This window comes from Gracilibacillus caseinilyticus (genome assembly GCF_022919115.1).
Lineage (GTDB): Bacteria > Bacillota > Bacilli > Bacillales > Amphibacillaceae > Gracilibacillus > Gracilibacillus caseinilyticus.
Genome location: NZ_CP095072.1, coordinates 2017085 through 2074755 on the forward strand (window position 1 = coordinate 2017085; position 57671 = coordinate 2074755).

52 protein-coding genes and 1 riboswitch (2 of these 53 running past the window's edge) are annotated in these 57671 nt (G+C 36.9%); of the genes, 40 read left to right on the forward strand and 12 right to left on the reverse strand.

Annotation, left to right across the window (positions count from 1 at the left end; all coding sequences use genetic code 11):
- The 5 genes from MUN88_RS09585 to MUN88_RS09605 all read left to right on the forward strand — a co-directional run.
- Nucleotides 1–268: the end of a PIG-L deacetylase family protein gene (locus MUN88_RS09585; RefSeq protein WP_244723750.1), read on the forward strand. It extends 632 nt beyond the left edge of the window; only the last 268 of its 900 coding nucleotides appear in the window; its start codon lies beyond the left edge, outside the window; its stop codon occupies nucleotides 266–268.
- A 168-nt stretch (nucleotides 269–436) separates the two neighbouring features.
- Nucleotides 437–1486 (forward strand): glycosyltransferase family 4 protein, encoded by a 1050-nt coding sequence (locus MUN88_RS09590; RefSeq protein WP_244723752.1) that lies wholly within the window; start codon nucleotides 437–439, stop codon nucleotides 1484–1486.
- Between the two features lie 140 nt (nucleotides 1487–1626).
- Entirely contained in the window at nucleotides 1627–2646 is a 1020-nt protein-coding gene (locus MUN88_RS09595) for a glycosyltransferase family 4 protein (RefSeq protein ID WP_244723755.1), read from the forward strand.
- Between the two features lie 84 nt (nucleotides 2647–2730).
- Nucleotides 2731–3951, forward strand: coding sequence for a nucleotide sugar dehydrogenase (locus tag MUN88_RS09600; protein ID WP_244724439.1), 1221 nt, complete (start codon nucleotides 2731–2733; stop codon nucleotides 3949–3951).
- Nucleotides 3952–3958: 7 nt separating this feature from the next.
- A complete protein-coding gene (locus MUN88_RS09605; RefSeq protein ID WP_244723758.1) occupies nucleotides 3959–4675 on the forward strand; it encodes a WecB/TagA/CpsF family glycosyltransferase in 717 nt (238 codons plus the stop codon).
- A gap of 435 nt (nucleotides 4676–5110) precedes the next feature.
- On the opposite strand, the gene MUN88_RS09610 is transcribed toward MUN88_RS09605, so the two are convergent.
- Nucleotides 5111–6223 carry an acyltransferase gene (locus MUN88_RS09610; protein WP_244723761.1) on the reverse strand — a complete coding sequence of 371 codons (1113 nt, stop codon included), beginning with the start codon at nucleotides 6221–6223 and terminating at the stop codon, nucleotides 5111–5113.
- A 246-nt stretch (nucleotides 6224–6469) separates the two neighbouring features.
- Here MUN88_RS09610 and MUN88_RS09615 point away from each other — a divergent pair, with 246 nt between their 5' ends.
- On the forward strand, nucleotides 6470–7489 hold the full coding sequence (locus MUN88_RS09615) for a GNAT family N-acetyltransferase (protein ID WP_244723764.1): 1020 nt from the start codon (nucleotides 6470–6472) through the stop codon (nucleotides 7487–7489).
- Between the two features lie 54 nt (nucleotides 7490–7543).
- Here the strand turns inward: MUN88_RS09615 and MUN88_RS09620 are convergent, their stop codons facing one another.
- Both MUN88_RS09620 and MUN88_RS09625 read right to left on the reverse strand, forming a co-directional pair.
- Nucleotides 7544–8974, reverse strand: a complete 1431-nt coding sequence (locus tag MUN88_RS09620) for an S-layer homology domain-containing protein (protein ID WP_244723767.1) — start codon at nucleotides 8972–8974, stop codon at nucleotides 7544–7546.
- A 504-nt stretch (nucleotides 8975–9478) separates the two neighbouring features.
- Nucleotides 9479–10894: an O-antigen ligase family protein gene (locus MUN88_RS09625; RefSeq protein ID WP_244723770.1), complete on the reverse strand. Its 1416-nt coding sequence runs from the start codon at nucleotides 10892–10894 to the stop codon at nucleotides 9479–9481.
- Between the two features lie 243 nt (nucleotides 10895–11137).
- On the opposite strand from MUN88_RS09625, the gene MUN88_RS09630 reads away from it, so the two are divergent.
- Nucleotides 11138–14341, forward strand: a complete 3204-nt coding sequence (locus MUN88_RS09630; RefSeq protein WP_244723773.1) for an SH3 domain-containing protein — start codon at nucleotides 11138–11140, stop codon at nucleotides 14339–14341.
- A gap of 379 nt (nucleotides 14342–14720) precedes the next feature.
- Here MUN88_RS09630 and MUN88_RS09635 read toward each other — a convergent pair whose 3' ends face one another.
- Entirely contained in the window at nucleotides 14721–14987 is a 267-nt protein-coding gene (locus tag MUN88_RS09635) for an SLAP domain-containing protein (protein WP_244723775.1), read from the reverse strand.
- 542 nt (nucleotides 14988–15529) lie between these two features.
- On the opposite strand from MUN88_RS09635, the gene MUN88_RS09640 reads away from it, so the two are divergent.
- Together MUN88_RS09640 and murJ are read left to right on the forward strand one after the other, a co-directional pair.
- Nucleotides 15530–17785 carry a polysaccharide pyruvyl transferase family protein gene (locus tag MUN88_RS09640; protein WP_244723778.1) on the forward strand — a complete coding sequence of 752 codons (2256 nt, stop codon included), beginning with the start codon at nucleotides 15530–15532 and terminating at the stop codon, nucleotides 17783–17785.
- A gap of 85 nt (nucleotides 17786–17870) precedes the next feature.
- Complete coding sequence (murJ, locus tag MUN88_RS09645; protein WP_244723781.1) at nucleotides 17871–19322, forward strand: murein biosynthesis integral membrane protein MurJ; 1452 nt, start codon at nucleotides 17871–17873, stop codon at nucleotides 19320–19322.
- Nucleotides 19323–19687: 365 nt separating this feature from the next.
- Here the strand turns inward: murJ and MUN88_RS09650 are convergent, their stop codons facing one another.
- Entirely contained in the window at nucleotides 19688–20716 is a 1029-nt protein-coding gene (locus tag MUN88_RS09650; RefSeq protein ID WP_244723784.1) for an LCP family protein, read from the reverse strand.
- A gap of 160 nt (nucleotides 20717–20876) precedes the next feature.
- Between MUN88_RS09650 and MUN88_RS09655 the strand changes: the two genes are divergently transcribed.
- From MUN88_RS09655 to MUN88_RS09665, 3 genes are all read left to right on the forward strand, one after another.
- The gene (locus MUN88_RS09655; RefSeq protein ID WP_244723786.1) at nucleotides 20877–21098 is read left to right on the forward strand and encodes a DUF1659 domain-containing protein; all 222 of its coding nucleotides are present in this window, start codon (nucleotides 20877–20879) and stop codon (nucleotides 21096–21098) included.
- A gap of 36 nt (nucleotides 21099–21134) precedes the next feature.
- Complete coding sequence (locus MUN88_RS09660) at nucleotides 21135–21347, forward strand: DUF2922 domain-containing protein (RefSeq protein ID WP_244723789.1); 213 nt, start codon at nucleotides 21135–21137, stop codon at nucleotides 21345–21347.
- Between the two features lie 65 nt (nucleotides 21348–21412).
- A complete protein-coding gene (locus tag MUN88_RS09665; RefSeq protein WP_244723792.1) occupies nucleotides 21413–21550 on the forward strand; it encodes a YvrJ family protein in 138 nt (45 codons plus the stop codon).
- Between the two features lie 68 nt (nucleotides 21551–21618).
- Here the strand turns inward: MUN88_RS09665 and MUN88_RS09670 are convergent, their stop codons facing one another.
- The 3 genes from MUN88_RS09670 to MUN88_RS09680 form a co-directional block, all read right to left on the reverse strand.
- Complete coding sequence (locus MUN88_RS09670) at nucleotides 21619–21774, reverse strand: DUF1540 domain-containing protein (RefSeq protein ID WP_244723794.1); 156 nt, start codon at nucleotides 21772–21774, stop codon at nucleotides 21619–21621.
- Between the two features lie 62 nt (nucleotides 21775–21836).
- Nucleotides 21837–23090, reverse strand: a complete 1254-nt coding sequence (locus tag MUN88_RS09675; protein ID WP_244723797.1) for a helix-turn-helix domain-containing protein — start codon at nucleotides 23088–23090, stop codon at nucleotides 21837–21839.
- Nucleotides 23091–23179: 89 nt separating this feature from the next.
- Nucleotides 23180–23344, reverse strand: coding sequence for a hypothetical protein (locus MUN88_RS09680; RefSeq protein ID WP_244723799.1), 165 nt, complete (start codon nucleotides 23342–23344; stop codon nucleotides 23180–23182).
- A 114-nt stretch (nucleotides 23345–23458) separates the two neighbouring features.
- Here MUN88_RS09680 and MUN88_RS09685 point away from each other — a divergent pair, with 114 nt between their 5' ends.
- Nucleotides 23459–24031: a nitroreductase family protein gene (locus tag MUN88_RS09685; protein ID WP_244723801.1), complete on the forward strand. Its 573-nt coding sequence runs from the start codon at nucleotides 23459–23461 to the stop codon at nucleotides 24029–24031.
- 141 nt (nucleotides 24032–24172) lie between these two features.
- Here MUN88_RS09685 and MUN88_RS09690 read toward each other — a convergent pair whose 3' ends face one another.
- Both MUN88_RS09690 and MUN88_RS09695 read right to left on the reverse strand, forming a co-directional pair.
- Entirely contained in the window at nucleotides 24173–24457 is a 285-nt protein-coding gene (locus tag MUN88_RS09690) for a putative quinol monooxygenase (RefSeq protein WP_244723803.1), read from the reverse strand.
- 33 nt (nucleotides 24458–24490) lie between these two features.
- Nucleotides 24491–25510 (reverse strand): zinc-binding alcohol dehydrogenase family protein, encoded by a 1020-nt coding sequence (locus MUN88_RS09695; protein WP_244723805.1) that lies wholly within the window; start codon nucleotides 25508–25510, stop codon nucleotides 24491–24493.
- A 152-nt stretch (nucleotides 25511–25662) separates the two neighbouring features.
- On the opposite strand from MUN88_RS09695, the gene MUN88_RS09700 reads away from it, so the two are divergent.
- Complete coding sequence (locus MUN88_RS09700; RefSeq protein ID WP_244723807.1) at nucleotides 25663–26022, forward strand: winged helix-turn-helix transcriptional regulator; 360 nt, start codon at nucleotides 25663–25665, stop codon at nucleotides 26020–26022.
- 345 nt (nucleotides 26023–26367) lie between these two features.
- On the opposite strand, the gene MUN88_RS09705 is transcribed toward MUN88_RS09700, so the two are convergent.
- Nucleotides 26368–26709, reverse strand: a complete 342-nt coding sequence (locus MUN88_RS09705) for a winged helix-turn-helix transcriptional regulator (protein ID WP_244723808.1) — start codon at nucleotides 26707–26709, stop codon at nucleotides 26368–26370.
- Between the two features lie 466 nt (nucleotides 26710–27175).
- Here MUN88_RS09705 and MUN88_RS09710 point away from each other — a divergent pair, with 466 nt between their 5' ends.
- The 7 genes from MUN88_RS09710 (at nucleotide 27176) to MUN88_RS09740 (ending at nucleotide 36820) form a co-directional block, all read left to right on the forward strand.
- Nucleotides 27176–29119, forward strand: coding sequence for a hypothetical protein (locus MUN88_RS09710; protein WP_244723836.1), 1944 nt, complete (start codon nucleotides 27176–27178; stop codon nucleotides 29117–29119).
- A 594-nt stretch (nucleotides 29120–29713) separates the two neighbouring features.
- Nucleotides 29714–30709 (forward strand): sugar-binding protein, encoded by a 996-nt coding sequence (locus tag MUN88_RS09715; protein WP_244723837.1) that lies wholly within the window; start codon nucleotides 29714–29716, stop codon nucleotides 30707–30709.
- On the forward strand, nucleotides 30706–32154 hold the full coding sequence (locus tag MUN88_RS09720; RefSeq protein WP_244723839.1) for a sensor histidine kinase: 1449 nt from the start codon (nucleotides 30706–30708) through the stop codon (nucleotides 32152–32154). Before MUN88_RS09715 ends, MUN88_RS09720 begins: the two co-directional genes overlap by 4 nt.
- 35 nt (nucleotides 32155–32189) lie before the next feature.
- A complete protein-coding gene (locus MUN88_RS09725; RefSeq protein WP_244723840.1) occupies nucleotides 32190–33506 on the forward strand; it encodes a response regulator in 1317 nt (438 codons plus the stop codon).
- 105 nt (nucleotides 33507–33611) lie between these two features.
- On the forward strand, nucleotides 33612–34943 hold the full coding sequence (locus MUN88_RS09730) for an ABC transporter substrate-binding protein (protein WP_244723841.1): 1332 nt from the start codon (nucleotides 33612–33614) through the stop codon (nucleotides 34941–34943).
- 156 nt (nucleotides 34944–35099) lie between these two features.
- The gene (locus MUN88_RS09735; RefSeq protein WP_244723842.1) at nucleotides 35100–36008 is read left to right on the forward strand and encodes a carbohydrate ABC transporter permease; all 909 of its coding nucleotides are present in this window, start codon (nucleotides 35100–35102) and stop codon (nucleotides 36006–36008) included.
- Nucleotides 36008–36820 carry a carbohydrate ABC transporter permease gene (locus MUN88_RS09740; RefSeq protein WP_244723844.1) on the forward strand — a complete coding sequence of 271 codons (813 nt, stop codon included), beginning with the start codon at nucleotides 36008–36010 and terminating at the stop codon, nucleotides 36818–36820. Before MUN88_RS09735 ends, MUN88_RS09740 begins: the two co-directional genes overlap by 1 nt.
- Before the next feature lie 417 nt (nucleotides 36821–37237).
- Here the strand turns inward: MUN88_RS09740 and MUN88_RS09745 are convergent, their stop codons facing one another.
- Nucleotides 37238–37378, reverse strand: coding sequence for a hypothetical protein (locus MUN88_RS09745; protein ID WP_244723846.1), 141 nt, complete (start codon nucleotides 37376–37378; stop codon nucleotides 37238–37240).
- A gap of 306 nt (nucleotides 37379–37684) precedes the next feature.
- Here MUN88_RS09745 and MUN88_RS09750 point away from each other — a divergent pair, with 306 nt between their 5' ends.
- From MUN88_RS09750 to MUN88_RS09840, 19 genes are all read left to right on the forward strand, one after another.
- On the forward strand, nucleotides 37685–39100 hold the full coding sequence (locus tag MUN88_RS09750) for a catalase (protein WP_244723848.1): 1416 nt from the start codon (nucleotides 37685–37687) through the stop codon (nucleotides 39098–39100).
- Nucleotides 39101–39641: 541 nt separating this feature from the next.
- A riboswitch (cyclic di-GMP riboswitch) is annotated at nucleotides 39642–39741 on the forward strand.
- A gap of 119 nt (nucleotides 39742–39860) precedes the next feature.
- Complete coding sequence (locus tag MUN88_RS09755) at nucleotides 39861–40490, forward strand: response regulator transcription factor (RefSeq protein ID WP_244723850.1); 630 nt, start codon at nucleotides 39861–39863, stop codon at nucleotides 40488–40490.
- Nucleotides 40491–40679: 189 nt separating this feature from the next.
- Entirely contained in the window at nucleotides 40680–41444 is a 765-nt protein-coding gene (locus MUN88_RS09760; protein ID WP_244723852.1) for a YveK family protein, read from the forward strand.
- A complete protein-coding gene (locus tag MUN88_RS09765; RefSeq protein WP_244723855.1) occupies nucleotides 41419–42111 on the forward strand; it encodes a CpsD/CapB family tyrosine-protein kinase in 693 nt (230 codons plus the stop codon). The genes MUN88_RS09760 and MUN88_RS09765 overlap by 26 nt, the downstream gene beginning before the upstream one ends.
- A gap of 196 nt (nucleotides 42112–42307) precedes the next feature.
- A complete protein-coding gene (locus tag MUN88_RS09770) occupies nucleotides 42308–43069 on the forward strand; it encodes a tyrosine-protein phosphatase (RefSeq protein WP_244723858.1) in 762 nt (253 codons plus the stop codon).
- Between the two features lie 167 nt (nucleotides 43070–43236).
- Complete coding sequence (locus tag MUN88_RS09775; protein ID WP_244723861.1) at nucleotides 43237–44004, forward strand: tyrosine-protein phosphatase; 768 nt, start codon at nucleotides 43237–43239, stop codon at nucleotides 44002–44004.
- 85 nt (nucleotides 44005–44089) lie between these two features.
- The gene (galU, locus tag MUN88_RS09780; protein WP_244723863.1) at nucleotides 44090–44971 is read left to right on the forward strand and encodes a UTP--glucose-1-phosphate uridylyltransferase GalU; all 882 of its coding nucleotides are present in this window, start codon (nucleotides 44090–44092) and stop codon (nucleotides 44969–44971) included.
- Nucleotides 44972–44995: 24 nt separating this feature from the next.
- Nucleotides 44996–46825, forward strand: a complete 1830-nt coding sequence (locus MUN88_RS09785; RefSeq protein ID WP_244723865.1) for a polysaccharide biosynthesis protein — start codon at nucleotides 44996–44998, stop codon at nucleotides 46823–46825.
- A 141-nt stretch (nucleotides 46826–46966) separates the two neighbouring features.
- On the forward strand, nucleotides 46967–48082 hold the full coding sequence (locus MUN88_RS09790; RefSeq protein ID WP_244723867.1) for a DegT/DnrJ/EryC1/StrS family aminotransferase: 1116 nt from the start codon (nucleotides 46967–46969) through the stop codon (nucleotides 48080–48082).
- Complete coding sequence (locus MUN88_RS09795) at nucleotides 48082–48717, forward strand: sugar transferase (protein WP_244723869.1); 636 nt, start codon at nucleotides 48082–48084, stop codon at nucleotides 48715–48717. The genes MUN88_RS09790 and MUN88_RS09795 overlap by 1 nt, the downstream gene beginning before the upstream one ends.
- Before the next feature lie 4 nt (nucleotides 48718–48721).
- A complete protein-coding gene (locus tag MUN88_RS09800) occupies nucleotides 48722–49339 on the forward strand; it encodes an acetyltransferase (RefSeq protein ID WP_244723871.1) in 618 nt (205 codons plus the stop codon).
- Nucleotides 49340–49367: 28 nt separating this feature from the next.
- Nucleotides 49368–50534: a glycosyltransferase family 2 protein gene (locus tag MUN88_RS09805; protein WP_244723873.1), complete on the forward strand. Its 1167-nt coding sequence runs from the start codon at nucleotides 49368–49370 to the stop codon at nucleotides 50532–50534.
- Nucleotides 50535–50563: 29 nt separating this feature from the next.
- Nucleotides 50564–51649: a glycosyltransferase family 4 protein gene (locus tag MUN88_RS09810; protein WP_244723875.1), complete on the forward strand. Its 1086-nt coding sequence runs from the start codon at nucleotides 50564–50566 to the stop codon at nucleotides 51647–51649.
- An 86-nt stretch (nucleotides 51650–51735) separates the two neighbouring features.
- A complete protein-coding gene (locus MUN88_RS09815; RefSeq protein ID WP_244723877.1) occupies nucleotides 51736–52860 on the forward strand; it encodes an EpsG family protein in 1125 nt (374 codons plus the stop codon).
- Nucleotides 52861–52877: 17 nt separating this feature from the next.
- Nucleotides 52878–53825, forward strand: coding sequence for a glycosyltransferase (locus MUN88_RS09820; RefSeq protein WP_244723880.1), 948 nt, complete (start codon nucleotides 52878–52880; stop codon nucleotides 53823–53825).
- A 21-nt stretch (nucleotides 53826–53846) separates the two neighbouring features.
- Nucleotides 53847–55118 (forward strand): oligosaccharide flippase family protein, encoded by a 1272-nt coding sequence (locus MUN88_RS09825; protein ID WP_244723882.1) that lies wholly within the window; start codon nucleotides 53847–53849, stop codon nucleotides 55116–55118.
- Nucleotides 55115–55588, forward strand: a complete 474-nt coding sequence (locus tag MUN88_RS09830) for a serine O-acetyltransferase (RefSeq protein WP_244723884.1) — start codon at nucleotides 55115–55117, stop codon at nucleotides 55586–55588. The genes MUN88_RS09825 and MUN88_RS09830 overlap by 4 nt, the downstream gene beginning before the upstream one ends.
- 159 nt (nucleotides 55589–55747) lie before the next feature.
- Nucleotides 55748–56812, forward strand: a complete 1065-nt coding sequence (locus MUN88_RS09835) for a GDP-mannose 4,6-dehydratase (protein WP_244724441.1) — start codon at nucleotides 55748–55750, stop codon at nucleotides 56810–56812.
- Nucleotides 56813–56828: 16 nt separating this feature from the next.
- Nucleotides 56829–57671 carry the 5' portion of a GHMP family kinase ATP-binding protein gene (locus MUN88_RS09840; protein ID WP_244723886.1) on the forward strand. The gene runs 357 nt beyond the window's last position, so 843 of the gene's 1200 nt are visible here — the first part of the coding sequence; it begins with the start codon at nucleotides 56829–56831; the stop codon falls past the right edge of the window.

Consider the following 57671-nt stretch of genomic DNA (forward strand, 5'->3'; position numbering starts at 1 on the left):
ACAAGCTATTGCATTTGACGGGTTTATCTCATTGAATCAATGGAAAACCAATTTAGTTGCGGAACAGACAGATGCTGTTGAAGTATTTATTGAGTTATCCAAAGAGCAGCTTGTCCAGCAGAAAGAAGTATTAAAACAATATAAGTCACAATACCCGGATCTTTTTAAACAAATCAACCGTACCGATACTTTGTTGTGGGCGATATATCAAAATCAAAAAGAGAAAAAGAAGTTTTATGACGAGGCGTTTATGGGAAGTAATAAATAGTTAACTAAATTGAAACACATTTTTCATTGCAAATTAAAACGAATTTCTTTATAATTATCCAAGGCAACATTGTATTGAAAAAATCTTGAACAATATGAATATATTTTTGTAACTTATAGAGTTTGATGTTCGTCTATTAATTTAGTAGACATCAATAGGGGGATGGACATGAATTATATCTTGCCTTTTATATTGTGTTTGACTTTTGCCTTGATCTTAACACCATTAGTGAAAAAGTTAGCAATTAAAATAGGTGCAGTTGATAAGCCAAATGCAAGAAAAGTTCACCAGAAATTAATGCCTAGACTAGGTGGGTTAGCAATATATGTTAGCTTTCTGTTAGGTTATCTAATCTTTCAACCTGTCGGCATAGATTCGTGGCCACTGTTAATCGGTGGAACGATGATTGTCATACTTGGGGTTCTGGATGATTTATACGAATTATCAGCAAAAATCAAATTTATCGGACAAATCGTGGCTGCTAGTATTACGGTAGTCGGAGGCATGCAAATTAATTTTATTGTATTACCATTTACCGATAAGATAGAATTTGGATTTTTAGCAGTTCCAATCACTATCATTTGGATTGTGGCAATTACCAATGCCATTAACTTAATTGATGGTTTAGACGGACTAGCAGCTGGTGTATCATCCATTGCTTTATTAACAATTGTTAGTATGTCCTTTACTATGGGGAATTTGTATATTGCTGTAATGGCATTATTATTGTTAGGAAGTACGTTAGGATTTCTATGGTTTAACTTTAATCCGGCAAAGATATTTATGGGTGACACCGGATCGATGTTCTTAGGCTATATGATTAGTGTGCTTTCCATCATCGGGTTGTATAAGAACATTACATTTTTCTCGTTAATTATTCCGATTGTAATCTTAGGTGTTCCAATTCTTGATACAACTTTTGCGATTATCAGAAGATTTATTAAGAAGAAACCATTATCGGCACCTGATAAAGATCATTTACATCATTGCTTAATTAATTTAGGCTTTTCTCACCGCCAGACAGTGGTTGCTATTTACGCATTAAGTGCATTGTTTGGTGCTGCAGCGGTTCTTTTCACAAAGGCTACTGTATGGGGATCAGCGTTCATGCTCGTATTATTATTAGTACTGATTGAATTAATAGTTGAAATAACGGGCTTGGTCAGTCATAACTATCGACCTTTGTTAAATTTGGTTGCTACAAACCGTAAGAAATAGCTTTACAAGCACTTCTTGTACTTTACAGGAAGTGTTTTGTTCTAGAGGCAAAAATTAAGTACAACAATTCCGTTCATTGCATAAAATGCATTGTTCTTTCGAAAACTACTGCTAATGTTATTGTAAAGCAGGGATGAACAATGCAGTCTATAGTTTATGGAGTATTGGCCTTTCTTATAAGTTGTGTTCTCTATATTCCAGTGAAGAAGTTAGCGATTTACTTTCATATAATCGATCTTCCAAAGGACGGAAAAATTCATGATCGACCAATCCCTCGTATTGGTGGTTTAGCGATATTTTCATCTTTTTTGTTAACAGTCATAATTTCACCTTTGAATTGGAAAGATATAAATGTATGGCTAACAGGAGCGGTGTTCATTACGTTAGTTGGAATTTTAGATGATAAATTCACATTACGTGCGATTGTCAAACTTTTTTTTCAAATAGCAATTACAGTGTGTCTGATTGTATTCGGTGAAATGGAAATTTCCAAGCTTGCCATGCCTATTTTTGGACTTGTTGATTTAGGTATATTCGGTTATGTCGTAACTTTCGTCTGGATTATTGGTATGATTAATGCGATTAATCTTATCGACGGATTGGATGGCCTTGCAGCCGGAGTGACAATGATCGGCTTGACCGTAATGATGATGATGGCAGTATTTGATCTTCAATTAGACCTCGTTATTATTTGTATGATTTTAATAGGTGCTATAGCTGGATTTTTAATCTTTAACCTTCACCCTGCCAAAATATTTATGGGTGATACGGGGTCACTTTTCTTAGGCTATATGATGGCCACAATACCTTTGTTAGGTTTGTTCAAACAAGTGACTTTCTTTAGCTTTATCATACCTGTTATCATCTTGACAATTCCTATTTTTGATACGCTTTTTGTCATTCTAAAAAGACTTTCGAACAATCAGAATATTTTTCATCGTGATCGAAAACATTTACATTATCGATTAATAGAGCAGGGGTGGACGCAGAAACAGACGGTATTCATTATCTATGGTTTTGCGATCAGCTTCGGTATATTTTCAATGGTTATAGCCTTTGCAACGACACCATTTAAAATAGTTCTAATTATCATATATTTATTTATCATTGCTTTATTCGCCAGACTAATTTGGAACATACCAAGTGAGACGGATAAATAGAAATAAAGCACAAGAAAGGGAGTTACTTCATTGAAACAGTTATGTGTTATAGGATTAGGTTATATTGGCTTGCCAACATCAGTTATGTTTGCGAAACATGGCTACAAAGTTCATGGGGTCGACGTAAATCAAGATGTGGTGGATACATTACAAAGAAAAGCTTTGCATATTGAAGAACCAGGTTTACAAGAAGCATTGGAGGAAGTAATGGACGAGGGTAATTTTACCGTATCTACTTCTCCAATTAAGGCGGATGCATTTATTATTGCGGTTCCATCTCCAATTACAGAAGAGAAGACGGCTAATTTGGATTATGTGCGTGCTGCAACAGAAGCCATTTTACCATTTGTTGAAAAAGGTAATCTTGTCGTCCTTGAATCGACTGTGCCACCACGTACAGTAGAAGATATTATGCTGCCTGTTTTACGTAAAACAGAATTAGATTTAGATAACGATATTTATATTTCCCATTCACCAGAGCGCGTTATTCCAGGTAAGATATTCCAGGAACTAGAAGAAAATGATCGCATTGTAGGTGGAATGAATCCGGCATCAGCCGAAAAAACAAAAGAATTATATAAAGCATTCGTGAAAGGGGAAATCCATTTAACGGATGCTACAACTGCAGAAATGGTAAAAGTAATGGAGAATACCTATCGTGATGTAAACATTGCCTTTGCGAACGAACTGGCTAAAATCTCGACTAATATCGGTATTAATGCATGGGAAGCAATCCGCTTAGCTAATTTCCATCCACGTGTAAATATTCACCAGCCAGGTCCTGGTGTAGGCGGTCATTGTATTGCAGTGGATCCATGGTTCCTTGTGGAATTAGAGCCGGAAGAGTCTAAGATTATTTCATTAGCTCGTGAAACAAATGATAATATGCCAGCTTACACTGTAAAAAGAATCAAAGAAATTGCAGAAGAGAATCAGATTATTCAGCCTAAAATCGGCTTATTTGGATTGTCCTTTAAAGGAAATGTAGATGACATGAGAGAAAGTCCTAGTTTAACTGTCATGGAACATTTAAACAAAGAGGGCTTAGATTACAAAGTATTTGACCCATATATCAAGGATATTCGAGTACCTCATCAAGTGTTGTCGATTAACGAATTGGCAGAAGACATGGACATGATTGTCATCTTAACGGATCATCAATTATTTAATACGTATGAGCCTGAGACATTAATAGCACTAATGAACCAGTCTGTTATTTTTGATACAAAGAACTTAATTGACGAAAACAAATGGCGTCAAGCAGGTTTCGATTATGCTCGCTTAGGCGATACGAAAAACAGGTGAGGTAGTAATGAATAAGGAAACAATATTAGGTGTACAAGTATCGAAGGAAACATATTCATCCATAACAGACAAATTATTTAACTTGATGGGAACAAGTGATCAGGCATTTATTGTTGCTGTAAACCCTGAAAAAATCATGAAAGCAGCAGAAGATCCAGAATTAAAAGATCTCATTAATGCGGCTGATTATCAGATCCCGGATGGTATCGGCATTCTGATTGCATCACGCCTGCAAAAAGGTTCTGTACGTGATCGTATTACAGGCATAGACTTAATGCAGACACTTGTAGCAGAAGCAGAGAAGCGCGAAAAGAAGATTTTCTTATATGGCGGTAAGCCTGGTGTAGCAGATAAGGCAGCCGCTCAAATCCAATTGGACCATCCGAAAATCAATATAGCTGGTACGATCAATGGCTATGAGAAAGACGAAGAAAAGATTATTGAGACGATCAATGCAGCGAATCCAGATATTCTGTTTGTTGCATTAGGAAGTCCAAAACAGGAAGAATGGATAAAAGCCAACAAACAACGCCTGAATGTATCGGTGTTTCAAGGTGTTGGTGGTTCCTTTGATGTTATCGCAGGTAATATCAAGCGAGCACCAAAAATCTTTATTAAATTCGGACTGGAATGGCTTTACCGCCTATTAATCGAACCGTGGCGAATTAAGAGACAACTAGCATTACCGAAGTTTCTGTTAAAAGTATTTTCCGGAAAGAAATAAAAGACACAAAAACTGTGACAGCAGTCATGGTTTTTGTGTCTTTTTTTTATAAAGTAAGAAAGCATACAAGCTTGAGGCTTTGTACCGTTCTTTGATATGAACGGCCGTGTCCACTTGGGCGCATCATCGATTGGCGAACTCTCCGTGATTCCTTTATCGTACTTTGTAGCAATGATTATCAAATAAATATTTTATGAATAAAAACAGAAGTCACTCGATCAAAAGTGAGGAAAGCGAGAAACGTGATGAACGATCAAACTCACCTAACTTAATTATTTGATTTATTGGACAGGCGAATGATGCTCGCTTTTTTTACACATTAAGAAAATTTTAGTGATGAAGTAGTTCAGGAAAAAATTCACAATGTACGAAGTATAAGAAAAACTACCCACTCGCTTAAAGACGAGACGAATGCGAGTTTTTCTAATCAAGCTATTAACTCGCAGACTTACGCTGATTCAGCAGCGGTAGTCGAGCAGCCTTTTTCGGGAGCTTACCAAACAGCAATCCTGCAAATGGAAAGAAACGGTGTATAAAGTAAATGATAAAATAACAGAATATCACGGTGAACACATAGCGTCCGAGAACTTCAATATGAAATAGATAGTTATTATGAACCGGTATGAATCTGGCAACCTCTTTTAGCACGAAGGGATGAAGTAAATAGAATCCGAACGAATAAAGAGCAATATTCCGAGTGATATTCATCACACTAGCAGAACTGATCTTCAGTAATAATTCTGCCACTCTGAAGAAGAAGTAACTTCCCCCTACCAGAAACGTTGTTTCTATCAGTTTATAATAGATTCCTTTAAGATAAAAGGATTGCACCGTATATACATAGTAATGCAGCAGTGCTAGAGCAGAACCGGCAACAACAAAGACTATACCGAACAGGATAGTTGGTAATCTCTTATGAATGTTGCTTTTGATGGCCTGATAATGCATGCCTATCCAGGCGCCCATAAAGTAGGGACCAAGCATATTTAGAAAGAGGTTGAAAGAAACCAAGTCATATTTGTCATTTAAATAGTAGTATAGAATTTCCACAATGATTCCGATCAGCCACATATATTTCCGGAAGAAGCTGAGTTTTTTTGCCAGCGTGATAAAAATAGGAAACACCAAATAAAACTGGACAATCAAGAAAATAAAGTGCAACTGGTAATAGGAATCGCCTTGAAGTATCCTGCTGAGAATATCCATGATACTTAGTTCTCTGTGGATCGTAAGCCGAGCATAAAACTCATAAAAAACGGCCCAGACGATATAAGGTACCAGGATATAGAGTACACGCTTTTTAAGATAATCAATAAATAGAGAAACAGAAAGATTTTTGTTCGAAAAATTATAAAAGAATACTAATGCAGTTAACATAATAAAAATGCCTGCTTCGATCCTGATAAACCGATTGAAAAAATGATACTTTGCAAAAGCCTCTCCATCCATCGGTAACGTGCTATAGTATGTTCCGGTTGCATGGACCAACACGACCAGCAACATAGCAAATAATCGTAAAAAATAAATAGAATCTATTCTTTTTTGCATAGTTTTTATCTTCCTTTGCTTTACTAGTTTGAGAACATTAGTACATTATATAACATTTAGCCAGTCATTACATTATTTTTTGGTAAAAATTATTTGGAAATATAGGGAACTGTAAAAAATACAGCTATGAAGTAATTTGCCTGGCAGGGCGAAGATGGTTTATGATGGTAAATAAAATAGGTGAAAGGGAAGCATATCAACACACCTATGGTATATTAGAATGAATGAGATAAGAAGGTGAAACAAATGATAAGAAGTGCAACAAAACAAGACAAAAATAAAATATTAGATCTATTTGAAAAAGTATTTCACAACAGGATGTCAGACGAAGAGTACGAATGGAAATATTACGAGAATCCAAATCCGCGTAATCCATTAGTATTGGTATATGAAGAAGATGATCAGATTTTGGGACATGTGGCATTATGGGTGAATGATGCGTTTATTAATGGCGAAATACATAATGTTGGATTACGTGTTGATACGATGGTAGACCCTGATGCCCGTGGTAAAGGAATCTATCGTAAATTGTTAGATGAGTTATTAGAAGTCGCTGAAGATAAAGATATCGCTATTCTATATGGTTATCCAGCCGAAAAAGCGAAGGAATTGTTTATTCGTTACACAGGTGCAGTTCATCTCACCGATGTTCCTCGCTTACTGCTTCTGCAAAAGCCGGTTGAGTTATTAAGCCGTAATAAACCATTTTTAAAAGCTTTCACATTTATTGACAAATTGTTTCAAGCTGTTCAAATGAAAAAGACGGATTATCAACCTTCATCAATAGAAGAAATAAAAAAATGTGATGCTCGCTTTGATCAATTACAATTAGACAATAAAGACCAATATCCCGTTAAACTAAAGCGGGGTATGAATTATTTGAATTGGCGCTATCTGAATCATCCTTTTCGTGATTATAAAATACTGGCACATGTCGAGGACAATCAATTAAAAGGGTACATCGTGTACAGAGTGATCGAGCAATCCAATCAAGGGATGATCATTGATATGGATGTCCACGATTGGCAAGATAGAGAAGTAGTGCAGAATCTGATAGCTGCCGCAGTCGATCGAATGAAAGGAACTGCGGCAATCCAGGCGTGGGCTCTGGAGCCAAGTGCTCTTTATCAATCGTTAAAAAATCATAAGTTTCTACACAAAGATAATCCAATGCCAATGGTTGTGAGAGATATCAAAGAATTGGCAATCGACAGCAGTACAACGCATTCCTGGTATGTAACAAACGGCGATGTGGATTCATTTTAAGTACAAAAAAGCCGGGCGACGGATCGCTCGGCTTTTCTTTCGTATAACCAATAATTAATTGTTTCCTAATTGTAATGCACGATACAAGAAGGTAGCAAACTGACCGCGAGAAACGCTTTCTGCTGGACGGAAATCGTCTAATTGCGTGGTAAGTCCGTGCTGAGCAAGGATCTTTACACTCTCTTTATGAGAGCCTGAAACGTTATCCAGGTTCACGCCAGTATTTTCTTTGGTATCTTCAAGGTTAAATGCCCGTACCAGGATCGATGCCATTTGGGAACGGCTTAATGGCTCATCATCGTTGAAAACTCGTCCATTATCAGCAGGTGCACCCTGCAAGATGCCAGCTTCATAAGTTGCAGCAATGGCTTCGGCATAGTAATGATTTGCATCAACATCGTTATAGTTGTTAAGAATCGTCTCGACATTATTAGGAATACTTAAATCAAGGGATCTTTTAAGTAATTCTGCAGCTTGGGAACGGGACAACGTTTTAGCTGGACGGAATTCTTTTGTACCATCATCAAGTGTGTAGCCATTAATAATACCTTTTGTTACCAGTTGTTGAATGGACTCTGCTTCGTCCGTGCCAGGTGTAATATCGTTAAAAAGAAGCGGCACGAGATAGGAGGAAGCGATATAGCCTTCCACATTGCCGTTAGATACCTTGTAATAAACATAGTGATTCGAGGCTGGATCATTTCTGGATCCTTCCGCTTCGATTGGTTTACTTTCGATTGTCCATGTTGTATTAGCAGCTACACGAGTAGAGGTACCATATAACTCATCGTAGCGGTTAGCTCCTCCATCTTTTCCATCGATATATACCAGGTCACCGATTTCATGACTTTGGCGTGTCATGGTAGATTTAGTAGTTTGATAGTCTACTCCTACAGGAAAGTGCATAATAGAACTATTGTCTTCATAATTAAATTCGAAGGTAGGGAAGTCAAAGTAGTCTCCATCTTTTTCTAAAAGCGACCGCGAACTAATGTAGCTGTAGATTTCTTCTGCATAAGCACTGTCAGGATGCAGGTTAGGATCATTCTGTTTCGAAAGTCCGTTATATGCAGTAATCGCAAAATACCAATTTTCTAACACATCTTTCGAATGATTGTTAATGATCGGCAAATAATTTAAATCCCACTTTGCATTGAGAATCTTTGCACCCATCCGAATATTATATTCTGTATCTGTTTTAAGTCTGTTAATATCAACGGGCACGTCTGTTTTTTCAGGTGTTACTTGCATGACACCAATTCCGCCATCATCTGAAATATAAGGCTCTCCATTTTCATCAAATTGCTGGAAAGCATTTTCATTATATGCAATGGCTTTAAGGATTTCAGGCGGAATATCCTCTTCCATAGAGACCTCCGTTATCATTTCTTTAATGTCCATGATATCTTCGGTTGCAGCTTCGTTATGTAACGGTGTGATCATAAAAAGAACAGCTGTCAGAGATAATGCTAGTTTCCATTTCATAAACGTATCCTCCCCATTTTTTGCCTTCTATCATTGTATAATAGATAGGATAAAATTACTAGAGTCTAGTAGAGATAAACCCGCTTATTATAAAGTGTTTCTTCTGCGTTCCACACTAACTTAGGTATATATAGTTACCCATAAACTGATTATGTAAAGTAGCTTAATGGTAATTTTGAAATTGTTTATGTGCTACCGCTCCGGCCAACTACTCCGCATTCTCTGGGCCACGGCTGAAGCTAGGCTACAACTTGAACTTCTTCATTGCTACTTGCCTTGTGCCGAGGAAGTTGAGGCCGCCCCCACAGGATGCGGAGCAAATTTTCGGATCTTTGGCTAAGCAGATAAAATCTATCAAAATTAGCACGTTGATATACAGTTTTACTTAACATAATCAATATTACAAGATCACACACTTATTAATGAGTATGCTTGCTTCTGCAACAACTTTTACATATAAAAAAACCTGGAAAAGATCGATCTTTTCCAGGCTTCTAAGGGGCATTATTCGTTTGTTTTCAAATTGATATACAGCAGAACCATCGACAGTGCCAGATAAAGGTTAACTGCAGGTGCCACCCAGACGTGACCGGCAATTAATGCAATACCCAAACCTAACAATATCGAAATAATTAAACTGATGTTTTCTACATGGAAAATTTGTTTGAAATTAGTAAAAAGTTTCTTAAGCACAATACCGATTAACATAAACAATGGTAACATCACTAATATGAAACCAATCACTCCGAATGAGAAGAAGATATCGAAGAAATCCATCTCAATCGTTTTTCTATTGTTAATATAGTTACCGGCATAGCCCATACCTAATATTTTCTGTGATACATCAGCACGGATCATTTGATTAAGCTGCCAAGTGAAATAAATATGTCTCGAACTTAATATCTTGTTAACGATAGGAGAATTGATCTCAAACGTGACGCGAGTATCTTCGCCTTCAATAATTTCGTCTTCTGATTCTCCGGATGATTCGCCATTTCCGCCTTGTCCCGGCACATCTTCAAACCCTTTATCAATATCCTCCTGATCCGGCTCAGGTAGTTCTACCGATAAATTCTGATAACCAGGAGTGAAAGGACTAACAATCAATATAACAGCTAACAACGCAATACTGTATACGAACGTAGGCAGTAATATTTTACGGTCGTTTGTCTTTTTTATACTAGCAACGATATAATGGATCGCAATAAACAGACTGATGAAGATACATGTAATATAAACAGCGAACAGCCCAACTTTTGTTCCGATCAATGCACCAATCAACGCTACCAGTAAAGCTGGTATCCATACCCAAAAACTGTACCAGGACTTCGTTTTTCGAATAGCGAATAAAATAGATAAAGGAAAGCCAATCGCTAATAACGCACTTAATTCATTGGCAGAGTAGAACCATCCTTTAAATCCAGCTTTCACCCATTCATACGAATCGACTGACGTATTTGTTATGATAGCGATCAGAATAGACACCCCTATGATAACAAGTGCATAAATAATGTAATTCAATAAACGTGTTTTGATAAAGTCAACGTTTTTTTTGTTTTGGAACAATAGATAAATTGAACAGATCATGACGGAGAAATAAATCACTTTCGTCAACCACTGTACTTCTATAAATAAGTTAAATACAGGCTTTTGGAAATAATTATTGATAAATCCAATACCTAAAACAAGCAGCAGCAATGCTAAGTAAATGCTGACTTGCTTCTTGTAAGGATGTTGTGAACCAAAAAAGATAAAGAATAACGCTATTCCCATAAATAGCATCCGAATGAGAATTCCAATGGTGATACTACTATTGGTAAATTGCAACATAGCATTGGTCAAAATATCAAGAATTGGTTGCAAAATAATAAATAAAGTTAATAATTGAAAAAATTTGTCGTTATTTAAAACTTTTGACATAATTGCTTCTCCTTTTAATCATTCTTGAAAGACAATCATAAAGAGTATATCTCACATCTAATATAAATGTCCATTAAATTTTGTTAAAAAATTGTTTCAATCTAATTTCTTTATAGGTCCTTTGTACTGTATTACAAAATTCTTTCAATATTTGCAAAAAGCACTCGAAAAATTACGATATTTGTAATAAAATGTAATAGAATCATAGTTTTATTACAGAAGAGGGAGGATCGAATTACTTTTATGAAACAATTTATGTCGAAACTCCTTGTCGTATCCATGGTTTTCGTCATGTTACCAACGTATGGGCCAATTTCACTGTCTGCCAGTGGAGAGAGTCAATCAAACTTTTACGAGTGGAATATAACCCAGCCATTTGTCATACAAAAAGATGACAAAACGTTAGGAGAACTACATGATGGTGCAACCGTTTATTTAGAACAAGGAGAAGAGGGTACCTATCTTCTGAAATGGGGAGAGCAGAGTATAGAACTATCACAGCAGGAACTGGAAGCGTATCTGCCATTTGAAGACTCCATACAGGAAGAAGTTGCAGAGGAAGAGACCGAACAAGCAGAAATCCCTGCGGATACGGTACTTTACTTGGGTGAAAATCTCAAAGAAGAAGTTGGAATAATAGATCAATCCGCTATTTTTCATGTTGTTACAGAAACAGAAGATTATGTCGAAGTAGAAATTGGTCATGCATCATTCTACATATCAGCTAGTGCTGTTCAACCAGAGGAATCCTCCTCAGATCAAACAGACGACAACCAATCGAACTTGGAATCCGACCAATCATCAACCAATGATCAAACAGATGAGCAGTCTGATCAGGAATCAGACTCTTCAGACGATCAACCAAATATAAATGACCAAGAAAATGCTGATGCAACAGAGAATGAAGCAGAAAAGAACAAGGAAGAACCAGAAGAAGAACCAGAAGAGGAAGTCACGAAAGAATCAATTGATAAACAGCAAATTAAAAAATCAATCACCTCTGCAAGCATTACCACTACACGCGCATTTACTAGCTCCGATCAATACTTTGAAGTAACGGAGCCAAATTTAACCGTTTATGATAATAGTACAGGTAAATTGGTTCCGATTGGAAAGTTAATGGAAGGCGATGTGTTTAAATTAATTAGAACTGTTGGAAATTGGCATGAGGTACAGTTCGGAGAAAAAATGGGCTATGTGTATAAGCCTGCTACTAAACCTGCTGATAAGAGCGCAGAGAAGAATTGGACAAGCAGCAAAGATCATAGCAAAGAAGCAAGAGCACTTGAGAATTTAACGGTTTATGATAACAGCAGTGGTTCTCTGGTAGCCTTCGCACAGATTTATAAGAATGAATCATTTCGCTACATTGATCAGCAAGGAAACTGGGCTAGAATAGAAATTGGAGGGCGTATGGGTTATATCTACGTACCTGCCATGGCGAAAGGCTTTACAGATGATACGGAGTATTTTGAAGTACTGGTAGATTATCAATCTGTTTATGATAACAGTTCCGGTAGTCTGGTCAAAACAGGTGTGCTAAGACAAGGTGAAGTATACAAATTGGAACGGGTACTAGGAAACTGGCTCGTGATTCTTGTTGCAGGGGAAAGAAGATATGTATTGAAAGAAACGACGAAACCTGCAGAGCGATCAGCAGAGAAGAATTGGTACAGTCCTTCTGGTTACAAGTCAGATAAGCGAATCGCATTTGATCGATTGACAATCTATGATAATACTTCAGGCTCACTTGTTCCATTTGGTTATATCGAGCAAGGCAAAGAATTTAACTATGTTAGTCATACCGGTAATTGGATAGTTATTGATTATGGCGGTCGTAAAGGTTATGTATATGCACCTGCCACATATCGGGCTTTTAATGACTCAGATAAATATTTCGAAGTATTGAAGGATAACTTGACGGTCTATGATAATAGCTCTGGCAGTCTTAAAGCGGTTGGAAAACTCCCTGAAGGTGCTGTACTGGAACGCACAGGTGACTATGGAAACTGGCATCGAATCCAATACGGTGATAAATATGCTTTTGTATGGAAATTCGATACTAAACCAAGTTCAAAGCCACCTAAATTAGCAGGTAATCCGTCCTATAATAAAGACAAACTAATTCTGTCGCAATCCACACCAGTCTACGATAACTCAACAGGCGAGCTTATTCCTTTTGCCTATCTTCCAAAAGATGAGTTATATCCATATATTAGAATGGTGGGGAACTGGTATGAGATAGAGTATGGTGGACGTATTGGTTATATCTATTATACTGCCGTGGAGAATAAGCGTCAGTTTGCAGAAACCAATTATTCAATAGATTACCAGGATATGCTTGATATCCAAATGACGAAAACACCTAAAGTGGATGGTGCTGGTCGTTTTATTGCAAGTAGAGAGCTTGTCTCCTACTACGCTAATTCCAATAACTTCGATCGTCAATCCCAAGAGTATTTGCAATTCCTGATTTTATCTGAACCTGCTAATCTCGATGCAGATGAAATCAATGCAAAAGTACTTAAAGGAAAAGGATCGTTAGAAGGAACAGCAGAAGCATTTATCGAAGCAGGGGAAAAATATAATGTTAATGAAGTGTATTTAATTGCCCATGCTTTACATGAAACAGCAAATGGAACATCAACTCTTGCGTCTGGTGTTACTGTTAATGGTAAAAAGACGTACAACATGTATGGGATCGAAGCATATGATGGCTGTGCAGTTAGTTGTGGCTCACAGCATGCCTATGATGAAGGCTGGTTCACACCGGAAGCAGCGGTTATCGGTGGAGCAGAATTCATTGCTGATGACTGGATTAACGATGGACAGGATACATTGTATAAAATGCGCTGGAATCCGGAAAGTCCGGGATATCCGCAATATGCTACACATGTAAGCTGGGCATTATCACAAACATCCCGGATTCAGCAAATTTACGATATGCTGGAAACCTATATTTTAAAATTTGATGTACCAATTTATAAAAACCAGCCGGGAAGTACGAGTAAGCCTTCCGGAGCAGACCAATACTATGTCAATACAGCTTCAAAAGGTTCGCTGGCGGAAACAACAGCTAACTTGAATTTACGCTCAGGTCCATCGACCAGCTTTTCGAAAGTACGAATGTTATCCAATGGTGAGCAAGTAGAAATCATGGGATCAAACGGTGGCTGGTATAAGGTTGTTGCAGGTAGTGATATCGGCTGGGTGAGCGGCGATTATTTGAAATTCAAACAACAGTTGAGAGTAGTCGACGGCATAACAGCATTGAACGTCAGAAGTTCCTCTTCTACGAAAGGGAGCGTCCTTGGCCAGTTGAAAGCAGGTCAATTTGTAACAGGTGTAGTTGATCAGTCCGGCAAATTTGTCAAAGAAAATGGTTGGTACAAGATCATTTATAAAGAAGGATTTGGCTGGGTATCCGGCACCTATATCAGGGAATAATGACAGAAAAGAGCTTTCTTCTAGGTGAAGGGAGCTCTTTTTTTGATTCGGTAGTAAAAAATGGATTTGACAAATGAAGATAATCGTACAAAATATAGCTGTTATCTTAAAATTACATATCAATAGAATAGGAGCAACTGATATGGTCAAAGAGTGGAATTTAATTCGTGTGTTTGCTTGTTTGAGTATTGTATTGCTTCATAGTATTACTCATACTAGATTAATAGCCGGCTATCCGGATATTGGCATTGTGTATGAGCTGATCCGCATTTTTCTTTGTTATGCAACACCTACTTTTATATTGCTCTCAGAAATTATTCTGGCAAATAAATATGGAAAAGCTCCGCTCAACCATAGCCAAGCCAAAATTCTTCATATATTATCCTGTTTTTTCAACCACTTTCACTGTCCACTGACTTAAATCTATGTCAGCTATATCTTTCTTCAATAAGTAAGTTGGGAAAATAAAATTCCGCGGGTTACTTGTATTGTTTTTTACTTCTAATTGATCTACTTTAAATAATCCTTCTGCTACCAGCTCTTCTTCACGATCGTATAACGCAAGTGGCAGGCTGGAGATGGTGAGATTCTTTTTGGAACCATTGCGGATCAGAATCGAAACTGCAAGCTGTTCAACAGTGGCCATTTCTGCAATGTTTCATTCCAGAAAAAAGAGTCCTCCAATTAACTGGACATTGTAATGGCGTAGGCCAAGGATCTATTTAGATGCTTCACATACAGTAGCAAATGCTTCTACTGTTAGATCCGCAACACTCTTCCCTTTTTCTAACCGTTCTTTGAATTCGATGGTTTTCTGTTATAGCGCTTCATCAGAAAGAATCGTGAAATGCTGTTCGATGTCGTTTATTTTATCTACAGTACTTTGGTATCGATTAAGAATGCTTTTTGTCTTTGCTGTTTTATTTTATCTAATAACTTCATTATCTAGCCACTCCTTCTAGACGATAAAAGATCAGATATTCCAATCTTTAGTATATCATGAATAATCAACAATAACAGTAATGCTTAAGGTAGAAAAGTGACGAATCTTCAAAGATAAATATTTTCAAATGCACAAAACATGTTAAAATAGTATAATGGTATGTATTGTCTGAGATAATAACAGGAAGACTTTATGAGTCGTTGACTACTAATAGATGGATTAAACTAACTATGTGTTAAAAAAGGATGGAAGAAAGTATGCTGATCGGCATTGTTGGAAATTATGGAAACAATAATAAAGGTGATGAAGCAATTCTTGAGGGGATTCTTCTTCAACTTGAAGAGATGTTTCAATTAGATCGTTCGAACATAATTGTATTCTCTAATCAACCGGAAAAGACAACTGCACAATATGGTGTTCAATCTCAACGCCTTTATTATAAAAAGAATAATGCTGTATTAACCATGTTTCGAACAATGCGAAGAAATGCAGCTGCTATTAGACAGTTAGATTTACTGATTGTCGGTGGTGGTGGTATTTTTATGGACTTATACGGGCGTGAAGCATTTTTATTTGGTATGTACGGATGGCTGGCAAAGCTTACAAGAACACCAGTTGTGTTGTACGGAGTAGGTGCTGGACCGATTCTGACCAAAACAGGGAAGCTGCTGTTACGCTCATTGGCGCATTTGTCGGATTTAGTGACGGTGAGAGATCCCAATTCCAAGAAATTGTTGCAAGCAATTGGGGTTAAATCACCGGTACATGTCATTGGAGATCCGGCATTTCAGATTGAAGCACCGAAAGAGCAGGAAGCCACGGATTCGACGTCACTGAAGATAGGAGTAACAGCTGTTCCGTATTATCATAAAAGTTACTGGCCACGTGAAGAAACAACGTACTACGAAAGATATGTAACAGGTATGGTAGCGAATCTGGATGCTTTAGCAGAAGTATATCCAGATTGCGAGATTCAATTTTTTTCAACCAAATATCCACAGGATGTACAAGTGACAGAAGATATCCAGCGCAGGATGAAGTATCGGGAATCTACCAGAATACAAGAGTATTTGGCGGATCCAAAAGAAATTGCCCAATTTGCTTCTGAACAGGATATTGTCATTGGGACAAGGCTGCATTCATTAATACTGGCACTAGTTTCTGGTACACCGGTGATTTCGGTTTCCTATCATCACAAAGTAGAGGATTTCATGGGAATGATCGGGATGGGACAATACTCGATTCCTATTGAAAAACTGGATCAGGATGCTGGCTTTTTTGTGCAATCGATTGAAGTGATGCGAATGAATTGGACGCTTACCAAAGAAAGGTTCGGCAAGATTTCGAGCAAAATGCGAAAAGAAGCCTTTACCGGTATGGAATTGGTGAAAGAACGTATTATTGAAAGAACCAAGCAGCCGAAAGTGTTAGTACTTAGTAATATGTATCCTTCTAAGCATTCTAGAACATTTGGAATCTTTGTGAAGAACCAAGTCGAGTTACTGAAGGAAAAAGGCGTCCAGGCGCATGTTATATCTATTAAAGATCCACGAAAAGGAAAAGCGAGACTGCTGAAGAAATACGGTCTGTTTTTTGCCCGGAATTTGTGGCACATGATCTGGAAAGGCTGGCGGTATGATACTGTCCATGTTCATTATATATTTCCAACAGGGATCGTCGGACTAGCGTATAAATACTTATTTAACAAAAAATTAGTCGTCACCTCGCATGGTGGAGATATCGATCAAATGATCAAAAAGAATAACCGCGTCCGCCAGCTTTCTGAGCATATCTTACAGAAAGCGGATGATATTATCGTCGTTGGCGAAGGGTTGAAGCAGGATATTCATGACAACTTCTCTGTTGATCAAGCCAAAATATCGGTGATCAACATGGGGGTCAATCGTTCTGTATTTAAACCTGCTGGAAAAGCATTTGCACGGCAACAATTAGGATTACCAGCGGATCAGGAAATTATTCTTTTTATCGGGAATCTGATCTATGCCAAAGGACTGGACGACCTTGCGGAAGCGACAGCCTCATTGAAGGAAAAGCACCCGCAGCTTGTCACGCATTTAATTGGTGAACCGAAAGATGCTAGTTATTTTGAACAATTCCAACAGCAATATCGATCAGAAGCGATCAAGGTTCATGGTTCCATCAGCCAGGAAGAACTAGCACTTTGGCTGTCTGCAGCAGACTGTTTTGTATTGCCGTCACATATTGAAGGATTCGGTCTTGTGGCGTTAGAGGCCATGTCCTGTCACGTGCCGGTAGTTGGAACTGATGTCGGTGGCTTAACGTACTTATTAGCAGATCAGACGGGACTCAAGGTGAAACCAAAGGATCCGGACGATTTAGCAGACAAAATCGATCAAGTATTAACCTATCCGGCATTGGCGAATACATTGGTAGAAAATGGCCGCCTCAAAGCAGAAGCATATGACCAAAATCGTCTGATCGAATCGATATTAGCTATATATAAACAAAATAAAAACTAGTTAATCGATAGTTTTCCGATCATCGGTTAACTAGTTTCCTTTTTTGCACGTTAGGAAAGGATAGAATGGAAAGAAGGTGTTTAAGGTGCGCTGGGTAAAAATATTAGGAGCGGTCGCAGTCATTAATGTGATTGCCCGGTTATTAGGATTTGCTAGAGAAGTAGTGATTGGCTATCAGTATGGTACAACGTATGTGGCAGATAGTATTATTACTGCTTTTACCGTTCCTAATTTTATTTATCTCGTGGTTGGTGGTGCCATAACGACTGCCTTTATTTCCGTATACAGCAAATTAGCAGAGTCAAAAAAACAGCTGTTCATTAATAATATATGGACGATATTGCTGATCATTTTAAGCGTTCTGACGGTGATCAGTATCGTATTCGCCGAGTATTTTATCCATTTATTATTTAGCGGCTTGTCGGGTCCATCGTTCCAATTAACGGTTCATTTGTATCAAGTTATGGCACCGTCTTCGTTGTTTCTCGTCATCGGAATGTGGCTGAGCGGATTGTGGAATATACAAGGCTATTACCGATTGACGGCTTTCGCAACGCTAGTGTTCAACGGTGTATTCCTGACCTTTGGTGCTGGACTTACAGGATTATTTTCCACTTATTCGTATGCAGTTGGTGCTGTTGCAGGGGCTTTTCTGATGGCATTTCTGTTATATACGAAATGGCTGAAGGAGCAACGCCCGATTTCTTTCCAAATCGGACTTGGTCCAAATCGTAATGAAATGTGGCGCTTTATGAAATTGGCATTACCGATTTTATTAGGCGGTGCCACGTTACAATTTTATTTTTTGATTCAGCGTATATATGCTTCTCAGTTAGAGGAAGGGATCATAGCATCACTGAATTATGCCAGTAAGATGACACAATTTCCTCAGGCAATCTTAATGACCAGTGTGACAACGGTTATGTATCCACTGCTGTCCAAAGCGGTGGGGGATAATCAGAATGAGAAAGTGTCACGTATTTATCAGAAAGGGATCCGCTGGTTATTTATTTTACTAGTACCGGCGACCGCCTTTTTAATGAGTTATGCTAAGCCTATCATATCGGTTATTTTTGAATATGGGCAGTTTGATGAGCAGGCTACAGCAAGAACGTACCCGTTATTACAATGGCTCGCACTGTCAATGCTGCCATTGGCCATGAATACGTATATCACACGCTTCTTTTATGCGAAGGAGCAATCTTATTTACCGGTATTCTATAGTATGCTATCCGTATTCGGTATTAATATTTTTATTATAAATATGTACATCGATCAGCTTGGTGTCTATGCGCTAGCAGTTGGTACTATCATTGCGACTGTGACCAATATGATTTTCCTGATGATCACAGCCACGGTAAAATATCGCTTCACCGTAGGTAATCCGTGGGAGTGGAGTATATATGTCCTGCTGGCCAGCGGTCTGATTGTCATTAGCAAATCGGTTGTCGCAAGCTTCGATGAGTTGCTCATGCTAGCCTGTGGAGGTTTGCTGACGGCAGTGTTCATTTTGGTTGGATTACGGCTTTTTAAATAAGAAAAACGGGTTTAATGGTAATTTTGAAATTGTTCATGTGTTGGTATACCGCTCCAGCCCTGTGGGCAGCACGAGCTGAAGACCCACTTTGTCTGTGCCTGTGTCTACAAGTATTGCTTCGAACCGGGCTTCCTCGGCACAAGGCAGCAAAGAAGCAGTGCAAGTAGTAGCCTAGCTGAACCGTGCCCCACAGGACGCGGAGCATATTTCCGGAGCTTTGCCAAGCAGATAAAACCTATCAAAATAACCACATAGACTTACAGTTCCCCTTTACATAATCTGTATTATAAGAACCCATGCTTTATACTTCCTGTACTAATAAAAATGGTTCTGATCAGCTTTTGATGCTGTTCAGAACCATTTTTTTATTCTGTGACTGTATCTGTTTCCGCTGTCGTCTCTTCAAAATCCAAGTGTTGTTTCAGTGTTTGCTGAACCGTTGATAAACTTTCTTCGTTCACCTGGTAGTAATACGTTCCATCGATACGGGAGTCAGACCCTTGTAATGTATATGTTTCGATATTTAACTGACCACTTGTACCATAAGAAACTAAGCTTTTCATTTCATTAAAGGTCATGTTCGTTTTCATATTGTTGCCCACTGCCTCGATGAGATCATCATATTTAAAAACAGATCCCAGTGACATAGATTTTTGCAATATCGCTTTCATAATTTGTTGCTGTCGTTTACCACGCTCAATATCATTGTCCAATTTTCGCGTTCTGGCAAGCGCCAATGCTTCTTCACCGTTTAACGTCTGTTCACCAGGTAACAGATGAATCGCATTTTTTCGGTCTTGCGAGTCTTGCTCGTAGAATTCATAAGGAACTTCCACTGTGATGCCGTTCAATGTATCGACCACGTCCATAAATGCATTAAAGTTAATCCGAACAAAATAATCAACAGGAATATCAAGAAATTGCTCGACGGTTTCAATAGTTGCACTAGGTCCGCCATATGCGTGAGCATGATTGATTTTAGTCTGTCTATCTTTTATCGGGACATATACGTAGGAATCTCTCGGAATACTGAGCATCTTGACACTGTGATCTTGTTTATTAAGTGTGGCTAATATGAGTGCATCTGATAATTGACTCGATTCATTATTGCTTTGTCGTTTTTCACTGTCATCGATCCCGATAAAAAGGATGGAAATACTATCTTTACCAGGGTCTACTTCCTCATCACGAAGTGCGGAACCGCCTTCACGTCCATCCGATTCAAGGGCGTTGTTCACTGTATTCTGTGCTTTATTAATTAACTGTGCTGCAAATACCCCAACGGAACCAAGGATAATAACGAGTGGAATAAAGACAAAAAGTAAGACCTTAAGCCGTTTCTTCTTTTTTTTGATTCTTTTTTCAATACGAAATTGCTCCTGTTTGTTAGTCATATAATTACTCCTATATACAAATTAGCATCAAAGTACATTCTACTATGAATGTTATGTACTGTCATTACTTATTATATATCAATTTAAATAAAAAGATAGAAATTACACGACACCTCCCGCGCTTCCCAATTGATTATAGAAGTGAAGGGAGGTGACCGACATGGCAACAGCAAATCGAATCGATTCCAGATTACAGTTAACATTCGAGAACGGAACAGATCCTGTCTCAGGTGATCCGATCTACAAGAAACGTTCATTCAACAACGTAAAAATTGATGCAACTGCCGACCAGCTGCTGGAAATTACGAAGGCAATTGTTCCATTGCAGCAATTAAGCTTGTACTCGGTGAAACGAAATGACACAGAATTAATCAGTGAATAATCTTACGCATCACACATTAGAAAGGAGGAATAAGCCATGAAGAAGATCGAACTCAAATTTGAAAATGAGGAAGGTAAAACGGCCACCATCTCACTGGATAATCCAGTAGAACCAGTCGATCCGGTAGTGGTTAACACTGCCATGGACGCGATCATGAGCCAGAACGCTTTCTTTTCATCTGGCGGTGATTTAGTTGCGAAGAAAAGCGCACGCATTGTCGAACGCAATGTAACCGATATTGAATTATAATCTAGCCAAAAAGGGGAGCTTACTTTTGAAGTGAGGCTCTCCTTTTTTAGAAAGGAGGAGCATAAATGGAAGACACCTGGACCACATTAATCACCGATCTCGGCTTCCCGGTGGCAGTCACCTTTTACCTGCTGCACCGCATCGAAACAAAGCTCAACACATTAATCGAGTCCATCGTCGCCTTGCCAGATAAAATGCGCTAGCCTACGATTGAAAAAGGTTAACCTCAGCTAACACCCATAGTTAGCTGAGGTCATTAAAGGAAGGATGATTAGACGGACGGCTCGAATGTTTGGCAATCTGTTTCTTCTTCTGTGGCAGCACTGCGCCCTGTATGGCTGACTACATAAATGATATCTGCATGACATCGGTTACCTTCAGCCCAGAACTTACAGTTGTTAACCTCACATTTTACATCTTTAGCCATCTAGTACACCTCCTACAAGCACTAGTATCACTCACTCCAAGACAAAAGATGTATGGTAATTATTACTTGACCGGATACTTCTGCAGCAAGTGTGAAATAAATCGGTTACCGGGAAAAACGTAATAATGCTTACACGCCTGTTTATAGGATCTCAGCCGGTAATAGACATCACCCAAGATAGCATGGCAATATTTAGCTTCGACGACATCACCATTTGATTGGTAAAAAGGGATGATCTCCTCACTTACTCTTTTGCGGAAGGATTCTGATCCATATGTGCGCTGCACAATTTCTTTTAAAATATAGAAGCGGTACTGATATTTCTCCGATATCGCCATCTTCAAGCCACCATTGATCATCGTAATTGTCATCTCCACATCGCCCATTAATGCGTATATGTATGCATAAAGGTACAGATATCTTTCTCTGAAAAATGGGTTCGTTTCATGATGGAGTGCTTTGCGAATATACTTCAATGCCTGTTCATAATCGTCTTGTTGCATATAGGCAGAGCTTATTAAGTAATAGATGTAGTATTTGTGAGTGCTTGGGTAGTTGTCAAGGATAGTGTGTAATTGTTCGATGATGGTTGTCGTCGCTTCTTTGCGGATTTGGTTCTTGATGACGAGGAAGCGGGAATACAATATATTCGGCTGGTTCATTTTGTCTTGAAAAAGGATGAGCGCTTTTATAGCATGTTGATGAGAATCAGCAAAATTCTCGCGGAAGTAGTAGGCAAGTGCATAATATAAATGAATTTCTCCATCGTGATTAAATTGCTCCTTGTCCAATTTTGCTGCGACTTTCAAATAGGTCCAGGCGTCTGCCATTTGCGAGCGGAGTAAATAATAACAACCGAGTGATTTATAATAGTGGTAACTGTACGATGCGGGAATAACGTCGGCGTGTTTCTTTACGTCCTCTAGGAAAGCTCCGGCATAATCGAGGTTGAATTTCATCAGTGCATAACGGAAATGACAAAGCGAATATAAGCCTGTCTGATCATGAAGGGAGCGGATGGATAAGTCTTTGAATTCATGGTGATAGCTATCCGCGATTTTGTGATTACCCATCGAAATGCTTTTTTGCCAGGCGTTTAATTTCTGGAGAAGTGGATGGTATTCTGCGTAAGTAATTTCTCTAATATTGAGAACTTGCTGGATATTGTTCATGATTTCTTCAGAGGGTGTTGATTTTCCAGATTCCAGCTTACTAATCGCAGAGGTACTGGCTCCTACTTCATTACCTAACTGCGTTTGTGACCAGCCTCGCAATTTTCGGTATTTCTTTACAATTTTTCCTCGATCATACTTCACATTCCTCATCTCCTATATTTTTACTTTTAAAGCTCATTTATATAATACTATAGTAGTGGATAAATGTAACTATAAAAATTAAAGTTTTTTTAATTTTTTTTCATCAGGTATTCTGTCAGAAATCCAATAATCAGCAGTATAACAACAATGACAAAGGTTTTGATGCCAATCATCGGTATGACGATAAGTAACCAAGGAACAAATACAAAAAATCCAATAATCATGACTAGGCAAAAGAATATAAATCCTTTCATCGTCTGTTTCTCCTTCAAAATAGTGATACTATAAAGTATGACAATTGCCCAGAATCGTGATTTTTGTGATTGTGAATCATTTGTCATATAATAAGTGGCGAAGGGGGAATAAAGATGAAGAACATAAATATGCAAGATTACCGCAAGGCGGACTATCCAATCGACGAAATGTTTGTTAATCGTTGGTCGCCTCGTTCCTTCGCGGAAAAAGAATTAGACGAAGATACATTAATGACCGTACTTGAAGCAGCTCGCTGGTCACCTTCCGGAAGCAACAAACAGCCATGGCGGTTTATCGTTGCCCGTTCAGAGGAGGATCGCAAGCAATTTCATTCCTTCATAATGGATGGGAATTTAGCATGGTGTACCAAAGCACCTGCATATGTTTTAATTATATCGGATACCGAAGCAGGCGGTGCACATGCCTTTGATGCGGGTACAGCTTGGGGATTCCTATCATTACAAGCGATGAAACAAGGTCTGATCACGCACGCAATGGGTGGTTTCTATAAAGACCAGGCACGTGAAACCTTGAACATCCCGGAAAGATTCCAGCTGCACGCTGTTATCGCGATCGGTTACCAGGATGAGAAAGAAAAGCTAGAAGAAGTATTCCAAGAACGCGAAGTTCCTTCACCTCGTCGTCCGTTAACGGAGACAGTGATGGAAGGGAAGTTTAAAGCCTGAATGATTTCAGGCTTTTTTTATGGAGACATCCTATAATTGAAATATTTAATTCAAATATATAAAAGAAGATTACAAAACCACTTCTAAAATAAATTAGAAGTGGTTTTTAAGTCGGGTATATTCAAGTATATATTATTTTTTCTAGATAGAATAACACTTATCAATGTCTAAAGGCTGTAATAACACTTTTTTTGTATACGCAATAAATTCCTTTAGGTGAAGAGATTTATTATGTGCTTCAATCGCTTCTTCTCCCTCCCATTTTTCAATCATAACGAATTCGTTTGTTTGACTAACACCTTTAAAGAGGGAGTAGCTAATATTCCCTTTTTCTGCCTGAGAAGCTTTAATGAGAGCGTTGACTTTCTCTTTGAAATCTTCAAGATACAACGGATCTACTTGCATTCGAGCAATGATTATTATCATAATTTGCACACACTCCTCTCGGAAATAGCTCCATTAGCCATTTTTAACTACTACTTTTCCAATCATTCTCCCAGTTTCTACTAAGTTGTGTGCCTTACGCAAATTTACCGCATTTAGAGGAGAGAAGCATTCTGTTAAAGTCGTACGAACCTTATCTTCATCGATCAGCTGGCTAAGCTTTGTTAGAAGGTCATGTTGTTTTACCAAATCCTTTGTTTGGTACATAGAGCGAGTAAACATAAACTCCCATACAAATGTAACACTTTTACTTTTTAATACATTGAGATCTAAAGGTTCATTATTTTCTACAATGGAACAAATCCTTCCTTGTGGCACTATAGCCTCACCCATGTTATCCCAATGTTGATCTGTATTATTTAGACAGAAAATATAATCCACATGATCTAAGCCAATTTCTTGTATTTGGGGGAGAAAGGACTGGTGATGATTGATGACTTCGTCTGCTCCGAGTTCCTGTACCCATTGCTTGCTTTCTTTTCTGGATGCAGTGGCAATCACCTTCAAGCCTGCCAATTTTGCTAACTGAACAGCAACAGACCCAACTCCTCCTGCTCCACCTATAATGAGAATGGATTTTTGTTCATTTTCATTTTTCTTATTTAAGTCAATGCCTAATCGATCAAATAAGCCTTCCCAAGCTGTAATGGCGGTGAGTGGTAAAGCAGCTGATTCCGCAAAAGTTAACGACTTTGGTTTCGATCCGACAATTCTTTCATCAACTAAATGGTATTCACTATAAGTTCCTGGCCTTGTAATACTACCTGAATAATATACAGTATCACCTGGTTTAAATAACGTACAATCAGGTCCGACTTCTTCCACTATTCCAGAAGCATCCCACCCAAGTATTTTTGGTGTGTCTTCCTGTTTATCCTTCGGTGCCCGTACCTTAACGTCAACAGGGTTTATCGAGATAGCTTCAATCTTTACAAGTAGATCCTTTTGATGGGGTACTGGTCTTTCAACGTTTACCTCCACAAGGCTTTCTTCATGTTCAATAGGTAAATATTTGTAGAGTCCTACAGCTTTCATTCCTAACATCCTCCTTTAAAAATTCTTACAGCATTATTATATAAAGTAAAAATAAAGTTTGTAAGTAGGCACATTCTTGTAATCTAGATACATTTATGTTATTTATATGGAGTAGGATGGTAATAAAATACATTCGTGAGGTGTGTTAATTTATGAGAAATAGAAAAAGTGGATACGGTTGTCCTGAAGGTTGTCCAGTAGAAGGGACGCTTGATATTATAGGGGGAAAATGGAAAGGAGTAATTTTATTTCATCTTATTGATGGTAAAAAGAGATTTAACCAGCTTAGAAAGCTAATGCCAGGAGTTACGCAAAGAATGTTGACTCTTCAATTAAGGGAATTAGAAGAAGATGGCATTGTCCAACGAAAAGTGTATCCCGAGGTTCCGCCGAAAGTAGAGTATTCTATGACTGAATTCGGACGCACGTTAGAGCCCATTATCTTGTTAATGCGAGATTGGGGAGAGAATTATAAGAGAGTATTAAAAGAGGAAACATCAGAAATTAACTAACCCCACTGTTTAAAACTTCTTAGTTTCTATACCCGCACTGATTAAAGTTTTTATACAATATTTCTTCTGAAAATGGATGGATCGTAGACATTGCAGGTGTACAATAAATGGTAAACTGCTGTCAGGATTTTAAATGGAGAACGAGCATGCTACCGTGTGGAAGTTAAAAAATACACACTTTCGTAAAATAGTCATGCTCGTAACGGCTCCGCGCAAATTAGATAGAACTATTCCATCGCAGGTGAGAGTATGTGCAATAAAATCATTTTGATTAAATGTAGAAGTGTGCTGTTATGACATGTTCGATCGATATATTTTAACAATCGAGTTCTGTATAATCTTTATCTATTTTTCCTCCCATTGCCTCCCCCACGAGTACATTTCATACAAAACTTTGTGTAAGGATTTTCCTTTTTTAGTCAATTCATATTCCACGTGCGATGGTACAACTGGATAAACTGTTTTATTAATAATGTTCTTCTTTTCTAGTTTTTTTAAAGAACAAGTGAGTGTTTTTGCGCTTATCCCATTAAGACTTTCTAATAATTCTCCAAATCTTTTACATTCTCTATTCAAACTTAATATAATTTTATAATTCCATTTTCCACCTACTGCGTCTAATGCATTACTAATAGGACATTTCGTTTCCTCCCATACTAAATCATAACTTTCTTCTTCTGCACACATTTAATTTCCCCCTTATAGAACTAGCAATCCATATACAAAAACATAGACTAAACGTCGGAACTTTGCAACACAGTTAGTAAAATAATCGTGAACATTTCTACTTACCTATAGGTTACTATGTATAACAGATGTAATTAGAATAGAAGAATGTATCTACTTTTCAAAATATATCAATAAATCTATAATAGTTATGAACTATTGAAATTCCTTTTTTAGGGAAAATAATTATGAAAGGGGAGATGAAACAAAAAACATAATTTGAAAAAGGAGGGGTGAAATTTAATATTTTAAGGGTTTCATTGAAAAATGGATAGGTCGTTACCTCCCGATGTTTGGCCGCATAAGAGATAACGACTAACAGAAAGCGTTTTCTATTCTGTTTATACCATTTTATTATTTTTGAAATTCCTTATCAAGTTTTTTATCGTATTTTTTGCATTAAACTATAAAATGGGAGGATTTTCTAATGGTAAAAACAAATGTGGATTATAAAAAAAGTCATTTATTGAAATCTGGTTATATAAAATTTAATGAAGGGCTATTGAAACGTGCTATTTTCTCCGATCTTTTAGATGCGATGGAAGAGCTAAGGATAAAAAAGACAAAAGAAATAGCTCCTACAGATGATGAGTTTACTAAAAATACGCCATACGTTATTTCTGAATACTATAAACTCGAAGATTTTTACGAACAAATTCGAAATGAATTACTATTGTTGGTACAGGAATTTACAGATTTAGAAGTATTTCAAACACTTCTCCTTCATGAAATGAACAAGCTATTGGAACGAAAACAGGATTCCAGGATTTTATTGGATAATGTATATCAAATTCTGTCGTTGCTCAATCTTCACCTAGAAGCATGTACTGAAAATAACCCAAATCATTCTAGTAAACTATATGTAAAAGATGATAATTTCTATTTAGGAATAACACTAGAAACTGGAAATGCCAATAATCTGCCACCTCAAGAATTGTCAAACTCCCAATATTTAAATATAATTAGCCAGCTTATCACAGACTTGAGAAAAGCCAGCCGTTTGCCTTCTTACGAGGAAAGACTTGCAATTCGTTTAGCATATGTATTATTAGAAAAAGGCCACAGACCGGATGGGGCAATTATTCCATGGGGAAATACAGGCTTTCGTGATGTTCAAACATATGCCTCCATTACAGACCCCGGTATAGGGCATTTATATGGAACTGTAAAATCTAATCAAGATCTACAAGGTGTTATTGTTCACATTGAACACCTTGAAAGAGGAAGGTATCAGGATCGTGAATTAGTTGAACCGTATCGTATACCTAACTTCAATATTATTGGAAAAGTCAAATTGAATGTCGGAAACGATGCTCCTTCTTCGTCATATGTAGGTAGACCATTATTCGAAAGTGATTTTAAACCTTCTGCTGTGAAAACTGTTCATACATTGTCTGCAGCATGTTCAGCCATTTTTATGGATGGCTTAACGGAATGCAAATTAGCGATTGAAAATATGACTGCATCGGAAGCCATACAATTCCTGAAATATATGGCTGGTAATGTTAGAAGAGATCCACATACCCAAACATTAGCTGCTGCTTTTAACATCAATACGCCTATTTTAGATGATCGTGAAAAAACAATGAATGAAAATGATGGTAAACCAAAATTAATTACAGATCGATTTGAAATTGGCATGATAGGAATCGAAATAGTGCAAGAAGGTGGCTTTGAGAAAGTAACTTGGGATGGAACAGCTAATACGTATCCAAGTAAGTGTGTAATTGAGCAACTTAGCTTTGCTGAAGCATTAACATTGGTTCATAGAGCACATGAAAAGGGATTAATTACTTATTTCTCTGCAGGATTTAGATTCAATCACTTACCCCAGGTCATTTATACAGGAACTGATGGCATTGGGTTAGGTGGCGCACAAATTTTGCGTTATATGGACAAAAAAACCGGATATCATGGTCCTTTTAAAGAAGAGAACATTTCCAAAATAATTGAAATTAGAGAGAAGGTCACCAATGATACAAAAGGAAAAGCTGCCATTTTACTAAGTAGATTAGACCGTATGTACTTTGAAAAGTGTATTACTCCAGAAGATAATGAAAAACGGGAATTACTATTTTTACAATTAAGGGATAATCAAACAGACGAACTAGTGACAACAATCCAAGATTTAGCACATATCGAGTCACTACCTATTGATATTACTCATCCACTAGCTAGTTGGGCACAACGCTTAGTATTAGCGAATAGCACATGTATGGCTGCACAAAATTTCGATAGTGAAAACCAATGGAAGGATTTTGTTGATTATTTGCAATATGCTGTGGATAAACACGATTATGATCTATTGTCTGAACTTCTGTTCTCTATTCAGAATAAAAAAGTATTAACAAAAGAACCAGCGAATGTATAAATGTACCCATCTATTGATGAAGTCAAAAGTGAAGAGCACTAGCACTGCCAATATAGGGAAGAATAGGGACAAAGTGAAATGAAAGGAAATTCTCTAGAACCATCAGAACCTTCAACTATCACCAACACAAAATATAAAAACGGCATGATTTAACTATTGGAATGAGCCAACAAGAAATATACAATTTAATTGGCGAGTCAGGTGTGATGGGCTATGATGATGTGAATACTGAACCGATATTGCTCTATAATTTTGATTAAAACAAGACTATATGTATCCAATTCCGTTTTAAACGAGGACGGTAGTCAGTCAACTATCATTTATCAGAGAACGGATCAACCAAGAGAAACAGTAAGGAATAAGCAGAAAAAGGCACCCACTAGAGGTGTCTTTTTTTGTAGTAATGTAGAGAGAATTGGAGATTGTCGCAAAAATAGTCTAATGCCTTAATAGCAGATCAAGCTCCAAAGATTTGTCATATTAAATATATATCAGATTAATTTCAAGATAATATATTTATTATCTCACTCATCACACACAATAGACAAATAAAATGTAAATGCTTACAATGAAATAAGACAGGAGGCGATACCTATGAAATACCTAAAAAAAGGGAGTCTGCTCATACTGTTTTTAGTACCTTTTTCCCTAATGATTTACTATGGAAAGGAAACATTTTATATTGAAAGTGAAATGACGGCAGCGCATTCCTATGATTACCATTTTGTCCTGATTACAGAGGAAGTCGGCAATGATTATTGGCGACTGATTGAAAAAGGGGCAAAAGAAGCAGCCGCGAAGCATAATAGTTATTTAGAATATATTGGACCGAAAGTAACAGATACCGAGGAGCGGCTCGCCACGCTTGACCGCATGATAGCGGCGGGTGTTGATGGCATTATTACAAAAGGAATGAATGACGACACCTTTCAGGAACTGATTCAAAAAGCAGCCAACCGCAATATTCCGGTTGCGACGGTAGATACCGATAATGCCCAAAGTGGCCGTGCTTTCTATGTGGGGACCAACAATTATCAGGCCGGCTATTTGGCTGGAAAGAGGTTAATCGAAGAAACAGAAGGCCCGCAAAAGGTTGGCGTCATTATCGGATTGTCCTCTGCGCAAAATCAAGTCGAGCGGCTTAATGGCTTCCGGGATTCGATTAATGAATCCAACCGCATTGAACTGATTGACGTAGCAGAATCCCATATAACCGAGTTAGGTGCAGCGCAAGCGACCTATCAGTTACTGAAGGTTCATCCTGATATTACCGCTTTTTTTGGCACGAGTGCACTTGATGGCATCGGCATTGTCCAAGGGATCAAGGAGATGGAGCCGGTGCAGCGTCCTTACGTGATCGCGTTCGACATTTTACCAGAAACACTCGAAGAAATGGAAAAAGGGCACATTGACGCCACTGTTGCCCAGTATCCTGAAGAAATGGGGATACGAGCGGTTAACCTGATGTATCAATTGAAACAGCATCAGCACGTATCACCGATTTACTTTACCGATACAGGCATCGTAGATTCTTCCGATATCCATAATGGAGAATTGATCGCACCAATCGAAGCAGGTGAAGCACAATGAAGCAATGGTTCTATCATCATATCAGCGGACGGACGATTCAATCGAAGCTAACAGTTATTTTTGCCGTTATTATTCTATTATTTAATATTGTTACGATTTCCATTTACGTCAGCTCCAATCAACTAATGAAGCAATACCATGACAGCTTTACCTCTCTACTGAGGCTCAATACGATTTCACAAACAGCGATCGAATTGTCTGATGCGACCAAGGCTTATGTGCTGGAACGTGAACAGGCAGATCTGGCAGCTTATTACGACACGCGCAGCACACTGAAAGAGCAGGTCGAGCCGTTACTGACAGACAGTACACCGATTCAGTATAAAAACTATACAAATATGATTGACGCCTTAATCTACCAGTCGGAATTGACCGTTGGTTTCGTATTGCGTGACGACATCGAGCAATACACCGCACATATGAAAGAGGTGCAGAGCACGGCCAATTACATACAGGAAACAACCCTGGAATTATTGGATACATCTTTGACAGATTACCAGACGCTTTATGTAGATATGCAAGAGCGAAATCAAATGTTTAAATATTTTACGCTTTTCCTGCTGATCACGAGCATTATCTTTGGCGGGTACATCGCTATCCGTTTTGCACGTGGCATTCACCGCCCGGTCGAAAAATTATCAGAGGCAGCCAAAGAGGTATCGGATGGTCATTTTGATGGAGAGCTGATTCAAATTGATTCGAGTGATGAACTGCAATTGCTCGGTGATTCCTTTAACAACATGCGAACCAACATCCAGCAGTTGATCAAAGAAATCAAAGGTCAATCAGAGCAGGATATGTTAATGAAGGAACTGGAATTAAAGCACCTGCAAAATCAGATTCACCCGCATTTTTTGTTCAATACCTTAAATACAGTAGCGAAGATGGCTTATTTGGAGGATGCACCGTCAACATCGGATCTGATCGAATCCTTGGCCTCGATGATGCGTCACAGTCTCGGTGATTTACATAAATTTGTCCATCTCGAAGACGAACTGAAAATGGTACACGATTATGTCCATATTCAGCGGATGCGTTTTATGGAGCGGATCGAATTCGAAATGGAGCCATTAGCCGATCATCTGAATATCGTGATTCCACGCCTCACGCTGCAGCCAATTGTCGAGAATGCGTTTATTCACGGTCTCGAATCGTTGGAGCAAGGCGGCAAAATCAAGGTAAATATGATCGAAAAAGCGAACGAAATCTGGATGGAAGTAAAGGACAACGGAGTAGGCATTAGTGAGGAGGAGAAAGAGAGACTGCTTCAGATGAAGGATGAGGAGCACATTGGCCATGTCACTGGAATTGGACTTGCCAATGTCATCAAGCGATTACAGCTGTTTTATCAGGAAGAGCATGTAATGGAGATTGATTCAACCATTGGAAAAGGTACGACCATTCGTCTCATTTTGCCGAAGCAGCCATTAGTAACCGAACAGTAACAACAACGGAAACAGAAAAAAAAGGGGGAAGTGGCATGAGAATCGTGATAGCGGAAGACGAAATGCTCGAGCGCAAAGCGATGCGCAAATTTTTAGAAGAGCATTTTCACGATATGGAAGTAGTGGGGGAAGCGGTCAATGGACGGACAGCGATCGAGCTCGCCGAATCACTGATGCCCGATATTATGCTGATGGATATCAAGATGCCGGGACTGAACGGTCTCGAAGCGATGGAGAAGATTTATCTAGCCCATCCCATGATTAAATTTATTATGGTGACTGCTTATGATTCGTTTGATTATGCCAAACAGGCGATGAAGATAGGCGTGCGCGAATACATTCTGAAACCGAGCAAAAAGGGAGAAACGATCCGGGCGATCCGTCGTGTCGAATCCGAAATTAACAAAGAACGACAAATCATCGAGAGCAGACGCAGCCTTTTTCTTACAAAATTGATCCAGGGGGAAGATGCCGCGGAGCTGCAGCAAAGTCTTTTTCCAGATATGCAAAGTGGCTTCTTCTTTGTTATGAGTGAGCAAGTCGATCTGCCAGCGCCATACATCCAGTATCAGAAGATAGGCTTCTATCCATCACAGTCACAGCTCGACAATGCCACCGTGTTAAAAAAGATGCGCCAGCTCCAGCTCGAAACAGGTATCTATATCGGGATTGGTCATCCGTATTCACAATTGGAGCAGCTATCACATTCCTATTATGAAGCGAAACAAGCATTGCGCCGATTGACAGAGGCAGGGCAGAAGCAATATGGCTTTCCGCCGAAACAAATAGAAACGACGGATATCACACCATTTATGGCTGCACTTCATGAGGGAGATGAACAGCAGGTGTGGTCGCTGTTTGATGAGATTGCAGCGGAATTAGATATGGAAGCCTATTTCAAAATCAAACAAATGATCGAGCAGAAAGGCTGCCATTTTCCTGATATGGCAGTCGAGAACCTTTATTCCAAGGAGACGTGGCATGATTTCATTCATCTCGTCTGTCTGGAATTGCGTCATTATTACCATTCCAAGAACAAGATGGAGCGTGCCAGGCAATATATTGAAGATCATTATCATGAGCAGATCAGTCTGGAGGATGTCTCGTCCTACACCAATCTTAGCACTAATTATTTATCGAATTCCTTTCGGGAGGCGACCGGCACTACCTTCAGTGACTACCTGACTGAGATCCGGATTACCAAGGCAAAGGAAATGCTCCAGCAAAATCAGGCGACATTAAAACAAATCAGCTCGGATGTCGGCTATCGCGACCCGAACTATTTTAGCAGGGTATTCAAGAAACAAGTCGGCCTGTCCCCGAAGCAATATCAACAGCACATCTTAAAATAGTGAAGATTTTCGTAATATATTACAGAAATGGAATAACCAATCGTAAGCGTTTTCTCTATATAATCATAGTTGAAAGCGCTTCTATTATTTCAAGGGGGTAAAAACATGTTGAAAAAAAGTTTAGCGTTGCTTGCATTATTATGTTTAACGTTTGCGTTAGTCGCGTGTGGAGGAAATGAGGATGCTTCCAATGATGCTAGCGACACCACCGATGACAGTACATCCGAAGATACTTCATCAGACTCCGAAGAAGCATCTGGAGACGGTGGCAAAGTCGAAATCTTCAGCTGGTGGACTGGTGCAGGGGAAGAAGATGGTTTATTAGCACTTATTGATTTATTCGAGGAAAAGCATCCAGATATAGAAGTAGAGAATGCGGCGGTTGCCGGTGGAGCAGGTACCAATGCCAAAGCGGTTCTTGCTGCGCGTATGCAAGGGAATGATCCGCCATCCACTTTCCAGGTTCACGGTGGTGCCGAATTGAATGAAAGCTGGGTAGCAGCAGACATGATGCAACCATTAAACGATTTCTATGAAGAACAAGGCTTAATGGATAAATTCCCACAGGACTTAATCGACATGGTAAGTAAAGACGGCAATATTTATTCCGTTCCCGTCAATATTCACCGTGGCAACGTCATTTTCTACAACAAAGCAGTATTTGAGGAAAATGGCATTGAAGTACCAACAACTATCGACGAATTTATCAACGTCCTAAGTCAGCTCCAAGACGCAGGTGTCACACCTTTAGCACTAGGGGATAAAGAAGCATGGACAGCAACCCAAATCTTCGAGAACCTACTATTAGCATCACTAGGTCCAGATGATTACCGCGCTTTATTCGCAGGCGAAATCGGCTTCGATGACGAACGCGTCCGCGAAGCAGCAGAAAATTTCAAAACGATCTTAGGCTATATCAACGACGACCACGCCTCTCGTAACTGGCAAGATGCTTCCCAATTAGTTGGAGAAGGAGAAGCAGCGATGACGAATATGGGAGACTGGGCAAAAGGGTACTTCAACAACGATCTTGAGCTCGAAACAAATGTCGACTTCGGCTACTTCGCCTTCCCAGGTACAACCGAAGACTTCATGGTCATCACCGATACATTCGGTCTGCCACAAGGCGTAGAGAATCCAGATCAAGTGAAAGAATTCTTATCCGTACTAGGCTCTGTAGAAGGGCAAGACGCCTTCAATCCATTAAAAGGCTCGATCCCTGCACGAGTGGACGCAGACAAATCCAAATACGATGAATATGGCACCGACACGATGGAAGACTTCCAAAACAACAACCTGACACCAAGTCTGGCTCACGGCTCCGCCGCAGCAGAAGGTTTCCTGACCAAAGTCAACCAAGAAGTCAACATCTTCGTCACCCAGCAAAACGTCGACCAATTCATCGAAAAACTACAACAAGCAGCAGGAGACCTATAAAATCAATGGCTCGCGCTAGCGCGAGCCATCGTTATGAAGAAGTGGGAGTCGCGGATAAAGTGTGAGAGTCGCGAATAAATCCATCCGCCACATGACAAAGCAGCACCACATAGCAAACAAGAACGAAAAAGAAAACAATGATGGGAGGACAATCCAATGAGAATCACGAAAGATCAGCTTATGGCATTATTATTCCTGACGCCATCTTTTATCCTCATCCTGATATTTGTGTATGGCTTTATCGGCTGGACCGGATGGGTGTCGCTCAGTAACTGGAACTCGCTGATGCCGGATCTATCCTTTGCTGGTTTGAAAAATTATATCTATCTATTTGGCGATTACCGATTCCAGGCGGATTTACGGAACACCGTCTTTTTTACGATTTTATTTATTGGATTGGTTATTTTAGTCGGATTAACATTAGCGATCCTGCTCGACCAAACCAAAAAAATGAATGCACTTTTCCGCAATATTTTTCTATTCCCGATGGCTCTTTCCTTCGTTGTCACTGGTGTCGTATGGCAATGGCTATTGAATCCATCTACCGGATATAACCAATTCTTAAAATTATTTGGAATGGAACCACTCTGGTATACCGACACCAATATATTGGCTGGCTTCCAGTGGGGCAGTATCGAATTCGGTCTACCTGTAGCCATCATCTCCGTCGTGCTCGCTGCGGTATGGCAGATGACAGGCTTCTCACTTGCGATGTATGTCGCTGGACTGACCGGCATACCGGATGAGCTGAGAGAAGCGGCCCGAATCGATGGAGCGTCCGAACTGCAAATTTATCGCAAAGTGATTTTGCCGATGCTGACGCCGATTACGATGAGTGTCATCATTATCATGGCCCATATTTCATTGAAAATATTTGATCTGATTTATGCGATGACCGGTTCCGGTGCCAATTTCGTAACCGATGTGCCCGGTGTCTATATGTTCGAGACGACCTTCCGTGGTAACTATTATGCTAACGGGGCAGCGATCGCCATTATCATGTTATTACTTGTCGCCGTCTTTATCGTACCGTATTTGATCAACTCCAGAAGGGGGGCATCCTAATGGTCATAAAAAAAGTCAGCAAATATGCAGTCTTGTGCGTCGTCGCGCTCTTTTTCCTGACACCTGTATACGTCATGCTGATCACAAGTGTCAAGCCAATCGATGAAGTGTCGTTATCGGAAATGTGGACCTTGCCATCTACGCTGGACTTTACCAGCTACAGTGAAGCATTCTCCAAGCTGGCGCCAAATTTCTTAAACAGTTTATATTTGGTCATTCCAGCGACATTAATATCCGCAATCTTAGGTGCCATGAATGGCTATGTCTTGTCCAAATGGCGATTCAAAGGTTCTGAAGTTATTTTCACGATGATCTTATTCGGGATGTTTATTCCGTATCAAAGTATCCTGATTCCATTAATCCAATTCTTGAATTCGATCGGTCTCTATAATTCCATTTACGGTCTGATCTTCACACATGTCGTTTACGGCTTACCGATTACAACATTGATGTTCCGCAATTTCTATGCGAACATTCCGGATTCAATGGTAGAAGCAGCACAAGTGGATGGCGCAAGCTTTCTCGGTATTTTCCGACGAGTCATCCTGCCATTATCGATTACCGGATTCGTCGTGGTAGCGATCTGGCAATTCACGAACATCTGGAATGAATTCCTCTTCGCTGTCACGATTACCAACAATGATGCCCAGCCTGTCATGGTGGCATTGCAGAACTTATCCGGCAGTCAAATCGTCCAGTGGAACGTGCAGATGGCAGGTGCCTTGCTCGCCGCCATGCCGACTTTATTAGTCTATATTTTATTAGGGAAGTACTTTGTCCGTGGTTTATTAGCAGGCTCGGTCAAAGGATAAACATGGATCAGCTCTTGATCCATGTTTTCTTGTATACAAAGAAGGAGAGCGGATAAAGACTGTCAGAAATGAAATATGTTTGAATACCACTCCCGGAGACCACTTCGCTTCCTAAAAGGGTATACATGGTTGATTCTAATAAATAACCTAATGCCTATCACCACTGCTATTAGCTGTACCTAACGATGTAGCACTCCCTTAAGCGTAGGAAATATGCGGTTACTAATAACACAGGTCGTGTCCGAAAATCCCACTGGAAAAGGTTTTTCTTTCTAAAGAAGCACTCCTAAAATACAAATAAGGGTGTCTTCAGTGAGAGTTATAATTTTAATGTGAAACATCTCCCACTGACAACACCGCATGAAACAACTACATATTATAGGACATTGCTTCGATATGTTACTCTTTTTCTATTTCCTATTCCTCCTGATTTTGTTCTTCAGAAGGCTCTTCGGTTGGATCTGGTTCTTGTTCATCATTACCATTTCCGCACCCGACTAATAAGGAAGTGGAAAGAATGGCGGTAAATACACCAAATGCTAATTTCTTAAATTTCATTATGCTCACCTCATTTCAATAATTTGTTTGCTTATTATTTCAAATTTATTCTTAAATATGCATGGATTCTAACAGGGGATCGTCAGATTTAATCGGTTAGATTGCGATAATTCCAGCTTTCTGATGGACTCATAATTGTCACAGCTTTAGATAATCGGCTTCCTATGTCTACCAGCTATTGGGTGGTACCCCTTGAAAATTCTTTTCATCATGCTTAATACGGAACGATTTATCTTGTTGTTATATGTATTAAGTTCCTATCATACTCTTTAAAGAAATAAGTCTGAAAAGGATGGTGGGGAATTTATGAGTAATAAGGATACAAATCTGCAAAATAACCATACTTCACGGAATCCTTCCAAGCAAACGCAATCTTCAGCAAGGACCTATAAATGGAATATAGACCTGCCAGCTAAGCTTCACTCGCAAACAGTAGGCAAACGAGGGCCAATTGTCAAACAAGACAGTATAGAACATGAAACATTACAGACATTTATCCACGAGAAGATTACAGAAAGGCCAGTGCATGTGAAGGGATGGGGTGCTTTTGGTTACTTTGAAACCATATATTCTATGACTAATTATACGTCTCTTTCATTTTTACAAGAACCAGGAACGCAGGTGCCGGTATTTGTAAGATTTTCACTTGCTGTTAGTACAAAAGGAACACCAGATACATCCAGAAATGTGCGGGGTTTTTCAACCAAATTTTATGCAGAAGAAGGCATTTTTGATCTTATGTGCAATCATATACCAGTATTTTCGGTACGTGACACGATTCGCTTCCCTGAAGCGATTAAGGCATTTCTTCCATCATCCAAAAACAACTTAATCGATCCGACCCGTTACTGGAACTTCGTTGCGAGAGCACCAGAGTCATTATTATTCACACTACTTGTGTACTCTAATCTCGGTACAGTTAAAAGTTTGCGACATATACCAGGCTATAGTGTGAATACATATGTTTGGAAAAACGCAAAAGGAAAGCGATATTATGTCAAGTATGTTTGGTCACCAATGGCAGGGCAACAGTATATTCGTAATGATGAAGCAGTGAAATTAGCAGGGGAAAACCCGGATATTGCCGGTCAGGATTTATATGATACGATTGAAAAAGGAGAACCTGTGGAATATGGATTGTATGTCCAGGTGATGGATCCAGATCAAGCAACTAACCTCCCGTACGACCCATTAGATGATACGAAGATTTGGGATCAGCAACAATTTCCGTTTCATCCTGTCGGTCGTATGGTGTTAAACAAAAATCCGGATAACTACATGGAGCAAGTAGAAAAGGCTGCCTTCTCCCCATCGAATTTATTGGAGGGGGCTGAGCTATCCGATGATAAAATGTTACAAGGTCGTGCAAATATATATTGGGATTCTCAACGTTATCGTATTGGTCCGGATTTCCGAAATGTACCAGTAAACAAAGAGGCAGATTGGTGGCCAGGTGATTTAGTTACTAGCGGTAATGATCGATTTGTAGAAGGTACACTTCAACGATCTGACATTGAAAAACAGAATGATTTTACACAAGCAGGACTTTTTTTTGAATCACTTTCCCAGAAAGAACAAGGAGATTTGATTGAAAATATAGCAGATGGATTGGCTACAGTTTCCTCAGACGTATTGGATATTATATACCAATATATGCAACATGCATCCGGTGATTTAGCAGGGAAACTGAAAAAAGCTGTGACGAAGAAAAAAGAGAAATAGAGCATACCAATCTGATGTGTCTACATTTGATTAAGTAAGAACTTCGTCCGTTGATAGGTTAAGTACAAGGATAAACATGGGTCAACTATAGATCCATGTTTTTTGTATCAACTAACAAATTTATACGATTCGTCAAAATCCAACAATAATACAATTTATTCGCTATTGAAAACCTACTAATCTATTCGGTATAATAAAAAAACATTGAATTCAAGATAAATGGATGAACAAACCTTATAAAAAAAGGATGATCATGTATGGTCTTACAATCGCTTCTGATTATATTTTTACTATCTGCCTCCTTGTATCTTTCCTACATAACCAGCCGAAAAAGATAACTATCCCCAAACCCTCTCTTTCTATCAATGTCAAAAACAGATCATTTTCGACAGAACTCAGCAATTTCATATAGTTCATTCAGCCTTTATAAATGGATTTTTCTTCAATTTACCATGTCATTTGATTCATTTTCGCTATTAGAATATTATGGTTATTGCAATTAAACTAGGAAAACGGTATGATAGACATAGATAATTAAAGTATTTGATAAAGGCAAACTGCTCGAAAGGGTAGGACGCAAAGCCTAGGGTCTACGGGTTTTTAATTCGACATCTTATACCTATGATCGCCTGGTTACCTAAAATTACACTAATCGGATACGTGTGTGTGACGAAGAAAGTTTTTGTCATTTTAGGCTATTTCTGTGCTTTTTTTCAGGAATAGTCATTTTTTTTGGGAATAAAAAAGAGGAGGTAAAAACATGCGAATTGCAATTGTGAAAGAAGCTTCTATTTATCGCGAGGGTTTGGTAGGGGTGCTTTCGACGGAATTCAAGAACTATGATGTAATCGCAGTGGAACCGAAACAACAGGAGAAATTACGTGACTATATCATTGATTTGTTAATCATTGATATCGATACGAAAAATGACATAATGTCACTTGTTGAAAAATATGTGGAAAATAACAAGAAAATCATCATCTGGACGGAGAATCCACATCACAATAATCTAACCGAACTGTTCAAAATGAATTTACACGGCTATTTCTTTAATGGAATGGAAAAAGAAGAACTGATTGATGCCATTGATAAAATCGTTGCAGGGAATCATTATATTCACCAGGATCTTGCACCTGTCCTATTAGGGGATTATCGCCAAATTTATAATCGTAAAGAGTCAAGACCAGTTGGCGTCTTTACCAATCGCGAGTGGGAAGTCATGGAGCTCTTAACGAAAGGTTACAGTAATCAGCGGATCAGTCAAAAACTCTATATCACCGATAAGACAGTTAAAAATCATATTAGTTCCATCTTACGCAAATTGGAAGTGCCGGACAGAACGAATGCTGTTATAACGGCATTTCGTAATGAATGGTTTCATGTATCATAAGTAAGTGAGAAGCCTGTGTCACTAAGTGCACAGGCTTATTTTTGTGTATTTATACAATTTATGTATGAATTTTACATAAAAGATGAGAATTTATATGTCATAAAAAATACTATTATGTTATAATTTCGAATATAGTGTGTCTTGGACAGCAGCAGTCAGAAATACATTACATGCGGAGGTTACAAAAATATGGAAGAAACGATATCACTCAAAGAGATTTTTGAAGTGTTAAAAAAGCGTTTACTGCTCATTGTTTTGTTAATGGTTGGTGCAGCAGGAGCAGCAGCAATTATCAGTTTTTTTATTTTAACCCCAACCTATCAATCTAGTACGCAGTTTATAGTTAATCAGGATACAAGTGAAACGAATAGTGTCGATATCAATCAAATTAGATCTAACTTAGAAATTATCAATACATATAATGACATTCTCACAAGTAATCGTATATTAGATCAAGTGATTGAAGAGTTGAATTTAACGATCTCTCCTAGTGCTCTTAGCGAGAAGATATCTGTGGCCAACTCAGAAAGCTCTCAAGTAGTGAAACTATCCGCGACCGATACAGATCCTGATGTAGCAGCTGACATTGCTAATACGACGATAGCCATCTTCCAAGAGGATTTACCCGAATTAATGAACGTTAATAATGTCAGTGTCTTATCGGAAGCAGTAGTACCAGCAGACCCAACACCTGTAAATCCGAAGCCAATGTTGAATACAGCGATTGCCCTTGTCATCGGTGCCATGATCGGAGTAGGTTTAGCGTTCTTATTTGAATACCTCGATAACACGGTGAAGACAGAACAAGATGTAGAAAAAACATTAGAATTACCTGTACTTGGTGTGATCTCCCATATTGATGAGAAAGATATGATGTCAATGGGAAAGCCCGTTTCCATCAGTCACAAACGAGAGAGGGGGAGCTTTAGTGGTCAGAAGAAAAAAACAGTCTAAAGTATCGAACGTTCGTCACTTAATTACGAAATTGAACCCACGCTCCCCGATTACTGAGCAGTACAAAACAATTCGAACGAATTTACAGTTCTCTTCCGTTGACGGAGATTTAAAAACCATGCTGGTTACGTCGTCTGGTCCGTCAGAAGGAAAGTCATCGACTACCGCTAACCTTGCGATTGTATTTGCGCAACAAGGTAAGAAGGTGTTGCTTATTGATGCCGATATGCGGAAGCCAACGTTGCATTATACATTTCGCATGGATAACAGAAGAGGATTAAGTAGCGTTTTAGTAGGAGAGTCAATCTTAGAAGAATCTGCATCCAGCAGTGATGTGGAAGGTCTCGATCTGTTAAGCTGTGGTCCTATTCCACCCAATCCATCTGAATTATTAGGTTCCAGAGCAATGGAGAACATGATTGGAAGAGCGAAAGAAGAATATGACATCATTTTGTTTGACACCCCACCGGTTCTTGCGGTTACCGATGCCCAAATACTAGCGAATATATGTGATGGTGCGGTGATGGTTGTTCGAAGTAACCAGACGGAAAATGATGCAGCAATCAAGGCGAAAGAGTTATTAGAGGTTGGCAATGCAAAGTTGTTAGGAGTCGTGTTGAACGACCGCGAACAGAATAAAGCGCACTATTATTATTACGGAAATTAATAATATACGTACAGAAAAGCCTGTTGACGAACGAATATATAGTCAGCAGGCTTTTCCTTATTTTACCTGTTCGATTGTAAAATTAATGTAATACGTCGAGTTATGCTTCTCAAACTATAACGAATGTGATATTCTTTATACAGAACGATACGGAAGTCTTGTAAATTTCTGAGTTCTCAAGGAAAGGGTGGTAGAAATGTTGGATATCAATCCATATATTCTTCCAGTAAATCAGGATAGTGTGAAAGATAAACTAGCTGCGCTTCAATTAGCGAAAGAAGCAGAAAAAGCTGGCATCAAGACTATTATTGCTACTCCGAAATATGTACAAGGCATACAAGAAATTAATAAAGATACGATCACGAGTTATGTAGAAACATTGAATCAAAAATTGATAGAAGAAAGTGTGAACGTGGAGATATTACCTAGTCAGACAGTTCGAATCCACGGTAATTTAGAAGAAGATTTGGAAAAAGGAAAGTACATGACATATGGTAACGACCCAACCTACATATTTCTAGAATTGATGCATGACCAAATCCCCCAGTATACAACGCAACTCTGCTATGATCTACAATTAAAAGGCTACAAACCGATTCTTGTACATCCTGAGAAGAATATTGATATTCAAAAGGATGTAAATATTTTATATAGCCTGGTTAAGAATGGTGCACTGGTACAAATAAGTGCTAGAAGTATCAATGGCAAGAAGGGTAAAAAAATTCAAAAGACCACTCAACATTTATTAAAACACAACCTTGTTCACTTTATAAGTTCAGATACTGCTGATGCTAAACAGTTTTATTTACAGCCAGCTTGGGATTCTTTGAAGAAGACATTATCTATCGAGCAAATTTATGTCTTGCAAGAGAATAGGAGCCTCTTATTAGATGGAAGAATAGTACAAGGGGAGGAGCCGGTTCGAATCAAGAAAAAGAAGATTTTTGGTTTGATATAAGCCAAAAATGGAGTCCTCCACAATTATTTTACAAAATAAATCAAAATCGACAAAAATCGTTTCCATTCTACTGTTTTCATTTCTTCCAAGTACTGCTATAATTATTCTAAAATAACAATGTGACACAAATGTGACAATTTAGATTATATAAAGGGGCGATGAATCAGATGATTGATATTCATTGTCATATCCTTCCAGGTATAGATGATGGTGCGAAACATACCGAGGAAAGTGTGCAAATGGCGAAAATTGCCGTATCGCAAGGAATTACAACGATTATTGCAACTCCACATCATCTAAATGGCAGCTATGATAACTACAAAGATGATATTATATCAGCAGTAGATCAATTGAATACTAGACTACAAGAAGAAGCAATACCTCTAACAATCCTACCCGGTCAAGAAACACGGATAAATGGAGATATGGTTACCGATTTAGAAGAAGGGAATTTACTACCACTTAATGAGAATAGTGGTTATTTATTCGTGGAATTGCCTTCCAACCATGTCCCGCGTTATACGACACAATTGATGTTTGATCTGCAATTACAAGGAATCAAGCCAATCATTGTTCACCCCGAGCGTAATAAAGAAATTATGGAAAACCCGAATATATTATATGACTTAGTGAGTAATGGTACATTGACTCAGTTAACTGCTGCAAGTATCGCTGGAAAGTTTGGGAAAAAGATCAAGAAATTAAGTTTGCAATTAATAGAAGCTAATCTAACGCATTTTATCGCCTCTGATGCACATAACACTAGAACACGAGGTTTTGTTATGCATGATGCACATACCGTCATTAAGGATGAATTTGGAACCGATGTGCTTTATTGGTTGATGGAAAATGCACAGTATATGGTGAATGGTGAGCATGTGATCGGAGAAGTTCCGGAAAGAGTTAAGAAAAGAAAGATTTTGGGAATTTTCTAATTGTTAAGGCATGAAGGATACAGTCTAGTATTAAAGGTGTATTTTAAATATATCTTTAAAAAGGCGATTTGGAGGATGATGATCCATGGAAAAAGTCAGAAAAGCAATTATTCCTGCAGCTGGTTTAGGGACAAGGTTTTTACCGGCTACGAAAGCAATGCCTAAGGAAATGTTGCCAATCGTTGATAAACCAACGATCCAATACATAATAGAAGAAGCCATTGCATCAGGAATAGAAGATATTATTATTGTAACAGGAAAAGGGAAACGTGCGATTGAGGATCACTTTGATAATAACTTTGAGTTAGAAGATAACTTACTGAAAAAGGGAAAGTTAGAGCTGTTAGAAAAAGCAAAACAACCTGCCAGTGTGGATATACACTATATTCGACAAAAAGAACCATTAGGACTTGGTCATGCTGTATGGTGTGCTCGCAAATTTATCGGAAATGAACCATTCGCGGTATTGCTTGGTGATGATATTGTCCAGTCAGACAGGCCATGTTTGGAACAATTGATTGATGAGTATGAACGCACAGGTGGTTCCATCATCGGCGTGCAACAGGTACCGGAAAACGAAACACATCGATATGGCATTGTGGATCCAAATCAAAAGGATGGCAACAGTTACTCTGTCAAGCAGTTTGTAGAGAAACCAGAAAAGGGTACAGCACCATCGAATCTAGCGATCATGGGACGTTATGTCCTTTCACCAAAAATTTTTCAATATTTAGAACAAAAAGAAATTGGTGCCGGTGGTGAAATTCAATTAACCGACGCTATACAGCAATTAAATCAGTCTCAAAGTGTATTTGCTTTGGATTTCGATGGAAGAAGATATGACGTAGGTGAAAAGCTTGGTTTTATCAAAACGACGATTGAATTTGCGATACAAAATGAAGAAATAGGTCCTGAAGTGCGCGAATTAATTGATCAACTGGCAAGTGAATGTAAAGTGAGACAATAATAATGAGATGGAAGGGATCTACTGATGGGGTATAAACAACGAATATTATTATTAGTGTTACTAGACTCAATCATTGTAAGCACAGCCATTTTTATCGCTTCCTGGATAGTCTATCCGAATTATTCGTTAGAGAATATGAAAGTAGTGGCAATTACGTCCATTGCGCTGCTTCTCTTTCATCACTTGTTTGCCTCTATTTATAAGCTCTATCACAAGGTATGGGCATATGCGAGTGTTGGTGAATTAATTGCGATTGTGAAGGCAATAACCTTTACAATCGTAGCGACAGCAATTGTACAGTACTTATTCAATGATTTTACGATTTATAAGCGAGCACTTATTGTTACATGGCTACTACATATTATGCTTATCGGAGGATCGCGATTTGTCTGGAGAGTTTACCGCGACCGTTTTATGCACGATAAGAAAAACAAAAAACGAACATTAATTGTCGGTGCAGGATCAGCTGGTGCTATGATCGCAAGGCAGTTAAAAAATGAACAGCAGCATAATGATCTATTGCCCGTAGCCTTTGTCGATGATGATATATCGAAGCATAAAATGCAATTGTATGATATTCCGGTTGCAGGAAGCACAGCAGAAATTCCTGAGGTAGTGTCTAATTTAGAAATCGATCAAATCGTTATTGCAATCCCTTCATTAACAAATGCCGCATTATCTGAATTAGTTACTATTTGCAATAACACTAATAAAAAAGTACAGATGGTGCCGAAAATCGAGGATATAGTCTCGGGTAAAATTTCAGTTAGTTCATTAAAAAATGTCGATGTAGAAGATGTACTCGGTCGAGAGCCAGTCGAATTAGATATTGATTCTATTTCAGAATATGTCACAAATAACACCGTGATGGTAACGGGAGCAGGAGGCTCAATCGGGTCTGAAATTTGCAGGCAGTTAATCCGATTTACGCCAAACAAGATTCTATTAGTCGGACACGGTGAGTTTAGTATTTACTCAATTGACATGGAGTTACGAAATAAATACAAAGATTCAGATATTGAAATTATTCCTATTATTGCAGATGTACAAGACCGTGAACGAATTTTCGAAATTGTTCAGGATCATAATCCGAGAATTATCTATCATGCAGCAGCACACAAACATGTTCCATTAATGGAATACAATCCACACGAAGCAGTCAAGAACAATATCATTGGTACAAAGAACGTAGCGGATGCGGCGGATACTTTTGGCATTCATACTTTTGTTTTAGTTTCTACAGATAAAGCCGTTAACCCTACTAATGTAATGGGCGCAACAAAACGTGTGGCTGAGATGGTTGTGCAGAACTTAGCCAAATCAAGTAAGACAAAATTCGTTGCTGTACGATTTGGTAATGTACTTGGTAGTCGTGGTAGTGTAATTCCACTGTTCAAAAAACAAATTGAAAAAGGTGGTCCGGTTACAGTTACACACCCTGATATGACAAGATATTTTATGACGATTCCGGAAGCATCAAGACTCGTTATTCAAGCAGGTACACTAGCACGTGGTGGAGAGATTTTTGTATTGGATATGGGTGAGCCTGTTAAAATTGTCGATTTAGCAAGGAATTTGGTTAAGTTATCTGGTTACACAGAATCTGAAATTCCAATTAAATATTCTGGTATTAGGCCTGGTGAGAAATTGTATGAGGAACTGTTAGGAGAGGATGAAGTACACCCTAAGGCAATTTATGAAAAAATATATATTGGAAAGACAATTGCAGTAGAGCAAGATAGCTTATTTGAATTGATAAATACATTTACAAAGCATGATAAACAGCAATTAAAGGAACATTTAATGGACATTGTATATTCCAAAAAAATCAAAAAAGTTGAGTCTGTTAATTAATCTACTATTAACCATACTAATAGTACTTAGTATGGTTATAGGATTGTTCATAGAAAATTGTTTAAATTGAAATGAAATCAAACTTTAAAGGAAATTAATTTTGTTAAGTCATATTAAATACCGGGAAGGAAGTCTAGCGTTATGGCAGAAAGGATTTATCTCGCATCTCCTCATATGAGTGAGGAAGGCTATGAACAAAAATATGTTCAAGAAGCATTTGATACTAATTGGATAGCACCTCTTGGAACTAATGTCAATGAATTTGAAAAAGAATTGGCTACTAAGGTAGGAATTAAATCAGCAGCAGCACTAAGCTCTGGTACTGCTGCAATTCATCTAGCACTTAAAGCAGCTGGAGTAGGTGAAGGAGATATTGTGTTTTGCCCGACATTAACCTTCTCTGCAACTGCTAATCCGATAATCTATCAAAATGCAACTCCAGTGTTTATCGATAGTAATGAAGAAACTTGGAACATGGATCCTACAGCTTTGGAAGAGGCGTTTAACAAATACCCAGAAGTAAAAGCTGTGATTGTTGTTCATTTATATGGCTTATCAGCTGATATGGATAGAATTATGGAGGTCTGTAATAAACACAAAACAATAGTAATTGAAGATGCAGCAGAATCCTTGGGAGGATTTTACAAAGGGAAACAGACTGGTACATTTGGGGATTATGGTATCTACTCATTTAATGGGAATAAAATTATTACCACTTCTGGTGGCGGGATGCTTATTTCAAACAATGAAGAAAAAATTGCAAAAGCTAGGTTTTGGGCGACTCAATCTAGAGATCAAGCTCAACATTATCAACATAGCGAACTTGGATATAATTATAGAATGAGTAATGTAGTAGCTGGTATAGGCCGCGGGCAACTGAAAGTGTTAGACAAACGAGTAGAGAAGAAGAAGTATATATTTGAATATTATAAAAAGGAGCTGAGTAATTTAGAGGGAATAGAATTTATGCCTGTTAATGAATGGGATGAGCCAAATTATTGGTTGAGTTCGTTTACTCTTTCAGGATTAGTGAGACCAAACGACATATTTGAAGCACTTGAAAGAGAGAATATTGAATCCAGACCTATATGGAAACCAATGCATATACAGCCCTTTTTTGAGAAATATGATTTTGTAGGGTTCAATGTATCCGAGCAGTTATTTGAAAATGGAGTATGTCTACCTTCTGATACGAAAATGACGGATAGTGATTTATGTAAAATTGTAAAAATTATCAAAGGGTTGTGGTTGCAGTAATGAAAAGATTCAGAAGTAATTTTTATTGTAGCTTTGTCAAACGACCATTGGACTTCATTTTATCCTTGTTAGCAATTATTGTTTTAAGTTTTGTATTTATTGTGATAGCAGTTTTAGTAAAAATCAAACTAGGTAGTCCAGTACTTTTTAAACAACAAAGACCAGGGATGGATGAAAAAATTTTTATGATGTATAAGTTTCGGACGATGACTGATGAAAAAGATAAGGAAGGAGATTTATTGGCTGATCATATCAGATTAACGAAATTTGGGAAGTTTTTAAGATCAACATCTCTAGATGAGCTCCCTGAATTATTTAATATTCTTAAAGGTGATATGTCAATTGTTGGTCCAAGACCATTATTAGTTCAATATCTTTCTCTTTATAATGAACAACAAAGACGTCGCCATAATGTAAGACCAGGTTTATCAGGGCTAGCACAGATTAGTGGAAGAAATACAATTAGTTGGGAAGATAAATTTAAACTAGACGTTGAATACGTTGAAAGTGTGAATTTTGCTTTGGACTTAAAGATAATATTTTTCACATTTAAGAAGGTATTTGTTAGAGAAGGAATTAATTCAGAAAGTTCAGCTACTGTTGAACCATTTAAAGGCTATGAACAGGAAAGGTAGATTTATGAACAAAAAATTGTTAATCATAGGTGCAAGTGGTCATGGGAAGGTAGTAGCTGATATTGCATTGAAGATGAAAAATTGGGAGACAGTTGTATTTCTTGATGATAATGAAAAAATCACAAAATCATTGGGATTAAAGGTCGTTGGAACTTCCAAAGATATTGATGATTATTTAGATGAATATGATATATTTGTCGGTATTGGAAATAACAATACAAGAGAGAAAGTCCAAAATAAGTTGATTTCAATAGGGGCAAGTATTCCTTCATTAATTCACCCCAATGCCATTATTGGAGAAGAAGTAGAAATTGGAAAAGGAACAGCTATAATGGCGGGTGCTATTATTAATTCTTGTACAACAATAGGAAACGGCTGTATTATCAACACCGCTTCTACTATAGATCATGACAATATCGTTAAAGATTATGTTCATGTATCGCCTGGAGCACATCTAGCAGGTACAGTAGAAGTAGGTAAAGCTTCATGGATTGGAATTGGTAGTATAATAATTAATAATACTAGTATCAAAAATGATTGTATAGTTGGTGCTGGAGCAGTAGTGATAAATGATTTGACGGAATCAGGAACTTATGTTGGAGTTCCTGCAAAAATTACATAAAAGAGCTGAAGCTAGAGGGAGACATTTTATGGAATTGTTATGGGAGATTCTATTTTATCTTAGTGGCTTTATAATAGTGTGGGCTATGGTAGGATACCCGTTGTCTTTAAAACTAATTGGTCATCTATATAAAAGTAAAACTCTAAAAAAAGATTATTCGCATCAACCTACTGTAACTCTTATGGTAGTTGCTCACAATGAGGAAAAAATAATACTCGAAAAATTAAATAATATCATAAAATTAAACTATCCAAAAGAAAAATTAGAGTTTTTAGTTGCTTCGGATAATAGTACAGATAAGACTAATGAAATTGTAACGAAGTTTATAAATGAGCATTCAGAATATAAGATTCGACTATACGAAGTGAAAGCCCGAAAAGGTAAAACTAATGCTCAAAATGAAGCTCAGAAAACCGTAGATACAGACTATCTTGTAATGACTGATGCAAATTCTATGATGGATAAGAATTCCGTTAAAGAATTAATGGCAGCTTTTACCTCAGATGATATTGCATATGTGACTGGTGGTTTGCGTTTTGTCAATCAAGAATCTAGTGATGTGAGTAATGCTGAATCAAGCTATTGGGATTCGGACTTGTTAACTAGAAATATTGAAAGTAAAATTCAAACAATTACTGCAGGTAATGGCGCTATATATGCTTGTCGAACAAAGGACTACTATGATTTTGATCCAATTGAGTGTCATGACAGTGCTATGCCAACTTTATATGCAATTCAAGGTAAGAGAGCTATTGCTAATCATGATGCGATAGCATATGAAAAGGCTGGAGAAGTAATAGAAGATGAATTCGGTCGCAAAGTAAGAATGAATCGAATAATTTTGAAGTATATTTTACCAGATATACGAATTTTGAATGCCTTTAAATACAAATGGTTCACTTATTTTTATTTAGGTCATAGAACCTTTAGATATTTATTATGGATATCACATTTTATTTTATTTATATCCAATGCTATCTTAATGCTAGACTCATGGATATATACTGCTACTTTTTTCATGCAACTGCTGTTTTATTTATTAGGCTTTATTAAAAAAATAACAAAATCAAACAATAAGTACTTAACTTTAATATACTATTATTGCATTACAATACTTGCCCAATGGGTTGGTGTATTTAATGTGATGACAGGAGAGGCGAAACCATTTTGGGAGAAAGCAGAAAGTACTAGGTAATAAAAAAATATAAAAATGGAGTTTGAAAAATGAAAATATGTTATTTGGCAGATATTAATAATTATCACACAAAAAAATGGGTTGAATATTTTTCGTCTATAGGTCATGAAATTATTGTGATATCTTTAGCAAATGGACAAATAAAAAACTGCAAGTCATATTGTTTCGGGTTTTCTAATGTTAAACATACTAGTTTATTTAAAAAGGTAAAATATTTAACTTATATAAAAAAAATTAAAGAGATATTAAAAAAAGAGAAACCAGATTTACTTCATGCTCATTATGCAAGTAGTTATGGCTTATTAAGTGTTTTATCAGGATATAAACCTAGTATAGTATCACTTTGGGGTTCTGATATTTTGTTATTTCCTAAAAAAACATTTATTCACAAATTTATAATTACACGAGTATTGAATGGCGATAACTTTTTATTTTCAACAAGTGATTATATGATTAGTGAATCCAAACAATATCTAAAAAAAAATAAACAAATTCATTTAACTCCTTTTGGTGTTAACACCAATAAGTTTAAACCAGTTGAAAATAAAGATAAAAAAAATGAAACTTTTATTATAGGAGTTAACAAATCACTTGAAACTATTTCTGGAATTGATGTTCTACTTAAAGCATTTAATCAATTTATGAAAAAAAATGATCGTCCACAGGTAGAGTTAAGAATTGCAGGAAAAGGAAGTAAAAAAGGATATTTTTTGGATTTATGCAAAGAATTAAGTATAGAAAAATACGTAAAGTTCTATGGGTACTTAAATGAGGATGAGGTGGTTAAATTTTTACAAGATTTAGATTTAGCTGTATATCCTTCAAGATCAGAAAGTTTTGGAGTTTCAGCAGTTGAGGCTCAAGCATGTGGTATACCTGTTATTGCAAGCGATGTAGATGGATTCAAAGAATCTACAATGCCTGGGGAAACAGCATTATTATTTGAAAGTGAAAATGAATTAGAATTATGCCATAAGATACAAATTTTATATAGAAATCAGGCAAAAAGAAAATCAATGAGTCAAAAAGCTATAGGTTTTGTTATTGATAAATTTAATTTACGGAACAATTTTAATGAAGTTGAGATAAAATATATAGAAATATCTAACTCTTAATAATTTGATTAAATGTATAGATGAATATTTTATCTGAGGATGTTAAAAATTCAAAAATGGTTGTATACGAATGAGGTTCTGAATAAATGTTTCATATAGACTTAAAATCGTTAGTAATCTACTCAAGTGTATTTATTGTATCAATTTTATTTATAAAAGAATATCAGAAGAAATGTAGTTATTACGATTCAAGTGTTGAGATTAAATCAAATGATATTGTAAAAAGGTATACGTGTCTTTTTTTTGTTTCGCTAATTCCTACATTAATCGCAGGTTTAAGATATGGTGTAGGTACAGATTATTTTAATTACTGGGACATGTTTTATTGGTATAATGACCTATCTTTAAAGGAGCTACTAATTAATGAAAATGAAAGATTTTTTAAACTTGTAATAATAATTTCAGATTTTCTTTTTCAAAATCCAATTTGGATGTTTGTATTAAGTCATTTTATTACAATGATGTTTCTTCTAGCTGCTGTGACTACATATAAAAATAAGTTTTCGTATTCATTTTCTTTGTTTATTTTCTTTATGTCATTTTGGTCATTTTCTTTAAATATAACTAGGCAGTTTATTGCAGTTACTATTGTGTTGTTTGCTATAAAATATATCTTACGTAGATCTTTTGTTAAATACGTAATTTTCATACTAATAGCTACTCAGTTTCATATGTCAGCTATAATTTGCATTATTTTTTATTTTTTAAATTTTAAAAAATCAACTTTAATACAGTATTTGTATTATTTAATGATAATATTTACTCCTATAGTGTTGCCTTTTTTAATTATTTTAATAAGTAAAATACCTCTTTTTCAAGAATATACTACGACATATGAACTGGGAAATCCATTTCAAATTGATTTTATATACTCAGCTAAAACATTTTTTTGGTTTTTAATATTAGTAGGTCCAATAATATTTTATAAGAACGGTGTAGTTAATCAAAAATATAATGTGTTATTTAATATTTTAATATTAGAATTGCCACTAGTGTATATGGGTAATTTTAATCTGTTTGCAAATCGACTAGCTTTATTCCCCCAAATAATTCAAATTATTATCATTCCTTTAGTAATAAGTTCTATAAAGAATCCTAAAGAGAAGAGGCTAGTTTTTGTTTATTATTGTATTTTATATTTGTTTATATATTTACAGAGGTTTGTGTTCTCAAACCAAGGAGATATATTTCCTTATATAAGTATTTTTTAAAGGAAGGGATATAAGTAGTGAATGATTTAATTAGTGTAATAATGAGTACCTACAATGAAAATAGAAGCGAATTGTTTGACTCTATAAATTCAATTTTAAATCAAAGTTATAAAAATTTAGAATTTATTATTGTTTTAGATAAACCTGATAATTTTGAGATAAAAAAAATACTTGATGAATTTAAAATAAATGATAGCAGAATCAAAGTTATATTTAACAAAAAAAATCTAGGTTTAGCAGAATCATTGAATGAAGGTATTTATACTGCCAAAGGAACTTTTCTAGCAAGAATGGACGCTGATGATATTGCTTTTCCAGATAGAATTGAAAAACAATTAAATTATATTAAAAATTATGACTTCGACATGATCTCTACCAATAGAATTGATATAGATGAATCAGGCAAAGAAATTTCAAATAAATCTTCTTTGCCAAAAAATAGTGAAATTCACAAGTTGTTACCGGTTGGGAATTTTATTAATCATCCTACTGTTTTTATTAAAAAGGAAGTTATTAAAAAAGTCGGAGGATATAGAAATTTTAAATCTGCTCAAGATTACGATTTATGGCTAAGGCTTTTATCTAGTGGGTATAAGATTGGTATACTTGACGAGCCTTTGTTGTATTATAGAATAAGAAATCAAGGGATATCACAGAGCGATAAATATAGACAATTTCTATTTACTCAGTATCAACAAAAATTATTTTATGAAAGAATGGAAGGAAAAGAAGATAGCTTTTCAGAAGAAAATTTAGAGTTGTTTTTAAATAAAAACAGATACAATGATCCTGTTTATAAGGAAAAATTTAATACTGTAAATCAGAAACTGGAAAAAGGCTTGTTGCTCTTAAAAAGAAAAGAATATAGAAAATCTTTTGCATTACTTTTACAATCAATGCTACTGAACAAACATGTTGCTAAGAAATTTTTTAGTATTATGAAATATAAAATATATTCGTCTTGAAATAAAAATTAATTTGAGAGTGTGATTAAACTGCAAAAAGGAGTTTTTAGTAACCCTTATATTGTTTCAATTATATCTAAACTTAATATGGTGATTCTTGGCTTTGTTAATTCGGTATTAATAAGTAGATATTTAGGACCTGAGTTGCTTGGACATTATTCGTATATTATTAATTTTGTGAATATATTTTCATTAATGTTAACTTTGAGTATTGGTCAATCATATCCATATTTTAAAAAAAAATATGGAGAAAAGGTACAATCTAAATTTATAAATATTATCTATATTCAACTTTTAGTATACTTGTTCTTAGCTTTTTCAATATTTTCTTTAAGTGATAATAAGACTGCTAATATTATTGTTGTGGTTAGTATTTTAACTCAATTCAACTTACAAATTGGCTTCATTTCTTTAATAATTAATTTATTTAGGAAAAACGTTATTACTATTTATACCTCTATAATAAATACTTTACTGCTTTGTTCAGTTTTCTTTTTGTCTGTTAAAAATCTTGATTTAGTAATTTTTGTATTGATTTTTAATTTAATTTTAAATTCTTTATGGCTTATATTTAAAATTAAAATTTTTCCAACATCATTAGAGTTTAGTTTTTCATTTTTTAAGAATGTTTTATTTTTTGCTTTTTTTCCGATGATGACCAGTTTATTAATTATGCTTAATTATAATTTAGATATTATCATATTGGAAAGGTTTGTTGGCTTTGAGGAGATTGGTATATATAGTGTAGGCGTTACATTAGCAAAAATGCTTTGGATAATTCCTGATGCATTTAAAGATGTGTTATTTAATAAAACTGCCAATAAAGATTCCATAGAAGATATAAAATTTAGTATAAAGATTAATGTGATTATAAGCTTTCTTGTGATTTTGTGTTTTTCATTCTTGGGACACCTGTTTATTAGATTATTTTATGGTAATGAATTTATTAATTCTTTTGATATTACTCTAATATTATTTCTCGGAAGTGTGCCGATGATATTTTTCAAAATGATAAACACTTTGTATATTGCTAATGGGAAACAGAAGTTCTCTTTTGTTATCTTGTTATTAGCAGTAACATCAAATGTTGTTTTGAACTGTATATTCATACCATTATTCGGGTTATATGGTGCCGCAATCACATCAGTTTTAACTTATACTTTTAGTGGAGTAATCTTCTTAAGGTCATTTATGAAAAGTTATAAAATTAGTGTTAGAGAAATTTTTCTAATTGAAAGAAGTGAATTTGATAAATTAAAAGAAATTACGAAAAAGAAAGTAGGCAAGTCATGAGACTTTTTAAAAAAATATATCAGTTTCTATTTCATCCATCAATAAAGTCAGTGAGATTAGCTAGATTAACAGTTAAGGCACATGCAAAGAATTATATAATTATTTCTAATATGTTTAGAAATAGATTATTACATAAGTATGGTATTCATATCGGGAAAAAAACTCAACTTGGAGAGAATCTAAAGTTCCCACATCCTAATGGTATAATTATAGGAGATGATGTGGTTATAGGAAGTAATTGTACAATTTACCATCAGGTTACTCTCGGCAAAAAGAATGGTAGTTTAGACTACGAAAAAGATTATCCTGTTATAGGAAATAATGTTACTATTTTTCCTGGAGCAAAGATTATCGGAAAAATAACTATAGAAGATAATGTAACTGTTGCAGCAAATAGTGTTGTCTTGGCTGATGTAGAAGCAAATAGTGTTTGTGCTGGTATTCCAGCTAAAGTCATTAAGAAAAAATAGATAAAAGACTACTAATAAGAATGAAAATATTTAGTTAACCTTTAACAATTAGAATATAAGTTATTTTTAGTTCCTAAATTTACGTGGTTATTCATATTAAACTCTGAACTTGGAAGAATATTTATTTGATTTGTTTAATAATCGGGGAGGAATTTTATGATGCATTTGAATAATAAAAAGGAAAAAAAAACCTATTTAGTAACAGGTTCGGCAGGTTTTATAGGATATTTTGTATGCAAAAAGTTACTATTTCAAGGGTCTTCGGTAATAGGGATAGACAATTTAAATGATTATTATGATGTTAACCTCAAACAAACTCGATTGGAAGATCTTAATACTTATGAAAATTTTACTTTCTTTCAAGAAGATATCTCTGATAGGAGTGCACTTGAGAATGTTTTCTTAAAATATAAACCTAACATTGTAATAAATCTAGCTGCACAAGCAGGTGTTCGTTATTCTATAGAAAACCCAGATGTTTACATGCAAAGTAATGTAACAGGTTTCTATAATATATTAGAAGCTTGCCGTCATTTTCCAGTTGATCATTTAATCTATGCCTCATCTAGTTCCGTGTACGGTGCAAATAAAAAAGTCCCATTTGAAGAAACAGATTTTGTCGACCATCCAGTATCACTTTATGCATCAACAAAGAAATCAAATGAATTAATGGCTCATACGTATAGTCACCTTTACGACATCCCAGCAACTGGTTTACGCTTCTTTACCGTGTATGGTCCTATGGGTAGACCGGATATGGCATATTATGGTTTTACAGATAAATACTTTGCAGGTGAACCAATAAAGATCTTTAATAACGGTGATTTTGAAAATGATTTATATCGTGATTTTACTTATATTGATGACATAGTAGAAGGAATAGTTAAGCTAATTCCACGCACCCCAAGTGGTGAAGGCGATGTAAAACATGAAATCTTTAATATCGGTAATAACAACCCAGAGAAATTGATGCATTTCATTACTTCTTTAGAGAATGCCCTTAGTAAGTCCTTGGGTAAAACAGTCGAGTTTAACAAAATCTATGAACCAATTAAACCAGGTGATGTACCGAGAACATATGCATCTACTGACCGATTACATCAGGCAGTGGGATTCAAGCCAAAAACATCGATTGAGGAAGGTTTGCAAAAATTTGCAGATTGGTATGTCCAGTATCACAAGTTAACTGAAAATGCGAAGGAAGTGCAAGTTACTAACTCATAAATGGGGTTATATAATCATGCAGGAACTTGTTAATAGATTTAATCAAATATTTGGCGAGAAAGAAGTAGAAATGATTCGTTCACCTTTACGAATATGTCCATTAGGTGCACATGTAGACCACCAAGGCGGTATCGTAACTGGTATGGCATTAGATGCTAATGTAGAGATGGTTTTTGCACCTTCAAATGACGGTTATATTCAGGTAAGAAGTATGGATTTTGCGGATGAGGAGTACTTTCATATGGATCGAGTACCGGAGATGTTACCTGGATTTTGGGGTAACTATCTTCGTGGTACAGTTCTTTCCTTGCAACAGAATCGGAAATTACAGTATGGCTTAGAAGCAGTGATTAGTGGGAAATTACCAATAGGTGGATTAAGCTCTTCTGCAGCAGTAACAACTGCCTATTTGATGGCTTTAGCAGAAGTGAATGATTTAGACATCACGAAGGAAGAATTGGTTGGCTACAGTCACTGGGTTGAGACTGAATTTATCGGCTTAAAGAATGGTATTTTAGATCAGTCTGCTAATATCTTGAGTAAGAATAATCAATTGCTAGTAATGGACTGCAAATCAAGCGAGCATTATTTAGTAAACAAATCGAATGACATGCCTAACTTTGAAGTGATTGTCGTTTACTCTGGTGTAAGCAAGGCATTGATTGGTACTGATTATAATAACAGAGTGGATGAATGTAAAGTTGCAGGCTGGATTGTGGAAGACTTGGCTGGGAATGAACGTACTTCATTGCAAGATGTGAGTTTAAGAAATATTTCAGAATCGAATTATCATAAGTTCGGTGACCAAGTACCAGGTAAATTTCGTAAGCGAATGGATCACTTTTTTACTGAACAACAA

Excerpts from the sequence above, each read along its gene's own strand:
- MUN88_RS09720 (WP_244723839.1), top strand. The coding sequence starts at position 30,706 with ATGAAGCAATGGTTCTATCATCATATCAGCGGACGGACGATTCAATCG.
- MUN88_RS09700 (WP_244723807.1), top strand. The coding sequence starts at position 25,663 with ATGAGAAATAGAAAAAGTGGATACGGTTGTCCTGAAGGTTGTCCAGTA.
- MUN88_RS09595 (WP_244723755.1), top strand. The coding sequence starts at position 1,627 with ATGCAGTCTATAGTTTATGGAGTATTGGCCTTTCTTATAAGTTGTGTT.
- MUN88_RS09590 (WP_244723752.1), top strand. The coding sequence starts at position 437 with ATGAATTATATCTTGCCTTTTATATTGTGTTTGACTTTTGCCTTGATC.
- MUN88_RS09605 (WP_244723758.1), top strand. The coding sequence starts at position 3,959 with ATGAATAAGGAAACAATATTAGGTGTACAAGTATCGAAGGAAACATAT.
- MUN88_RS09690 (WP_244723803.1), bottom strand. The coding sequence starts at position 24,457 with ATGATAATAATCATTGCTCGAATGCAAGTAGATCCGTTGTATCTTGAA.
- MUN88_RS09755 (WP_244723850.1), top strand. The coding sequence starts at position 39,861 with ATGCGAATTGCAATTGTGAAAGAAGCTTCTATTTATCGCGAGGGTTTG.
- MUN88_RS09830 (WP_244723884.1), top strand. The coding sequence starts at position 55,115 with ATGAGACTTTTTAAAAAAATATATCAGTTTCTATTTCATCCATCAATA.
- MUN88_RS09800 (WP_244723871.1), top strand. The coding sequence starts at position 48,722 with ATGAACAAAAAATTGTTAATCATAGGTGCAAGTGGTCATGGGAAGGTA.
- MUN88_RS09745 (WP_244723846.1), bottom strand. The coding sequence starts at position 37,378 with ATGAAATTTAAGAAATTAGCATTTGGTGTATTTACCGCCATTCTTTCC.
- MUN88_RS09635 (WP_244723775.1), bottom strand. The coding sequence starts at position 14,987 with ATGGCCACTGTTGAACAGCTTGCAGTTTCGATTCTGATCCGCAATGGT.
- MUN88_RS09620 (WP_244723767.1), bottom strand. The coding sequence starts at position 8,974 with ATGAAATGGAAACTAGCATTATCTCTGACAGCTGTTCTTTTTATGATC.
- MUN88_RS09770 (WP_244723858.1), top strand. The coding sequence starts at position 42,308 with ATGTTGGATATCAATCCATATATTCTTCCAGTAAATCAGGATAGTGTG.
- MUN88_RS09640 (WP_244723778.1), top strand. The coding sequence starts at position 15,530 with ATGGAAGAAAGTATGCTGATCGGCATTGTTGGAAATTATGGAAACAAT.
- MUN88_RS09785 (WP_244723865.1), top strand. The coding sequence starts at position 44,996 with ATGGGGTATAAACAACGAATATTATTATTAGTGTTACTAGACTCAATC.
- MUN88_RS09695 (WP_244723805.1), bottom strand. The coding sequence starts at position 25,510 with ATGAAAGCTGTAGGACTCTACAAATATTTACCTATTGAACATGAAGAA.
- galU (WP_244723863.1), top strand. The coding sequence starts at position 44,090 with ATGGAAAAAGTCAGAAAAGCAATTATTCCTGCAGCTGGTTTAGGGACA.
- MUN88_RS09740 (WP_244723844.1), top strand. The coding sequence starts at position 36,008 with ATGGTCATAAAAAAAGTCAGCAAATATGCAGTCTTGTGCGTCGTCGCG.
- MUN88_RS09670 (WP_244723794.1), bottom strand. The coding sequence starts at position 21,774 with ATGGCTAAAGATGTAAAATGTGAGGTTAACAACTGTAAGTTCTGGGCT.
- MUN88_RS09760 (WP_244723852.1), top strand. The coding sequence starts at position 40,680 with ATGGAAGAAACGATATCACTCAAAGAGATTTTTGAAGTGTTAAAAAAG.
- MUN88_RS09750 (WP_244723848.1), top strand. The coding sequence starts at position 37,685 with ATGAGTAATAAGGATACAAATCTGCAAAATAACCATACTTCACGGAAT.
- MUN88_RS09725 (WP_244723840.1), top strand. The coding sequence starts at position 32,190 with ATGAGAATCGTGATAGCGGAAGACGAAATGCTCGAGCGCAAAGCGATG.
- MUN88_RS09655 (WP_244723786.1), top strand. The coding sequence starts at position 20,877 with ATGGCAACAGCAAATCGAATCGATTCCAGATTACAGTTAACATTCGAG.
- MUN88_RS09810 (WP_244723875.1), top strand. The coding sequence starts at position 50,564 with ATGAAAATATGTTATTTGGCAGATATTAATAATTATCACACAAAAAAA.
- MUN88_RS09630 (WP_244723773.1), top strand. The coding sequence starts at position 11,138 with ATGAAACAATTTATGTCGAAACTCCTTGTCGTATCCATGGTTTTCGTC.
- MUN88_RS09600 (WP_244724439.1), top strand. The coding sequence starts at position 2,731 with ATGTTTGCGAAACATGGCTACAAAGTTCATGGGGTCGACGTAAATCAA.
- MUN88_RS09715 (WP_244723837.1), top strand. The coding sequence starts at position 29,714 with ATGAAATACCTAAAAAAAGGGAGTCTGCTCATACTGTTTTTAGTACCT.
- MUN88_RS09710 (WP_244723836.1), top strand. The coding sequence starts at position 27,176 with ATGGTAAAAACAAATGTGGATTATAAAAAAAGTCATTTATTGAAATCT.
- MUN88_RS09805 (WP_244723873.1), top strand. The coding sequence starts at position 49,368 with ATGGAATTGTTATGGGAGATTCTATTTTATCTTAGTGGCTTTATAATA.
- MUN88_RS09730 (WP_244723841.1), top strand. The coding sequence starts at position 33,612 with ATGTTGAAAAAAAGTTTAGCGTTGCTTGCATTATTATGTTTAACGTTT.
- MUN88_RS09705 (WP_244723808.1), bottom strand. The coding sequence starts at position 26,709 with ATGTGTGCAGAAGAAGAAAGTTATGATTTAGTATGGGAGGAAACGAAA.
- MUN88_RS09660 (WP_244723789.1), top strand. The coding sequence starts at position 21,135 with ATGAAGAAGATCGAACTCAAATTTGAAAATGAGGAAGGTAAAACGGCC.
- MUN88_RS09735 (WP_244723842.1), top strand. The coding sequence starts at position 35,100 with ATGAGAATCACGAAAGATCAGCTTATGGCATTATTATTCCTGACGCCA.
- MUN88_RS09615 (WP_244723764.1), top strand. The coding sequence starts at position 6,470 with ATGATAAGAAGTGCAACAAAACAAGACAAAAATAAAATATTAGATCTA.
- MUN88_RS09685 (WP_244723801.1), top strand. The coding sequence starts at position 23,459 with ATGAAGAACATAAATATGCAAGATTACCGCAAGGCGGACTATCCAATC.
- MUN88_RS09665 (WP_244723792.1), top strand. The coding sequence starts at position 21,413 with ATGGAAGACACCTGGACCACATTAATCACCGATCTCGGCTTCCCGGTG.
- MUN88_RS09680 (WP_244723799.1), bottom strand. The coding sequence starts at position 23,344 with ATGAAAGGATTTATATTCTTTTGCCTAGTCATGATTATTGGATTTTTT.
- MUN88_RS09795 (WP_244723869.1), top strand. The coding sequence starts at position 48,082 with ATGAAAAGATTCAGAAGTAATTTTTATTGTAGCTTTGTCAAACGACCA.
- MUN88_RS09790 (WP_244723867.1), top strand. The coding sequence starts at position 46,967 with ATGGCAGAAAGGATTTATCTCGCATCTCCTCATATGAGTGAGGAAGGC.
- MUN88_RS09610 (WP_244723761.1), bottom strand. The coding sequence starts at position 6,223 with ATGCAAAAAAGAATAGATTCTATTTATTTTTTACGATTATTTGCTATG.
- MUN88_RS09625 (WP_244723770.1), bottom strand. The coding sequence starts at position 10,894 with ATGTCAAAAGTTTTAAATAACGACAAATTTTTTCAATTATTAACTTTA.
- MUN88_RS09650 (WP_244723784.1), bottom strand. The coding sequence starts at position 20,716 with ATGACTAACAAACAGGAGCAATTTCGTATTGAAAAAAGAATCAAAAAA.
- MUN88_RS09815 (WP_244723877.1), top strand. The coding sequence starts at position 51,736 with ATGTTTCATATAGACTTAAAATCGTTAGTAATCTACTCAAGTGTATTT.
- MUN88_RS09835 (WP_244724441.1), top strand. The coding sequence starts at position 55,748 with ATGCATTTGAATAATAAAAAGGAAAAAAAAACCTATTTAGTAACAGGT.
- MUN88_RS09775 (WP_244723861.1), top strand. The coding sequence starts at position 43,237 with ATGATTGATATTCATTGTCATATCCTTCCAGGTATAGATGATGGTGCG.